Source organism: Pseudomonas sp. MDV22-iso1 (assembly GCF_058145095.1).
Genome location: NZ_JBYVMF010000012.1, coordinates 75,644 through 132,943, shown reverse-complemented (window position 1 = coordinate 132,943; position 57,300 = coordinate 75,644). Strand labels below are relative to the sequence as shown.

Annotated in this window: 52 protein-coding genes (1 of these 52 running past the window's edge); 23 read left to right on the top strand and 29 right to left on the bottom strand. The window is 59.2% G+C overall.

The window, feature by feature from the left end; genetic code table 11:
* The 4 genes from emhA to AC3ZVB_RS15615 form a co-directional block, all read left to right on the top strand.
* On the top strand, nt 1–205 hold the end of the coding sequence (gene emhA, locus AC3ZVB_RS15630; RefSeq protein ID WP_490147036.1) for an efflux RND transporter periplasmic adaptor subunit EmhA. Its footprint begins 953 nt before the window's first position; only the last 205 of its 1,158 coding nucleotides appear in the window; its start codon lies beyond the left edge, outside the window; the stop codon is at nt 203–205.
* Between the two features lie 3 nt (nt 206–208).
* Nucleotides 209–3,358 carry an efflux RND transporter permease subunit EmhB gene (gene emhB / locus AC3ZVB_RS15625; protein ID WP_162438606.1) on the top strand — a complete coding sequence of 1,050 codons (3,150 nt, stop codon included), beginning with the start codon at nt 209–211 and terminating at the stop codon, nt 3,356–3,358.
* Nucleotides 3,355–4,815 carry an efflux RND transporter outer membrane subunit EmhC gene (gene emhC / locus AC3ZVB_RS15620; protein ID WP_490147035.1) on the top strand — a complete coding sequence of 487 codons (1,461 nt, stop codon included), beginning with the start codon at nt 3,355–3,357 and terminating at the stop codon, nt 4,813–4,815. Before emhB ends, emhC begins: the two co-directional genes overlap by 4 nt.
* Before the next feature lie 432 nt (nt 4,816–5,247).
* The gene (locus AC3ZVB_RS15615) at nt 5,248–6,507 is read left to right on the top strand and encodes an OprD family porin (protein WP_490147034.1); all 1,260 of its coding nucleotides are present in this window, start codon (nt 5,248–5,250) and stop codon (nt 6,505–6,507) included.
* Between the two features lie 66 nt (nt 6,508–6,573).
* Here the strand turns inward: AC3ZVB_RS15615 and pcaC are convergent, their stop codons facing one another.
* From pcaC to pcaR, 11 genes are all read right to left on the bottom strand, one after another.
* Nucleotides 6,574–6,966 (bottom strand): 4-carboxymuconolactone decarboxylase, encoded by a 393-nt coding sequence (pcaC, locus tag AC3ZVB_RS15610; protein ID WP_008147336.1) that lies wholly within the window; start codon nt 6,964–6,966, stop codon nt 6,574–6,576.
* A gap of 10 nt (nt 6,967–6,976) precedes the next feature.
* Nucleotides 6,977–7,768, bottom strand: a complete 792-nt coding sequence (gene pcaD / locus AC3ZVB_RS15605) for a 3-oxoadipate enol-lactonase (protein WP_490147033.1) — start codon at nt 7,766–7,768, stop codon at nt 6,977–6,979.
* Between the two features lie 11 nt (nt 7,769–7,779).
* Nucleotides 7,780–9,144, bottom strand: coding sequence for a 3-carboxy-cis,cis-muconate cycloisomerase (locus AC3ZVB_RS15600; protein WP_490147032.1), 1,365 nt, complete (start codon nt 9,142–9,144; stop codon nt 7,780–7,782).
* Between the two features lie 45 nt (nt 9,145–9,189).
* A complete protein-coding gene (locus AC3ZVB_RS15595; RefSeq protein WP_162438601.1) occupies nt 9,190–10,494 on the bottom strand; it encodes an MFS family transporter in 1,305 nt (434 codons plus the stop codon).
* Nucleotides 10,495–10,688: 194 nt separating this feature from the next.
* On the bottom strand, nt 10,689–11,255 hold the full coding sequence (gene pcaG / locus AC3ZVB_RS15590) for a protocatechuate 3,4-dioxygenase subunit alpha (protein ID WP_194691171.1): 567 nt from the start codon (nt 11,253–11,255) through the stop codon (nt 10,689–10,691).
* 1 nt (nt 11,256) lies between these two features.
* The gene (gene pcaH, locus AC3ZVB_RS15585) at nt 11,257–11,961 is read right to left on the bottom strand and encodes a protocatechuate 3,4-dioxygenase subunit beta (RefSeq protein ID WP_162438599.1); all 705 of its coding nucleotides are present in this window, start codon (nt 11,959–11,961) and stop codon (nt 11,257–11,259) included.
* Nucleotides 11,962–11,998: 37 nt separating this feature from the next.
* The gene (gene pcaF, locus AC3ZVB_RS15580; protein WP_178114312.1) at nt 11,999–13,204 is read right to left on the bottom strand and encodes a 3-oxoadipyl-CoA thiolase; all 1,206 of its coding nucleotides are present in this window, start codon (nt 13,202–13,204) and stop codon (nt 11,999–12,001) included.
* Complete coding sequence (locus AC3ZVB_RS15575) at nt 13,201–13,980, bottom strand: CoA-transferase subunit beta (protein ID WP_162438597.1); 780 nt, start codon at nt 13,978–13,980, stop codon at nt 13,201–13,203. Before AC3ZVB_RS15575 ends, pcaF begins: the two co-directional genes overlap by 4 nt.
* Complete coding sequence (locus AC3ZVB_RS15570) at nt 13,980–14,837, bottom strand: CoA transferase subunit A (protein WP_074874180.1); 858 nt, start codon at nt 14,835–14,837, stop codon at nt 13,980–13,982. The genes AC3ZVB_RS15575 and AC3ZVB_RS15570 overlap by 1 nt, the downstream gene beginning before the upstream one ends.
* Before the next feature lie 276 nt (nt 14,838–15,113).
* Nucleotides 15,114–16,460 carry a 4-hydroxybenzoate transporter PcaK gene (pcaK, locus tag AC3ZVB_RS15565; protein WP_162438596.1) on the bottom strand — a complete coding sequence of 449 codons (1,347 nt, stop codon included), beginning with the start codon at nt 16,458–16,460 and terminating at the stop codon, nt 15,114–15,116.
* A 137-nt stretch (nt 16,461–16,597) separates the two neighbouring features.
* A complete protein-coding gene (gene pcaR, locus AC3ZVB_RS15560) occupies nt 16,598–17,440 on the bottom strand; it encodes a pca regulon transcriptional regulator PcaR (RefSeq protein WP_008074568.1) in 843 nt (280 codons plus the stop codon).
* Nucleotides 17,441–18,099: 659 nt separating this feature from the next.
* Here pcaR and AC3ZVB_RS15555 point away from each other — a divergent pair.
* Nucleotides 18,100–18,300, top strand: a complete 201-nt coding sequence (locus tag AC3ZVB_RS15555) for a hypothetical protein (protein ID WP_007935837.1) — start codon at nt 18,100–18,102, stop codon at nt 18,298–18,300.
* A gap of 377 nt (nt 18,301–18,677) precedes the next feature.
* Complete coding sequence (locus AC3ZVB_RS15550; protein ID WP_162438595.1) at nt 18,678–20,153, top strand: inorganic phosphate transporter; 1,476 nt, start codon at nt 18,678–18,680, stop codon at nt 20,151–20,153.
* A gap of 202 nt (nt 20,154–20,355) precedes the next feature.
* Here the strand turns inward: AC3ZVB_RS15550 and ccoM are convergent, their stop codons facing one another.
* From ccoM to AC3ZVB_RS15535, 3 genes are all read right to left on the bottom strand, one after another.
* Complete coding sequence (ccoM, locus tag AC3ZVB_RS15545; RefSeq protein ID WP_281508184.1) at nt 20,356–20,472, bottom strand: cytochrome c oxidase subunit CcoM; 117 nt, start codon at nt 20,470–20,472, stop codon at nt 20,356–20,358.
* Between the two features lie 144 nt (nt 20,473–20,616).
* Nucleotides 20,617–20,778, bottom strand: a complete 162-nt coding sequence (locus AC3ZVB_RS15540) for a hypothetical protein (RefSeq protein WP_007959203.1) — start codon at nt 20,776–20,778, stop codon at nt 20,617–20,619.
* Nucleotides 20,779–20,878: 100 nt separating this feature from the next.
* Nucleotides 20,879–21,220: an aspartate-semialdehyde dehydrogenase gene (locus tag AC3ZVB_RS15535; RefSeq protein WP_194691174.1), complete on the bottom strand. Its 342-nt coding sequence runs from the start codon at nt 21,218–21,220 to the stop codon at nt 20,879–20,881.
* A 218-nt stretch (nt 21,221–21,438) separates the two neighbouring features.
* Between AC3ZVB_RS15535 and rapA the strand changes: the two genes are divergently transcribed.
* The gene (rapA, locus tag AC3ZVB_RS15530) at nt 21,439–24,285 is read left to right on the top strand and encodes an RNA polymerase-associated protein RapA (RefSeq protein ID WP_162438593.1); all 2,847 of its coding nucleotides are present in this window, start codon (nt 21,439–21,441) and stop codon (nt 24,283–24,285) included.
* A gap of 204 nt (nt 24,286–24,489) precedes the next feature.
* Here rapA and AC3ZVB_RS15525 read toward each other — a convergent pair whose 3' ends face one another.
* A complete protein-coding gene (locus AC3ZVB_RS15525; protein WP_490147031.1) occupies nt 24,490–25,839 on the bottom strand; it encodes a spinster family MFS transporter in 1,350 nt (449 codons plus the stop codon).
* A gap of 280 nt (nt 25,840–26,119) precedes the next feature.
* On the opposite strand from AC3ZVB_RS15525, the gene AC3ZVB_RS15520 reads away from it, so the two are divergent.
* A complete protein-coding gene (locus AC3ZVB_RS15520) occupies nt 26,120–28,402 on the top strand; it encodes a putative bifunctional diguanylate cyclase/phosphodiesterase (protein ID WP_490147030.1) in 2,283 nt (760 codons plus the stop codon).
* Here AC3ZVB_RS15520 and AC3ZVB_RS15515 read toward each other — a convergent pair.
* Together AC3ZVB_RS15515 and AC3ZVB_RS15510 are read right to left on the bottom strand one after the other, a co-directional pair.
* Nucleotides 28,293–29,186, bottom strand: coding sequence for an NAD(P)-dependent oxidoreductase (locus tag AC3ZVB_RS15515; protein ID WP_490147029.1), 894 nt, complete (start codon nt 29,184–29,186; stop codon nt 28,293–28,295). The genes AC3ZVB_RS15520 and AC3ZVB_RS15515 overlap by 110 nt on opposite strands.
* Before the next feature lie 262 nt (nt 29,187–29,448).
* A complete protein-coding gene (locus tag AC3ZVB_RS15510) occupies nt 29,449–29,754 on the bottom strand; it encodes a DUF2288 domain-containing protein (protein ID WP_194691179.1) in 306 nt (101 codons plus the stop codon).
* A gap of 351 nt (nt 29,755–30,105) precedes the next feature.
* On the opposite strand from AC3ZVB_RS15510, the gene AC3ZVB_RS15505 reads away from it, so the two are divergent.
* The 5 genes from AC3ZVB_RS15505 (at nt 30,106) to AC3ZVB_RS15485 (ending at nt 35,105) form a co-directional block, all read left to right on the top strand.
* On the top strand, nt 30,106–31,233 hold the full coding sequence (locus AC3ZVB_RS15505) for a branched-chain amino acid ABC transporter substrate-binding protein (protein ID WP_194691180.1): 1,128 nt from the start codon (nt 30,106–30,108) through the stop codon (nt 31,231–31,233).
* A gap of 229 nt (nt 31,234–31,462) precedes the next feature.
* Nucleotides 31,463–32,386 (top strand): high-affinity branched-chain amino acid ABC transporter permease LivH, encoded by a 924-nt coding sequence (livH, locus tag AC3ZVB_RS15500; RefSeq protein WP_490147028.1) that lies wholly within the window; start codon nt 31,463–31,465, stop codon nt 32,384–32,386.
* Nucleotides 32,383–33,639, top strand: a complete 1,257-nt coding sequence (locus AC3ZVB_RS15495; protein WP_194691182.1) for a high-affinity branched-chain amino acid ABC transporter permease LivM — start codon at nt 32,383–32,385, stop codon at nt 33,637–33,639. The genes livH and AC3ZVB_RS15495 overlap by 4 nt, the downstream gene beginning before the upstream one ends.
* Nucleotides 33,636–34,403, top strand: a complete 768-nt coding sequence (livG, locus tag AC3ZVB_RS15490; protein WP_490147027.1) for a high-affinity branched-chain amino acid ABC transporter ATP-binding protein LivG — start codon at nt 33,636–33,638, stop codon at nt 34,401–34,403. Before AC3ZVB_RS15495 ends, livG begins: the two co-directional genes overlap by 4 nt.
* Nucleotides 34,404–35,105, top strand: coding sequence for an ABC transporter ATP-binding protein (locus AC3ZVB_RS15485; RefSeq protein ID WP_162438585.1), 702 nt, complete (start codon nt 34,404–34,406; stop codon nt 35,103–35,105). It begins immediately after the preceding gene.
* Nucleotides 35,106–35,161: 56 nt separating this feature from the next.
* On the opposite strand, the gene AC3ZVB_RS15480 is transcribed toward AC3ZVB_RS15485, so the two are convergent.
* Nucleotides 35,162–36,070 carry a LysR family transcriptional regulator gene (locus AC3ZVB_RS15480; RefSeq protein ID WP_162438584.1) on the bottom strand — a complete coding sequence of 303 codons (909 nt, stop codon included), beginning with the start codon at nt 36,068–36,070 and terminating at the stop codon, nt 35,162–35,164.
* Nucleotides 36,071–36,175: 105 nt separating this feature from the next.
* Between AC3ZVB_RS15480 and AC3ZVB_RS15475 the strand changes: the two genes are divergently transcribed.
* From AC3ZVB_RS15475 to AC3ZVB_RS15465, 3 genes are all read left to right on the top strand, one after another.
* Nucleotides 36,176–36,775, top strand: a complete 600-nt coding sequence (locus tag AC3ZVB_RS15475; RefSeq protein ID WP_490147026.1) for a short chain dehydrogenase — start codon at nt 36,176–36,178, stop codon at nt 36,773–36,775.
* A gap of 74 nt (nt 36,776–36,849) precedes the next feature.
* The gene (locus AC3ZVB_RS15470) at nt 36,850–37,503 is read left to right on the top strand and encodes a COG3650 family protein (protein ID WP_490147025.1); all 654 of its coding nucleotides are present in this window, start codon (nt 36,850–36,852) and stop codon (nt 37,501–37,503) included.
* Between the two features lie 94 nt (nt 37,504–37,597).
* The gene (locus tag AC3ZVB_RS15465; RefSeq protein WP_490147024.1) at nt 37,598–39,211 is read left to right on the top strand and encodes an NAD(P)/FAD-dependent oxidoreductase; all 1,614 of its coding nucleotides are present in this window, start codon (nt 37,598–37,600) and stop codon (nt 39,209–39,211) included.
* A gap of 198 nt (nt 39,212–39,409) precedes the next feature.
* On the opposite strand, the gene AC3ZVB_RS15460 is transcribed toward AC3ZVB_RS15465, so the two are convergent.
* Nucleotides 39,410–40,504, bottom strand: a complete 1,095-nt coding sequence (locus tag AC3ZVB_RS15460; RefSeq protein WP_490147023.1) for a PLP-dependent cysteine synthase family protein — start codon at nt 40,502–40,504, stop codon at nt 39,410–39,412.
* Between the two features lie 249 nt (nt 40,505–40,753).
* On the opposite strand from AC3ZVB_RS15460, the gene nhaA reads away from it, so the two are divergent.
* From nhaA to AC3ZVB_RS15445, 3 genes are all read left to right on the top strand, one after another.
* The gene (nhaA, locus tag AC3ZVB_RS15455; protein ID WP_490147022.1) at nt 40,754–41,941 is read left to right on the top strand and encodes a Na+/H+ antiporter NhaA; all 1,188 of its coding nucleotides are present in this window, start codon (nt 40,754–40,756) and stop codon (nt 41,939–41,941) included.
* Between the two features lie 132 nt (nt 41,942–42,073).
* The gene (locus AC3ZVB_RS15450) at nt 42,074–43,273 is read left to right on the top strand and encodes a colicin E3/pyocin S6 family cytotoxin (RefSeq protein ID WP_490147021.1); all 1,200 of its coding nucleotides are present in this window, start codon (nt 42,074–42,076) and stop codon (nt 43,271–43,273) included.
* Nucleotides 43,270–43,506 carry a DUF7683 domain-containing protein gene (locus AC3ZVB_RS15445; protein ID WP_490147020.1) on the top strand — a complete coding sequence of 79 codons (237 nt, stop codon included), beginning with the start codon at nt 43,270–43,272 and terminating at the stop codon, nt 43,504–43,506. The genes AC3ZVB_RS15450 and AC3ZVB_RS15445 overlap by 4 nt, the downstream gene beginning before the upstream one ends.
* Before the next feature lie 72 nt (nt 43,507–43,578).
* Here AC3ZVB_RS15445 and AC3ZVB_RS15440 read toward each other — a convergent pair whose 3' ends face one another.
* Entirely contained in the window at nt 43,579–44,043 is a 465-nt protein-coding gene (locus tag AC3ZVB_RS15440) for an outer membrane lipoprotein (protein ID WP_020798113.1), read from the bottom strand.
* A gap of 167 nt (nt 44,044–44,210) precedes the next feature.
* Between AC3ZVB_RS15440 and AC3ZVB_RS15435 the strand changes: the two genes are divergently transcribed.
* The gene (locus tag AC3ZVB_RS15435; protein WP_162438578.1) at nt 44,211–44,447 is read left to right on the top strand and encodes a hypothetical protein; all 237 of its coding nucleotides are present in this window, start codon (nt 44,211–44,213) and stop codon (nt 44,445–44,447) included.
* Nucleotides 44,448–44,452: 5 nt separating this feature from the next.
* Here AC3ZVB_RS15435 and pdxH read toward each other — a convergent pair whose 3' ends face one another.
* The 5 genes from pdxH to dinG form a co-directional block, all read right to left on the bottom strand.
* A complete protein-coding gene (gene pdxH / locus AC3ZVB_RS15430) occupies nt 44,453–45,100 on the bottom strand; it encodes a pyridoxamine 5'-phosphate oxidase (protein ID WP_162438577.1) in 648 nt (215 codons plus the stop codon).
* Between the two features lie 25 nt (nt 45,101–45,125).
* Complete coding sequence (locus tag AC3ZVB_RS15425; RefSeq protein WP_490147019.1) at nt 45,126–46,253, bottom strand: OmpA family protein; 1,128 nt, start codon at nt 46,251–46,253, stop codon at nt 45,126–45,128.
* A gap of 114 nt (nt 46,254–46,367) precedes the next feature.
* On the bottom strand, nt 46,368–47,513 hold the full coding sequence (locus tag AC3ZVB_RS15420) for a serine hydrolase domain-containing protein (protein WP_490147018.1): 1,146 nt from the start codon (nt 47,511–47,513) through the stop codon (nt 46,368–46,370).
* Between the two features lie 115 nt (nt 47,514–47,628).
* Nucleotides 47,629–50,151, bottom strand: coding sequence for a beta-galactosidase (locus AC3ZVB_RS15415; protein WP_490147017.1), 2,523 nt, complete (start codon nt 50,149–50,151; stop codon nt 47,629–47,631).
* 96 nt (nt 50,152–50,247) lie between these two features.
* On the bottom strand, nt 50,248–52,392 hold the full coding sequence (dinG, locus tag AC3ZVB_RS15410; RefSeq protein WP_490147016.1) for an ATP-dependent DNA helicase DinG: 2,145 nt from the start codon (nt 52,390–52,392) through the stop codon (nt 50,248–50,250).
* 368 nt (nt 52,393–52,760) lie between these two features.
* Between dinG and AC3ZVB_RS15405 the strand changes: the two genes are divergently transcribed.
* On the top strand, nt 52,761–53,225 hold the full coding sequence (locus AC3ZVB_RS15405; RefSeq protein ID WP_490147015.1) for a CopD family protein: 465 nt from the start codon (nt 52,761–52,763) through the stop codon (nt 53,223–53,225).
* Between the two features lie 60 nt (nt 53,226–53,285).
* Here AC3ZVB_RS15405 and AC3ZVB_RS15400 read toward each other — a convergent pair whose 3' ends face one another.
* From AC3ZVB_RS15400 to AC3ZVB_RS15385, 4 genes are all read right to left on the bottom strand, one after another.
* The gene (locus AC3ZVB_RS15400) at nt 53,286–54,044 is read right to left on the bottom strand and encodes a collagen-like protein (RefSeq protein ID WP_490147014.1); all 759 of its coding nucleotides are present in this window, start codon (nt 54,042–54,044) and stop codon (nt 53,286–53,288) included.
* Nucleotides 54,037–54,315, bottom strand: coding sequence for a DUF1145 domain-containing protein (locus AC3ZVB_RS15395; RefSeq protein WP_490147013.1), 279 nt, complete (start codon nt 54,313–54,315; stop codon nt 54,037–54,039). The genes AC3ZVB_RS15400 and AC3ZVB_RS15395 overlap by 8 nt, the downstream gene beginning before the upstream one ends.
* 148 nt (nt 54,316–54,463) lie before the next feature.
* Complete coding sequence (locus AC3ZVB_RS15390) at nt 54,464–55,183, bottom strand: PA1041 family peptidoglycan-binding anchor lipoprotein (RefSeq protein ID WP_162439061.1); 720 nt, start codon at nt 55,181–55,183, stop codon at nt 54,464–54,466.
* A 91-nt stretch (nt 55,184–55,274) separates the two neighbouring features.
* Nucleotides 55,275–55,970: a PA1041 family peptidoglycan-binding anchor lipoprotein gene (locus AC3ZVB_RS15385; protein WP_490147012.1), complete on the bottom strand. Its 696-nt coding sequence runs from the start codon at nt 55,968–55,970 to the stop codon at nt 55,275–55,277.
* Nucleotides 55,971–56,160: 190 nt separating this feature from the next.
* On the opposite strand from AC3ZVB_RS15385, the gene AC3ZVB_RS15380 reads away from it, so the two are divergent.
* On the top strand, nt 56,161–56,658 hold the full coding sequence (locus tag AC3ZVB_RS15380; RefSeq protein WP_194691195.1) for a DUF6231 family protein: 498 nt from the start codon (nt 56,161–56,163) through the stop codon (nt 56,656–56,658).
* A gap of 4 nt (nt 56,659–56,662) precedes the next feature.
* Entirely contained in the window at nt 56,663–57,139 is a 477-nt protein-coding gene (locus AC3ZVB_RS15375) for a YchJ family protein (RefSeq protein WP_162439064.1), read from the top strand.
* Nucleotides 57,140–57,300: the final 161 nt, after the last annotated feature.

The following is a 57,300-nucleotide window of genomic DNA, read 5'->3' as shown; positions in this document are numbered from 1 at the left end:
GCGCCAACTCAAGGCCAGTCGCACCGTGGGTAGCCAATGGCTGATCGAAGACGGCCTCAAGGCCGGCGATCGCCTGATCACCGAAGGGCTGCAATTCGTCAAGCCAGGCGTTGAAGTCAAGCCGACTGAAGCGACTAACGTAGGCAACAAGAACCCGGTCCCCGCACAGGCAGCTGATAAGGCTTCCAGCGGCAAAGGGGAGTAACCCATGTCGAAATTTTTTATCGACCGTCCGATTTTCGCCTGGGTAATTGCCCTGGTGATCATGCTGGTCGGGGCACTATCGATCCTCAAACTGCCCATCAACCAATACCCGAGCATTGCGCCACCGGCCATTGCAATCCAGGTAACGTACCCGGGCGCGTCTGCACAAACCGTGCAGGACACCGTGGTGCAAGTGATCGAGCAACAGCTCAACGGTATCGATAACCTGCGTTATGTCTCCTCGGAAAGTAACTCCGACGGCAGCATGACCATTACCGCGACCTTCGAGCAGGGCACCAACTCCGATACCGCGCAGGTTCAGGTCCAGAACAAACTGAACCTGGCCACCCCGCTGCTGCCGCAAGAAGTGCAGCAACAGGGGATCCGCGTGACCAAGGCAGTGAAAAACTTCCTGTTGGTCATCGGCGTGGTGTCGCGCGACGGCAGCATGACCAAGGACGACCTGTCCAACTACATCGTGTCGAACATGCAGGACCCGATCTCCCGGACCGCCGGTGTCGGTGACTTCCAGGTCTTCGGTTCGCAGTACGCGATGCGGGTCTGGCTCGACCCGGCCAAGTTGAACAACTTCAACCTGACCCCGGTGGACGTCAAAGCGGCCATTGCTGCGCAGAACATCCAGGTGTCCTCCGGGCAACTGGGCGGCCTGCCTGCGGCGCCTGGCCAGCAATTGAACGCCACCATCATCGGCAAGACCCGCCTGCAGACCGCCGAGCAGTTCAACAAGATTCTGCTGAAGGTCAACAAAGACGGTTCGCAAGTGCGCCTGTCGGACGTCGCCGACGTCGGCCTGGGCGGTGAGAACTACAGCATCAATGCCCAGTTCAACGGCGCACCGGCTTCCGGTCTCGCAGTGAAACTGGCCAACGGTGCCAACGCCCTCGACACCGCAAAAGCACTGCGCAACACCATCGACACCCTCAAGCCATTCTTCCCGGAAGGGATGGAAGTGGTGTTCCCGTATGACACGACGCCGGTCGTGACCGAGTCGATCAAGGGTGTAGTTGAAACCCTGGTCGAAGCGATCGTACTGGTGTTCCTGGTGATGTTCCTGTTCCTGCAAAACTTCCGCGCCACCGTCATCACCACGATGACTGTACCGGTCGTATTGCTCGGTACGTTCGGCATCCTTGCGGCCTTTGGTTTCAGCATCAACACCCTGACCATGTTCGGTATGGTTCTCGCCATCGGCTTGCTGGTGGATGACGCCATCGTCGTGGTGGAGAACGTCGAACGGGTCATGAGCGAAGAAGGTCTTTCACCCAAGGAGGCCACCAAGAAATCCATGGGGCAGATCCAGGGTGCACTGGTCGGTATTGCCCTGGTTCTGTCGGCGGTACTGCTGCCGATGGCGTTCTTCAGCGGCTCCACGGGCGTGATCTACAAACAGTTCTCGATCACCATCGTATCGGCCATGGCCTTGTCGGTGCTGGTTGCCCTGATCTTCACCCCGGCGCTGTGCGCCACCATGCTCAAGGCAATTCCGAAAGGCGAGCACGGCACTCCGAAACGCGGCTTCTTCGGCTGGTTCAACCGCAGCTTCGATCGCGGCGTGAAAAGCTACGAACGCGGCGTGGGCAACATGCTCACGCACAAGGCGCCGTACCTGCTGGCGTACGTAATTATTCTGGTCGGCATGATCTGGCTGTTCACCCGTATTCCAACGGCGTTCCTGCCGGAAGAAGACCAGGGTGTACTGTTTGCCCAGGTGCAGACTCCAGCCGGCTCCAGTGCCGAACGGACTCAGGTGGTGATCGACGAGATGCGTTCCTACCTGCTGGATAAAGAGTCCAGCGCAGTCGCCTCGGTGTTTACCGTTAACGGCTTCAACTTTGCCGGTCGCGGCCAGAGCTCGGGCCTTGCGTTCATCATGCTCAAGCCGTGGGATCAGCGGGATGCGGACAACAGCGTGTTCAAGCTCGCCGAACGCGCACAGACGCACTTCTTCAGTTTCCGCGATGCCATGGTGTTTGCCTTCGCACCGCCAGCGGTACTGGAGCTGGGTAACGCCACCGGTTTCGACGTGTTCCTGCAAGACCGTGCCGGTATCGGTCACGAGAAGCTGATGGAGGCGCGCAACCAGTTCCTTGGCATGGCGGCCCAGAGCAAAGTGCTCTATCAGGTGCGCCCGAACGGACTGAACGACGAACCGCAATACCAGTTGGAAATCGATGACGAGAAGGCCAGTGCCCTGGGCATTACTCTCACCGACATCAACAGCACCCTGTCGATTGCCTTGGGCAGTAGCTACGTCAACGACTTCATCGACCGTGGTCGCGTGAAGAAAGTGTACATACAAGGTCAGCCTAACTCGCGGATGAGCCCGGAAGACATCAAGAAATGGTACGTACGCAACGCTGAAGGAACCATGGTGCCCTTCTCGGCTTTCGCCAAGGGACAGTGGATCTACGGTGCTCCGAAACTGTCGCGTTACAACGGTGTAGAAGCGATGGAAATCCTCGGCGCCCCGGCTCCAGGCTACTCCACCGGTGAAGCCATGGCCGAAGTCGAAGCGCTGGCGAAGAAACTGCCGGCGGGTGTGGGTATTTCCTGGACCGGCCTGTCGTACGAAGAACGGCTGTCCGGTTCCCAGGCTCCCGCGTTGTACGCGTTGTCGCTGCTGATGGTGTTCCTGTGTCTGGCGGCGCTGTACGAAAGCTGGTCGATTCCGATCGCGGTGATGCTGGTGGTGCCACTGGGGGTCATCGGCGCGCTGCTGGCGACCAGTTTGCGCGGCCTGTCCAACGACGTTTACTTCCAGGTGGGCCTGTTGACGACCATCGGTCTGGCCGCGAAAAACGCCATTCTGATCGTCGAATTCGCCAAAGAACTGAATGAACAGGGAATGAGTCTGCGCGATGCCGCGATTGAAGCCTGCCGCATGCGTTTGCGCCCGATCATCATGACCTCCCTCGCCTTCGTTCTGGGCGTGGTGCCACTGGCGATTTCCACGGGTGCAGGTTCAGGTAGCCAACACGCCATCGGTACCGGGGTTATTGGCGGTATGATCACGGCCACGGTCCTGGCAATCTTCTGGGTACCCCTGTTCTTCGTCACCGTGTCGTCCATCGGTCAGCGCAAAAAAACCGATGAAGATGACGCAATCGAAACTCCTAAAGAGGCTGGCCAATGAGCAAGTCGCTACTCTCCCTAGCCGTTGCCGCGTTCGTGCTCAGTGGCTGCTCGCTGATACCTGATTATCAGCAGCCCGCGGCACCGGTTCCGAGCGAATTCCCGCAGGGCCCGGCGTACTCGCCGGCCCAGGCACCGAATCAGGCCGCTGCCGAACAAGGCTGGAAGCAGTTTTTCCATGATCCGGCGCTGCAACAGCTGATCCAGGTTGCTCTGGAAAACAACCGGGACCTGCGTGTCGCAGCCCTGAACATCGACGCCTTCGCGGCCCAGTACCGCATTCAGCGCGCGGACCTGTTCCCGGCTGTTTCGGCCAATGGCACCGGCAGCCGTCAGCGTGTCCCGGCGAACGCTTCGCAAACCGGCGAAGCGGGCATTGTCAGCTCGTATTCGGCCACAGTCGGCATCAGCGCCTATGAACTCGACCTGTTCGGTCGGGTTCGCAGCCTGAGCGAACAAGCCCTGCAACAATACTTCGCGACCGAAGAAGGCCGCCGCAGCACTCAGATCAGCCTTGTGGGCAGCGTGGCCAATGCCTACCTGACCTGGCAGGCGGACAAAGAACTGCTCAAGCTGACCCAGGACACCCTCGGGGCGTTCCAGGAGAGCTACAAGCTCACCGCACGCAGCAACGAAGTAGGTGTGGCCTCGGCACTGGACCTCGCTCAGTCGCGCACCTCGGTGGAAAACGCCCGTGCCCAACTGGCGAAGTACACCCGTCAGGTCGCTCAGGACGAAAACAGCTTGGTGCTGCTGCTCGGCACCAGTATCCCGGCCAACCTGCAAGCCGCCAAGCCGCTGTCTGATGACTTGTTGAGCGACGTACCGCCCGGCTTGCCGTCGGACTTGCTGCAACGTCGTCCGGACATCCTGCAGGCCGAATACAACCTCAAGGCTGCCAACGCCAACATCGGCGCGGCACGGGCTGCGTTCTTCCCGAGCATCAGCCTGACAGCCAACGCCGGTTCCCTGAGCCCGGACCTTTCGGGTCTGTTCAAGGGTGGCTCGGGCACGTGGTTGTTCCAGCCGCAAATCAATTTGCCGATCTTCAATGCCGGCAGCCTGCGCGCCAGCCTGGACTACTCGAAAATCCAGAAAGACATTGGCGTGGCGAACTACGAGAAGTCCATTCAAACGGCCTTCCAGGAAGTCGCCGATGGCCTGGCCGCCCGCCAGACCTACACCGAGCAACTGCGGGCCCAGCGTGATTTCGTCACCGCCAACCAGGACTACTACCGTCTGGCCGAGCGTCGATATCGCATTGGTGTCGACAGCAACCTGACCTTCCTCGATGCCCAGCGCCAGCTGTTCAGTGCCCAACAGGTATTGATCACCGACCGTCTGGCGCAACTGGTCAGTGCAGTCAATCTGTACAAGGCACTGGGCGGTGGCTGGAATGAGCAAACGGCCAGGAACGAGCCTTTGAAAGAAGAAGCGCCGAAGATGAAGTTGTTCTGATAGCGCTGTGAGTCAACTTGAAGCCCACCTCCTGGTGGGCTTTTTGCTGGCAACGCAAAAGGTCTGTTGTTCGTCGTGGCCCCATCGCCAGCAGGCTGGCTCCCACAGGGAACCGGGTTTCTGCAGGAAGAAAGGAGTCCAATGTGGGAGCTAGCCTGCTAGCGATGAGGCCAGCCCCTACACAAAAAAACCGGAACCATGTTGCGTTCGATAATCGCCCAGAACCTGCCTTTAACAATTGAACCATCCAGTACATTCCCCGCACCATTCTCCGCACAAGACCAATAACATCAGGTTCGACCTCATGCCCCCGCGCCCTGCCCTGTCCGGCTGATCCCGTTCGTTTTTGTCCCGATTTCCGATGGTTGTCTGCAACCCCAAAGGTCGCGGCATTACCCGCTTCATCCCCAAGAATTAGAGAGACCCTAGCCCATGACGCCTTCCTCCGCGCAGTACTTCGTTCCCAGCCTGATCGCCGTCGCCCTGGCCAGCACAGCCCTTCCCGCCCAGGCTGAGGAGGCAGGTTTTGTCGAAGACGCCAAGGTCAACCTGAACCTGCGCAACTTCTACATCAATCGCAACTTCACCAACCCGACCAAGGCGCAGGGCAAGGCTGAGGAATGGACACAGAGTTTCATCCTCGACGCTAAATCCGGTTTCACTCAAGGCACAGTCGGGTTCGGTCTGGATGTGTTGGGGCTGTACGCGGTGAAGCTCGACGGAGGCCAGGGCACCGGTGGAACGCAGTTGTTGCCGTTGGACCAAGACGGTCGTCCGGCGAACAATTTCGGCCGCACCAATGTCGCGTTCAAGGCGAAGCTGTCCCAGACCGAAGTGAAGGTCGGCGAGTGGATGCCAGTGCTGCCGATCCTGCGCTCGGACGACGGACGTTCCATGCCGCAAACCTTTCGTGGGGGCCAGATCACCTCCAAGGAAATCAACGGACTGACGCTGTACGGTGGTCAGTTCCGCGCCAACAGCCCGCGAGATGACAGCAGCATGAGCGACATGTCGATGACCGGAAAAGCGGCCTTCACCTCCGACCGCTTCAACTTTCAGGGCGGCGAGTACGTTTTCAACGAGAAGCGCACGCAGATCGCGCTGTGGAACGCCGAACTCAAGGACATCTACAGCCAGCAATTCGTCAACCTGATCCATAGCCAGCCCTTCGGCGGCTGGACCTTGGGCGCCAATCTGGGGTTCTTCTACGGCAAAGAAGACGGCAGCGCCCGGGCCGGCGATCTGGACAACAAGACCTGGTCGGGCCTGTTCTCGGCCAGACACGGTGGCCACACCTTCTACGTCGGTTTGCAGAAGCTGACCGGCGACAGCGCCTGGATGCGCGTCAACGGCACCAGCGGCGGTACGTTGGCCAACGACAGCTACAACGCCAGCTACGACAACGCCCGGGAAAAATCCTGGCAGCTGCGCCATGACTACAACTTTGTCGCCCTTGGAATTCCCGGCCTGACACTGATGAATCGCTACATCAGCGGCGACAATGTGCACACCGGCACGGTGACCGATGGCAAGGAATGGGGACGCGAAAGCGAATTGGGCTACACCGTACAGAGCGGCGCATTGAAGGATTTAAACGTGAAATGGCGCAACTCGACCATGCGCCGGGATTACAGCAACAACGAGTTTGATGAGAACCGCGTGATCGTCAGCTACCCGATCAGTCTGTTGTAAACCTCAAGGACGCCATCGCGGGCAAGCCCGCGATGGCGTCAGTTAAGGCACCAAAAATCGCCAGGATCACTCCCGCGATTCAACCCCCAACTCGTCCCACACTGACTCCGCCAAATGGAACGTCGCATTCGCCGCCGGGATACCGCAATAGATCGCGCTCTGCATGATGACTTCCTTGATCTCGCCACGGGTCACGCCGTTGTTGGCGGCGGCACGCAGGTGCAGCTTCAGCTCTTCATTGCGGTTCATGCCGATCAGCATGGCGATGGTGATCAGGCTGCGGGTGTGACGCGGCAGGCCCGGACGGGTCCAGATGTCCCCCCAGGCGTGGCGGGTGATCATTTCCTGAAACTCCGAGTTGAACTCGGTCAGGGCGTTCAGGCTGCGATCGACATGAGCGTCGCCCAGTACCGCGCGGCGGACCTTCAGGCCTTCGTCGTAACGTTGTTTCTCGTCCACACCCACCCCCTTAATCCGCTGACAAAAACGCCACGACCTGCTCGCTGAACGCAGCGCCGGCCTGAACGTTGGACAGGTGCGCCGCGTAGAACTCCGCATACTCGGCGCCGAGCACATGCTGTTGAATGAAGTGCCCACCGGACGGCGGCGTGACCGCGTCTTCAGTGCCGGCAATCACCAGCAGCGGGACCTTGATCGACGACAACTGCTCACGGAAATCGGCATCGCGTACAGCCGCGCAATTGGCCGCGTAACCTTCAGGTGAGGTGGCCGCCAGCATGTCGGTGATTCTGCTGGCCACCGCCGGATTGGCCTCGGCAAAGTCCGGCGTAAACCAGCGCGCAATCGATGCGTCGCGTAGCGCGACCATGGCCGCCTGGCCATCACGCAACACCATTTCGATGCGCGGATTCCAGATCGACGGATCGCCGATTTTCGCCGCGGTATTGCACACCACCAGCTTGAGCAGACGATGACCGGCGTTGATTCCCAGCCACTGGCCAATCAACCCGCCCATGGACAAACCGCAGAAATGCGCCCGCTCGATGTGCAACGCATCCAGCAGTGCCAGCACGTCGTGACCCAGTTGTTCGATGGTGTAAGGCCCTGGAGTCACCAGAGACTGGCCGTGACCACGGGTATCGAAACGCAACACACGGAAATGCTCGGTGAACGCCGGAATTTGCGTATCCCACATGTGCAGGTCAGTGCCCAGCGAGTTGGACAGCACCAGCACCGGTGCATCGACCGGTCCATCGAGTTGGTAATGCAGTTCGCCATCGGCGAGTTGTACGAAAGCCACAGCAATCTCCTTCAGGCAGAAAACGCAACATGTTCAGCCACCGCTCGTTCGACCCAGGTATGGGCCTGACCGAGGTAATGGGCCGGGTTCAACAGATGATCGAGTTCAGTTGCAGAAAGTTCGGCGGTCACTTGCGGCTCATCGCCCAGGACCGCGCGCAAATGACGCTGCTCGGCGACGGCGCGCTTGCAGCACTGCTCAAGCAAGTGATGCGCCGTGTCGCGGCCGACCCGTTGGGCGAGGACGATGCTGACCGCTTCGGCGAGTACCAGCCCCTGCGTCAGGTTGAGGTTACGGGCCATGCGGTCGGCATCGACTTCCAGCCCGTCCGCTACCAGCAGTGCCTGCTTCAGGCTGCCCGAGACCAGGCAGCAAATTTCCGGCAACGTTTCCCACTCGGCATGCCACAGGCCCAGGCTGCGCTCGTGTTCCTGGGGCATGGCGCTGAACAGGGTCGAGAGCAGACCGGGAACCCGGGTTGCTGCACCAATCAGCACTGCCGCGCCGACCGGGTTGCGCTTATGCGGCATGGTCGACGAACCACCCTTGCCCGGCGCCGAAGGCTCGAACACTTCGCCGGCCTCGGTTTGCATCAACAGGCTGATGTCGCGCCCCAGTTTGCCGAGGCTGCCCGCGATCAATCCCAGCACCGAACCAAATTCCACAAGGCGATCACGCTGGGTGTGCCAGGGTTGTTCGGGCATCGTCAGATGCAGTTCATCGGCCAGTGCCTGGGCAACCGGCATTGCCTGTTCGCCGAGGGCGGCAAGGGTTCCGGATGCGCCACCAAACTGCAGCACCAGCAACCGCGGTTTGAGTTCCTGCAGGCGCTGACGGCTACGGGTTACCGCGCCCAGCCAACCGGCGATTTTCATGCCGAGGGTGACCGGGGTCGCGTGTTGCAGCCAGGTGCGACCGGCCAATGGCGTGGCGACATAGCGCCGGGCCTGAGTCGCCAGCGTTTGCGCCAGTTGCGCCAGATCCTGTTCGATCAGCGCCAGCGCATGGCGAAGTTGCAGCACCAGGCCACTGTCCATCACGTCCTGACTCGTCGCGCCCAGATGTACATAACGCTCGGCCTCGGCATCCTGTGCCGCAACCTGCTTGCCCAGCGCTTTCACCAAAGGAATCGCCGAATTGCCCGCCGTGGCGATCGCCTCGCCGAGCACTGAAAAGTCGTAAAGACCTGCCTGACATGCCGCTTCAATCGGGGCAACCGCTGACTGCGGGATTAACCCGACACGAGCCTCAGCCCGTGCCAGTGCCGATTCGAAATCGAGCATGGCCTGGACCCGACCCTGATCGCAGAACACCTCACGCATATCGCGGGCAGTGAAATAGGTATCGAACAATTGATTGCCCGGTCGCTCGTTCATAAACAGTTCCTGAGGGCGTGGGCCGTCGTGGCCCACGCGTAAAGATCAGAGGTCGTGGTGCAGGTATTTCGCCTGTTTCGGCAGGCGCAAGCTGAACAGGAACGCCACCGCCATCATCACCGTCACGTACCAATAAAACGAGTTTTCCATGCCCACGGCTTTAAGGCTCAGGGCGACGTACTCTGCCGACCCGCCGAAGATCGCATTCGCCACCGCATACGCCAGGCCGACACCCAGGGCACGTACTTCAGGCGGGAACATTTCCGCTTTCACCAGCCCGCTGATGGAGGTGTAGAAGCTGACGATTGCCAGGGCCACGGTGATCAGAACGAAGGCCAGAAACGGACTGCTGACACTTTTCAGGCTCAGGAGGATAGGCACGGTGAACAGGGTCCCCAGAGCACCGAACCAGAGCATCGAACTGCGTCGGCCAATCTTGTCCGCGAGCATGCCGAACAGCGGTTGCATGCACATATAAAGGAACAGCGCGCCGGTCATGATGTAGCTGGCGGTCTTGGCGTGCATCCCGGCCGTGTTCACCAGGTACTTCTGCATGTAGGTCGTGAAGGTGTAGAAAATCAACGAACCACCGGCGGTGTAACCCAGCACGGTGATGAACGCAGCTTTGTGATCACGAAACAATGCGCGGATGCTGCCGGCGTCTTTGTTTTCGCGCATTTCCTTGCTCGAGGTTTCCTTGAGCGAACGACGCAGGAACAGCGAGATCAACGCGGCCACGGCGCCGACCACGAACGGGATCCGCCAGCCGTAGGCACGCAGGTCATCTTCGGTGAGAAATTGTTGCAGGATCACCACCAGCGACACCGCCAGCAACTGACCGCCAATCAGTGTCACGTACTGGAACGAGGCGAAGAAACCGCGCTGGCCCTTGAGCGCGACTTCGCTCATGTAGGTCGCGGTGGTGCCGTACTCCCCGCCCACGGACAAACCCTGGAGCAAGCGCGCGAACAACAACAGGATTGGCGCCCAGACGCCGATGTCCTTATAGGTCGGCAGACACGCGATCAGCAGCGAGCCGAAGCACATCATCAGAATCGAAATCAGCATCGAATTCTTGCGCCCGTGCTTATCTGCAACACGACCGAAAATCCAGCCGCCAATCGGCCTCATCAGGAACCCGGCCGCGAACACGCCAGCGGTGTTCACCAACTGCACGGTCGGGTTATCGGAAGGAAAAAAGGCCGGGGCGAAATAGATTGCGCAAAAGGCGTAGACGTAGAAGTCGAACCATTCGACGAGGTTGCCGGACGAGGCACCGACGATCGCAAAGATCCTTTTGCTGCGCTCTTCACCGGTGTAGTGCGCTGGAGTAGCGGTGGGGGTTGTCATTGTTTTTCACTCTTTGGGGACAGTGACAGTCTAGACACACTTCGTAACAGTCCCGTTCCACAGATGCAAGTTACGACGCAAATCCCTTGTAGGAGCGAGCCTGCTCGCGATAGCGGCGTGTCATTCAGCATTAGTGACGCTGATACACCGCCATCGCGAGCAGGCTCACTCCCACAAGGGGAATTGCGGTGTTTTCAATAATCGAAAAACACCGTCTCGGCGTCAGTCCCCTGCAAAATCACATTCCACTGATAAATACCTGAAGCATCCTGCTTGGCCAGCAATGTCTGGCGGCGATCCGCAGGAACGCATTCCAGTAACGGATCACCGACGTTGGCCGGCTCACCATCAAAGTAGATCCGTGTCAGCAAGTGCTTCACCAGCCCTCGAGCAAATACCAGCACCACCAGATGCGGCGCCTGGGTCGTGCCCTTCAAGCCTTCCACGGTGCCTGGCTTGATGGTGGTGAAACGAAAGCGCCCTTCTGCATCCACCGGCACACGGCCAAAGCCTTCGAAGTTCGGGTCCAGCGGTTTCTCTTGATCGTCTTCAGGGTGGGCATATTTGCCGGCCGCATTGGCCTGCCACACTTCCAGCATGGCGTCGTTAACAACATCGCCATTGCCATCCACCACTTGCCCGGTGATCGCCACGCGCTCGCCAAGGGTTTGCTCGACGGTCAGGTCTTCGCGGTTCAGCCAGGTCAGGCCGATGTGGTAGTACGGTCCGACGGTGTGGGACGTGGTCGCGTTCAGCGTCATCTTATTTCTCCATCGGCGTGGCTTCGCGGCCGCGCAAGACGATGTCCCAGCGATAACCGAGGGCGTAGGAAGGAACGGTTTTTTCTAGGTCGAAACTGGCGATCAGGCGCTCTTTGGCACTCGTATCGGGCACGCAGTTATAGATCGGGTCGTATGCCAGCAGCGGATCGCCGGGGAAATACATCTGGGTGACCAGGCGCGTCAGGATGCTGGGCCCAAACAGCGAGAAGTGGATATGCGCCGGGCGCCACGCATTGTGGTGGTTGCCCCATGGGTAGGCGCCAGGCTTGATGGTCTGGAACTGGTACCAGCCATCAGCGTCGGTCACGGTGCGTCCGGTGCCCGTGAAGTTCGGGTCCAGTGGTGCGTCGTGCACGTCGCGAGCGTGGTTGTAGCGACCCGCCGCGTTGGCCTGCCAGATCTCCACCAGGATTCCGGGCACCGGCAATCCGTTTTCGTCCAGCACACGGCCATGAATGATGATGCGCTCGCCCTGCGGTTCACCTGAATGCTGTGCGGTCAGGTCATTGTCCTGCTCTTTGATACGCTCGGCACCGATGGTCGGGCCGGTGATCTCCGACAGCGAATGCGGCAAAAACACCAACGGCTTGGACGGCGAGCGAAGGTTGGTGGATTGATAGGCCGGGTGCAGGTAGTCCGGCTGAGTGCCCTCTTGTGGGCGACGGTAACCAGGCTTGTCAGACATTACGCTTTCCTCTGTTCTTGTTAGTCACGGCTGCACGTCAGACGCGTTCGATTGCCAAGGCCAGACCCTGGCCCACACCGACGCACATGGTTGCCAGTGCTTTTTTGCCACCGGTCTTCTCCAGCTGGTGCAACGCCGTCAATACCAGTCGCGCGCCGCTCATGCCCAGGGGGTGGCCCAAGGCAATCGCGCCACCATTCGGGTTGACCTGAGCGGCGTCGTCCGCCAGACCCAGTTCACGCAATACCGCCAAGCCTTGGCTGGCGAACGCTTCGTTGAGTTCGATGACGTCGAAATCGCTGACGGCCAGGCCGAGGCGCTCAGTCAGTTTGCGCACCGCCGGTACAGGGCCGATGCCCATGACCCGAGGCGCGACACCGGCGCTCGACATACCCAGCACCCTGGCGCGAGCGGTCAGCCCGTGTTTCTTCACGGCCTCGGCAGACGCCAGAATCAGCGCCGCCGCACCGTCGTTGACCCCGGACGCATTGCCAGCAGTCACGGTTTTGTCAGGACCATTCACCGGTTTGAGTTTCGCCAGTGTTTCCAGAGTGGTGTCGGCGCGCGGATGCTCATCCTGGCTGACAACGGTTTCGCCCTTCTTGTGGGCAATGCGCACTTCGATGATTTCTTCAGCGAAGAATCCTGCAGCTTGCGCGGCGGCTGTCCGCTGCTGACTGCGCAGTGCGAAAGCGTCCTGATCCTCGCGGGATACTTCGTAATCGTCTGCCACGTTGTCAGCGGTCTGTGGCATCGCATCAACGCCGTATTGCGCTTTCATCAACGGATTGATGAAGCGCCAGCCGATGGTGGTGTCTTCCAGCTTCATGTTGCGCGAGAACGCGGCGTCAGCCTTGCCCATCACGAACGGCGCGCGGGACATCGATTCGACGCCACCGGCAATCGCCAGCTCCATCTCGCCGCTGGCGATGGCCCGAAAAGCAGTGCCAATAGCGTCCATGCCGGAGGCGCAGAGACGATTGAGGGTCACACCCGGAATGCTCTCCGGAAGACCTGCCAGCAGCAGCGCCATGCGCGCCACGTTGCGGTTGTCTTCGCCGGCCTGGTTGGCACAGCCGAGGAACACCTCGTCCACCGCGCTCCAGTCCACCGATGGATTACGCGCCACCAGTGCCTTGATCGGCACGGCGGCCAGGTCGTCGGCACGCACCGAGGACAGGCCACCGCCGAACCGGCCGATGGGGGTGCGAATCGCGTCGCAGATATAAACGTCACGCATCAGGCTTCTCCGGGGGCTTGGCCGTGGGCGGCGGCGGTGCGGGCTTCCAGATCCCTGAGTGCTTTGAGTTCAACCTCGGTCGGCTCGGCGGTGTTTTCTACCGTATCAGCGAAGCGGACCGCCCAACCGGTGGCCGCGACGACTTGCTCGCGGGTCACGCCAGGGTGCAGCGCGGTGACCACAAATTCATGGGTATCCGCTTCCGGTTCCATGATGCACAGGTCGGTGATGATGCCGACCGGACCGGCGCCCGGCAGGCCCAGACGCTTGCGCGAGTCGCCCCCCTCGCCATGGCCGACGGAGGTAATGAAGTCGAGTTTATCGACGAAGGAGCGTGCCGATTGCTTGAGGATGATCAACACGCTTTTGGCGGAACCGGCGATTTCTGGAGCACCGCCGGCACCCGGCAGGCGGACTTTCGGCGCGTGGTAATCGCCAACGACCGTGGTGTTGATGTTGCCAAAGCGATCGACTTGCGCAGCGCCGAGGAAGCCGACGTCGATACGACCGCCCTGCAGCCAGTAGCGAAAAATCTCACCGGTCGGGACGACGGTGTCGGCCGTTTCCGCCAGTTCGCCATCACCAATCGACAAAGGCAATACGCTCGGCTTGGCGCCAATCGGACCCGATTCATAGATAAGGACGACGTCAGGCGAAGACGTCAGGCGGGCCAGGTTGGCCGCTTTCGATGGCAGGCCGATGCCGACGAAGCACACCGAACCGTTTTTCAGGCGGCGAGCGGCGGCAACGGTCATCATTTCATTGGTGGTGTAAGTCATTACTTCGCCTCCGAAGCAGCGGCCAGCTTGGCCTGGAACTCGCTGAAGTCAGCGCAGCCATGGATGTATTCGTTGATCCACGCGGTGAAGGTTTCACGGTCGCGGGCAATCGGGTCCCAGGCTTGGTAGAAACGGTTGTCACGCTCGTTGTAGCCGTGTGCGTAGGACGGGTGCGCCCCGCCAGGTACATGGCAGACCGCGCTCAACGCCCAGGTTGGCAACACACAGGCGTTCATCGGAGCATTAAGGTCATCGACGATTTCTTCGACGGTGACGATGCAACGCTTGGCGGCCAACGCGGCTTCTTTCTGCACGCCGAGAATGCCCCAGAGCAACACGTTGCCCTTGCGGTCGGCTTTCTGCGCATGAATCACGGTGATGTCAGGGCGTACCGAAGGCACCGCGGCCAGCACTTCACCGGTGAACGGGCAAGTGACGGTTTTGATCAGCGGGTTGACCTTCGGCAGGTCGGAGCCGGCATACGCGCGAAGCACGGCGAAAGGCAGGCCCGAAGCGCCGGCGACGTAGGCGTTGGCCAAATCGGCGTGGCTGTGTTCTTCAATTTCCAGTGCGTGAGGCCATTGCTTCTCGACCGCGTCGCGCAGACGGTGCAACGAACCGACACCCGGATTGCCGCCCCAGGAGAAAATCAACTTGCGCGCACACCCGGCACCGATCAACTGGTCATAGATCAAGTCAGGCGTCATCCGCACCAGCGTCAGATCTTTCTTGCCCTGGCGAATGATCTCGTGACCCGCCGCCGTAGGAATCAGATGAGTAAAGCCTTCGAGCGCGACGGTATCGCCGTCATTTACGAATTGCTTCACCGCGTCGTGCAGCGAAAGGATTTCAGCCATGGGGCAAGCTCCCGTTTTGTTATGAACCGACAATGGAAGAAAAAGGCGCGATGCGCAGCGCCGGAATGACTGAAGAGTAAGCCTGTGCAAAACACCAAACAATCCGATAATCGACTGAGTGTTCGTTTATCGAACAGATTGTTGTCTACCTATCGATGATCGTTCCCTTGCTCTGCGTGGGAATGCAGCCCGGGACGCTCCGCGCCCCAAAGCGGACGCAGAGCGTCCATTGAGGCATTCCCACGCAGAGCGTTGGAACGATCATGGATCTGACTGTCAGGTCGCATCCGCGTGGCTGACCATGCCCTTGATCACCACCGCCGCCGTCGCCACCGCCGCCGGAATCACCAGCGCCGTCAACACCTGCTCGAAATTCCAGCCCAGGCCGAGCAGCGTCGCGCCCATCCAGGCGCCCAGAATCGCGCCGAAACGGCCGATACCGAGCATCCACGACACACCGGTCGCCCGGCCTTGAGTCGGGTAGAACCGCGCGGCCAGGGATGGCATCGCCGATTGCGCGCCGTTGACGCACATGCCGGCAATCAGCACCAGCGTGGCCAGGATCGTAATGTTGCCCAGGCTCTGCCCCACGGCGTAGGCAAACACCCCGGCCAACAGGTAGAAAGTGCCGATGACTTTGTGCGGATTGAACCGATCCATGGCCCATCCCACGCCCACCGCACTCAACACACCGCCAAACTGAAACAGCGCGCCAATGAATGCGGCCTGTTCCATGCTCGCGCCACTGTCTCGCATCAGCGTCGGCAACCAGCTGGTCAGCAGGTAAACGATCACCAGGCCCATGAAGTAGGTCAGCCATAACAACAACGTGCCAGTGCTGTAGGTGCCGGAGAAGATCACCGCGAACACATTGCGTGCTTTCACGGTTTTTTGCTCCGGCACACTGAAGCTGGACGCCAGGGCCACAACGGCAGGATCAATGGGCGACAGGGTTTTGCGTACTTTGTCCGTACCGCGATTGCGCACGACGAGGTAGCGCGCCGACTCCGGCAGCCAGAACAACAGCACCACGGCAAGGATCAGCGGCAGAATCCCGCCTATCAATAGCAAGCTGTGCCAGCCAAACATCGGAATCAGTTTGGCCGAGATAAACCCGCCGCCGGCCATGCCGAGGTTAAAGCCGCAGAACATGCTGGTCACCAGCAATGATTTCTTGCGCTCCGGGGTGTATTCGGAAAGCAGCGTGGTAGCGTTCGGCATCCCGGCGCCCAGTCCCAACCCGGTCAGGAAACGCAACACCAGCAGTTGATCGACGTTGGTGCTGTAAGCCGACGCCAGGCTGAAGGCGCCAAACAACAGCACCGCGCCCACCAGTACGACTTTTCGCCCAAAGCGGTCAGCCAAAGGGCCGGAACCCAGCGCGCCAAAAACCATGCCGATCAACGCGGCACTCATCACCGGGCCGAGGCTGGCGCGGTCGATACCCCAATCCTGCGACAAGGCAGGCGCGATAAATCCCATGGCCGCGGTATCGAGGCCATCGAGGAAGACAATCAGGAAACACAGGATCACCACTCGCCACTGGTAGCGCGAAATGGGTTGAGTATTGATGAAGGACTGCACGTCGAGGCAGTTTCCTACAGCAGACTGAGGCTGGTTCATTATTTTTATTCCACGCAAGAACGCAGTCGAACAGGTGCCAGCTGAGGCTGGCGCTGCCGCGACATTAATGATCCCGGGGAAAGAGCGTCAATTCGATAAACGCGAGTCTGTGCGTTTATCGAACATCTTAGGCAGGTCTATGCGAAAAGTTGTGCGCTGAGGTCACGGCTGGCGCTGAGGAGGCCGGGCAGGAACCGTTGCTCCAGCTCGTTACGACTCACCCGCCCGGCGTGGGTGCTGACGTTCAACGCCGCGACGACTTGCCCGGAGGCGTCGTACACCGGTACGGCGATCGAGCGCAGACCCTGCTCCAGCTCCTGATCGACGATGCACCAACCTTGTTGTCGTACTTCCTGCAGGCATTCGAGTAACGCCTCCGGTGTGTGCAAGGTGCGGCTGGTCTTGGCCTGCAGTTCAGCGTGATCGAGGTACTCGCGCAGCGAAGTATCGTCCAGCGCGGCGAGAAGAATCCTGCCCATGGAGGTGCAATAGGCCGGTAGACGCCCGCCCACCGACAGGTCCACCGAAATCAACCGTTGGGTCGTCGCCGAACGCGCGATGTATAGAATGTCATCGCCCTCCAGGGTCGCCATGTTGCAGGCCTCGTGAAGTTGCTCGCTCATGCGGTCCAGATACGGTTGGGCCGAGACTGCCAGCGGCGTCGAGGACAAGTAGGCATGACCGAGGGTCAGCACTTTAGGTAGCAGCGAATAGGTCCGGCCGTCAGTGGTGGCGTAGCCCAGTTTGATCAGCGTGTGCAGACAACGTCGCACAGCGGCGCGGGGGATTTCCGTGCGGTGGCTGATTTGGGCGATGGTCAGGTGGCGTTTGCGTTCCTGGAACGCCTGCACCACGGCCAGACCCCGGGCCAGGGACGTCATGAAGTCCGGATCGCCGGTCAGGGCCTGTATTCGCTTCGCGGGCGAGGCAACAATGGGCGGCGCCACCGAGGCGAAGGAATTGCGCATTTGATCGTTCATATCAGGTCCTTTCCACACGAATCAACAGGCATTACAAGCGGCTGCGGGTCGACGCACAAGCCTGACGCAGCGAGATTGGGCGATTATCGAACCATCAACCGATAATCGCAATTGCTTCACTCCGGGCAACACCCGCCATGTGGAACGATGCCTGCAGGATTTTACGAATCGGGATGCAGAACTTAATGCCCGATGGAGGTCCCGAACTTACCCGACTTAATGGCGTCAGAAAGTCAGCGCAACAAAGTGACACTCCCAGACACATTAGTTGCCCCAAACTTGCCCGTCACAAAACAATCACACCGGAAAATCTACATTTAACTCGTTGGCGATAGTGTTCTTCGAATCGACCGCTATAATACAATTCACTGGCGAATGGCTTTTCACCTGCCGATTCCGCCACCCGGTGGTGCGATGTTCCATCGCCGCTGCCAGCAGCAAGCGCCTGACGCTCATTTCATATGCTTCGCCAACGCGCTCGCTGAAACAGGAGACTGATGCTACGTCAGATGTTTATCTCTGGTGCCGTGGCCGCCTGCAAAATGGAAGTCTTGATCGCGACGTAAACAAAGCCTTGGCAGGCTTGTGTTGAAGACGTGGCCACTGTACTTGCGCAGTGCGTTTCACCAGAATTTATCTCAACTCAAACAGGTAGCACTGTGACGAAAGACGAACTGCGCGCGGAACTTGAGCGCCAGGAACAACGCTACAAGGAAGTTTACGGCGGGGAAGTTACCACCTACGCCGCCCAGCCCGAACCAGAACGCAAGCCTTGGCGTAAACGCGCCACCGTTCAGGATCAGGCATTTACCCAGGAACTGCAGAAGATGGAAAAGGAACTCAAAGCCGAAGAGCCATGACTCCAAGGTTTTTGATCCTTTCAAGGGTCTGCGTTTACACCCGTTAAAAGCGGGCTGTATCGATGATGCCTTTCGCGCCCGTTACAAGCGGGCAGCGGCAACCTCACTGACCGGATGAGGCAGCGGGCTCATTTCTGACCCTCTTCTCAGATATTTCATACACGCAATCGAGCCTCTCTCATTCTTGAGCGAAACCCCCGTGCCTGCGGTCTTTCCCAGTCAATTCAATGGCTTGAAAGATCCGGCAAACGTTTCGAGCATGGGCTATCGTCACAAACTAATTCGTTGAAGAATGTTACCGATGAGCAGCTAGTGCATCGATTACCAGTCTTTTCTGGCATAATCGCGCCCCCTTATGACCGGGTCAGAAAACCTTCATGATCGATTTATTCAGCGGACTAGATGCTTGGGTGCTTGTGAGCCTCTTGCTCGCCCTGGCCTTTGTCCTCGCCTTCGAGTTCATCAACGGCTTTCATGACACCGCTAACGCGGTGGCCACCGTTATCTACACCAAAGCCATGCCGCCCCATCTGGCGGTGTTCTTTTCCGGTGTGTTCAACTTTCTCGGCGTGTTGCTGGGCGGTGTTGGCGTGGCGTATGCCATCGTCCACCTGTTGCCGGTAGAACTGCTGATCAATGTGAACACCGGTCACGGACTCGCCATGGTGTTCTCGCTGCTCGCTGCCGCCATCACGTGGAACCTGGGCACCTGGTACTTCGGTATTCCGGCCTCCAGCTCTCATACGCTGATCGGTTCGATCCTCGGTGTCGGCCTCGCCAACGCCCTGATCAACGATATCCCGCTGGCTGACGGTGTGAACTGGCAGAAAGCGATCGATATCGGCGCCTCTCTGGTGTTCTCGCCGATGGCGGGTTTCCTGGTCGCGGCCTTGATTCTGATCGGCCTTAAATGGTGGCGTCCGCTGTCGAAGATGCACAAGACGCCGGAACAGCGCCGCAAGATCGACGACAAGAAGCACCCACCGTTCTGGAATCGCCTGGTATTGGTGATTTCGGCCATGGCCGTGAGCTTCGTGCACGGGTCCAACGACGGCCAGAAAGGTATCGGCCTGATCATGTTGGTGTTGATCGGTATCGTGCCGGCGCAGTTCGTACTCGACCTGGGCAGCACCACCTACCAGATCGAGCGCACCCGTGACGCGACGTTGCACTTGAGCCAGTTCTACAAGCGCAATGCCGATACGCTGGGCGAGTACCTGGCCCTGGGCAAAAGCGTGGATGGCGATCTGCCGGAGAAATTCCGTTGCAACCCGCAACAGACCGAACCGACCATCACCGCCCTGCTCGGCACCCTCAAAGGCGTTTCGGACTACCACTCGCTGACGTCGGACAGCCGTATTGAAGTGCGTCGCTACTTGCTCTGCCTGGACGACACGGCGAAGAAAGTCGGCAAGCTGCCAGGCCTGGAGGCCCGTGAAAAGGCGGACCTGGACAAACTGCGCAAGGACCTGACAACCACCACTGAATACGCCCCGTTCTGGGTGATTCTGGCGGTAGCCCTGGCACTGGGCCTGGGCACCATGGTTGGCTGGAAACGTGTGGTACTGACCATCGGCGAGAAGATCGGCAAGCAAGGCATGACCTACTCTCAAGGCATGTCTGCGCAGATCACCACCGCAAGCCTGATCGGCATGGCCAACATCTTCAGCCTGCCGGTGTCCACCACCCACGTCCTGTCTTCGGGCGTAGCGGGCACCATGGTCGCCAACAAAAGCGGCCTGCAAGGCGGAACGGTTAAAACCATCCTGTTGGCCTGGGTACTGACCCTGCCCGCCACGGTGGCCCTGTCGGCCGGCCTGTTCTGGCTGGCGTCGAAGGCACTGGGTAGCTGATAAAAGCTGCACTAAAAGAAAGGCGCGTTCCGTGAGGTTCGCGCCTTTTTTATGCCTGCCATAAACCCCGGAAACACCACTCTGTAGGAGCAAGCTTGCTCCTACAGGAGGGATGTTGATAAACCGACAATTTTCGCAGGCAAAAAAAAGGGCAACCGAAGTTGCCCAAAATGCCTTGCGTGCTCATTGCTTCCAGAAAGACCTACGGTTTTTTCCGCTTCTGTGAATCCTTCCAGATAAAAAATCCAAACCCTGCAAAAAACAGAACCATGAGGCCGACTGTCAGCACTCCGGCGATCACCACGTTGTCGAAAAACATGACTGGCCCCCTGCACTTGCCCTGTTGCGATAGGGCTAAGTTAACCAATCAGGCAGGAGTGAAAATTGACCGGGGTCAATAGCGCCGCGACTGGGCGCAACAGGAGGGATAAAAACTGACCTGCATCAACCAATGCAGGGGGATTCAACGCTTTTTCGGTTTGTTTTTCGGCTTTTTCTTCGGTTTGCCCAGCGGCATGGCCTGCTCGAAAGCCTGACGGACTTCATTCAGGCGCTTTTCATTGAGGTCATGCACACGCTTGGCACGTTCGGTGTTGAGGTCGATCAGCTTGTCGTCTTGGCTCATGGCGTTCAGTACATCGCGTCGGTGAAATACAAGTGCCGCGTTTGCAGGCAAGGATGTACCAATAATGAGGCCTGACGAGAGAGCTGACCAGCCGGCGGCCTCAGATCTCGATATCCACCCACAAACCTTGGCGAGGCTCGTCCTCAATCAAGGGTGCAACCGGAACGGTATTGTCAGCGTTGAGTTCGTAACCCGGAATCGGCAGATGCTGATCGGGATCTCCCTCAGTCTCACGCCGGCGTTTTTCCCGCTGTTGCTGGCGACGCTGCTCTTCACGCAACTGGAAAGCCGCTTCTTCAGGATCGCGCTGTTGCAGATCGATGGTGCTTTCACTGGAGGTTTGCTGCACCGGCGCGACGGGCGCAATATCCGGGCGCTGGCGAACCGGGTCCTGCTGTGAAGTGATCGGCACGGCACTTAAGGGAAGCATCGGTGGCAGCATAATTATTGGTCTCCTGTCAGCAGGCTGTCGGCTGCGCGGATGGCGACTTGAGCCATCGGTCGCAAACTGTGACCCGGTTAACACCTATTGGTGCCCCAGACCTGCACCTTTGCCTTGATGCACTATCGTAATACCTTGAGTTTTTATGAGAGTCTTTTGGCCCTGAAGCCCTCATTCCGTTAAGATAGCCCGCTTTTTCAAGGTGGGAGTCAGGCAGCATGGCGCAGCAGTATCAACCGGGGCAACGCTGGATCAGTGACAGCGAAGCCGAGCTGGGTTTAGGCACCGTTCTGGCACAGGACGGCCGCTTGTTGACCGTGCTCTACCCGGCCACTGGCGACACTCGCCAGTACGCGCTACGGAATGCGCCCCTCACTCGCGTGAGGTTTTCGCCGGGTGATTCGATCACTCACTTCGAAGGCTGGAAACTGACCGTACGCGAAGTCGACGATGTCGATGGCCTGCTGGTTTACCACGGGCTCAACGCGCAAAACGAAGTCGTCACCCTGCCTGAAACCCAACTGTCGAACTTTATCCAGTTCCGTCTGGCCAGCGACCGTCTGTTCGCGGGCCAGATCGACCCATTGTCCTGGTTCTCGCTGCGCTACCACACGCTGGAACACACCAGCCGCCAGTTGCAATCTTCGCTGTGGGGCCTGGGCGGCGTACGTGCGCAACCGATCGCGCACCAGCTGCACATTGCCCGCGAAGTCGCTGACCGTATCGCGCCACGGGTTCTGCTGGCGGACGAAGTAGGCCTGGGCAAGACCATCGAAGCCGGCCTGGTGATCCATCGCCAACTGCTGTCGGGTCGCGCCAACCGAGTGCTGATCCTGGTTCCAGAGAACCTGCAGCACCAATGGCTGGTCGAGATGCGCCGCCGCTTCAATCTTCAGGTCGCGCTGTTCGACGAAGAACGCTTTATCGAAAGCGATGCCGCCAACCCGTTCGAAGACACCCAGCTTGCACTGGTCGCCCTCGAATGGCTGGTAGAAGACGAAAAAGCCCAGGATGCGCTGTTCGCTGCAGGATGGGACCTGCTGGTCGTGGACGAAGCTCACCACCTGGTCTGGCATGAAGAAAAAGCCAGCCGTGAGTATTCGCTGGTCGAGCAACTGGCTGAAGTCATTCCGGGTGTACTGCTGTTGACCGCCACCCCAGAGCAACTGGGTCAGGACAGTCACTTCGCCCGTCTGCGTCTGCTCGATCCAAACCGTTTCCACGACCTGCACGCCTTCCGCGCCGAGAGCGAAAACTATCGCCCGGTGGCCGAAGCCGTTCAAGAGCTGCTGGACAAAGGACGCTTATCGCCTGAAGCGCACAAGACCATCCATGGTTTCCTCGGTAACGAAGGTGAAGCGCTGCTGACTGCGGTCAACGACGGCGACACTGAAGCCAGCGCTCGCCTGGTTCGCGAACTGCTGGACCGTCATGGCACCGGTCGAGTGCTGTTCCGTAACACCCGCGCCGCCGTGCAGGGTTTCCCGGAACGTAAACTGCATCCGTACCCGCTGCCATGCCCGGACGAGTACCTCGAACTGCCGCTGGGTGATCACGCCGAGCTGTACCCGGAAGTCAGTTTCCAGGCTCAACCGGATGCTAATGAAGAAGAGCGCTGGTGGAAGTTTGACCCGCGCGTCGAGTGGCTGATTGACCAGCTGAAAATGCTCAAGCGCACCAAGGTGCTGGTGATCTGCGCCCACGCCGAAACTGCGATGGACCTGGAAGACGCCCTGCGCGTGCGTTCCGGCATCCCGGCGACCGTCTTCCACGAAGGCATGAACATTCTCGAACGTGACCGTGCAGCCGCTTACTTCGCCGACGAAGAATTTGGCGCACAAGTGCTGATCTGCTCGGAAATCGGCAGTGAAGGTCGCAACTTCCAGTTTTCGCACCACCTGGTGCTGTTCGACCTGCCTGCGCATCCGGACTTGCTGGAGCAACGTATCGGTCGTCTGGACCGGATCGGCCAGAAGCACATCATCGAACTGCACGTGCCGTACCTGGAAACCAGCCCGCAAGAGCGACTGTTCCAGTGGTACCACGAGGCATTGAACGCGTTCCTCAACACCTGCCCGACCGGCAACGCCCTGCAGCACCAGTTCGGCCCGCGCCTGCTGCCGCTGCTGGAAAATGCCGACGATGGCGAGTGGCAAGCGCTGATCGACGAGGCCCGTACCGAGCGTGAGCGTCTGGAAGCCGAGTTGCACACCGGTCGTGACCGCCTGCTGGAACTCAACTCGGGTGGCTCAGGCGAAGGCGATGCACTGGTCGAGGCCATTCTCGAGCAAGACGACCAATTTACCCTGCCGATCTATATGGAAACCCTGTTCGATGCGTTCGGCATCGACAGTGAAGACCATTCGGAAAACGCGCTGATCCTCAAGCCGAGCGAAAAAATGCTCGACGCCAGCTTCCCGCTGGGCGACGACGAAGGCGTGACCATCACTTATGACCGCAACCAGGCGCTGTCTCGCGAAGACATGCAGTTCATCACCTGGGAGCACCCGATGGTTCAAGGCGGTATGGACCTGGTGTTGTCCGGCTCCATGGGCAACACCGCTGTGGCATTGATCAAGAACAAGGCGCTGAAACCTGGCACCGTGTTGCTGGAACTGCTCTACGTCAGCGAAGTGGTTGCTCCGCGTTCGCTGCAGCTGGGCCGTTACCTGCCACCCGCCGCCCTGCGCTGCCTGCTCGATGCCAATGGCAACGACCTGTCGGCCCGCGTGTCGTTCGAGACCCTCAACGATCAGCTCGAAAGCGTGCCTCGCGCCAGCGCCAACAAGTTCATCCAGGCCCAACGTGACCAGCTGACACCACGGATCAACGCCGGTGAAGAGAAAATCTTCCCGCGTCATGCTGAACGTGTGGCCGAGGCCCAGCGGCGTCTGGCCGCCGACACCGATGAAGAACTGGCGCGCCTCACCGCCTTGCAAGCGGTCAACCCGACCGTGCGCGACAGCGAACTGGTCGCCCTGCGCAAACAACGTGAACAAGGCTTGGCCATGCTGGACAAGGCTGCGTTGCGACTGGAAGCGATTCGGGTGTTGGTGGCGGGCTAACGTCCCTGCTCTACCAGCGTAAAAGAGAAGGCCCGCAGCGATGCGGGCCTTTTTTTGGGGTTCAACCGGGGCAATGAGCACCTGTGGGAGCACAGCTTGCTCGCGATGGCGATGAACTGTCGACATCAATGTTGAATGCCAACGAGGTCATCGTCGGATCGCCGCATGGACCAAGCTGAGTCCTACGGCTCGATTCGCTGTTGATCAGACCGCCGCCACAACCCTTCCAGGCTCCACCACCGCGACCAACCCATCCTTCATCCGCTTGGCATCGCGCACGAAACACCGCGAGGCCATGAACAGAAACACCATCGTGAAGAACAGCGCCACCGGGATCAGGTACATCGCGTCATGCAGGCCAACGGCCTTGAACGCTTCGGTCATTTGCTCGGCGCCCGATGCCAGCATGGCGGTATGGGCAAAGTGATCGGACAAACCGCCCACCACCACCGGCCCAAGGCCACCACCCAGCAAGTACAGCCCGGCAAAGAAGAGTGCCATTGCGGTCGCCCGTAAACGCGGCTCGACCACGTCCTGAATGGCCGTGTAGACGCAGGTATAGAAGTTATAGGCGAACAACCAGCCCACACTGAACACCGCGACAAAGACACCTATCTCGATTCTGCCAGCGTGCAACGCCCAGGCTGTGCACACCGACGAGATAATCAGACTGAACGCCGCAAACAGCAGCCGTCCATTGGCAACACGCTGGTGGATCTTGTCAGCCACCCAACCACCCAATGTCAGTCCGAACAGCCCCGTCACACCAACGATAATCCCGGTTGCTACCGCGGCTTCATGCAAGGGCATCAGGAAATAACGTTGCAGCATCGGCACCAGAAACGAGTTGCAGGCATAGGTCGCGAAGTTGAAGCAGAGCCCCGCCATCACCAGCCAGAGAAAAGTGGGTACCGCCAGGACGCGGCGGATTGGCCGATCCACACGCTCTTGCGAGACCTGCACGCTTTCCGCGGCGCCCCGTTTAGGTTCCTTGATGAAAAACATGAAGACCGCCAGAACCAGACCCGGTACTGCGGCGATGAAAAACGGCGCCCGCCAACTGTCGAACGCCTTGACCATCCAGCCGATGGTGAAAAAGGCCAACAACAAGCCAAGGGGCAGACCCAGCATGAAGATGCCCATCGCCCGGGCACGGCGGTGAGCCGGAAACAAATCGCCGATCAACGAATTGGCGGCCGGTGCATAACTGGCTTCGCCGATACCGATGCCCATGCGCACGATCAGGAAGCTCCAGAAGCTGCCCACCATCCCGTTGACAGCGGTCAGCCCGCTCCAGACCGCCAACCCCCAGCCCATCAATTTCGCTCGCGACCCCGTATCGGCCATCCGCCCGAGCGGCAGTCCGGCAATCGCATAGACGATGGTAAACGCGGTTCCGATTATCCCCAGTTGGAAGTCGCTGAGGTGCCATTCCATCCGGATCGGCTCGATGATGATCGCCGGAATCGTACGGTCGAAGAAGTTGAACAGATTGGCCAGAAACAACAGGAACAGAATGCGCCAGGCATTCGCCGCTTGGGTCGAGTTCTGCATGGGTCCGTCTCTTTTATTGTTATGGGGCGTCACTGCCCCCGGAACCTGCAATCTAGTCAGCCCCACGAAGACTGTCTGTAATTATTCGTTAAGCTGATATGCCGCCACGTAAGCAGGAGCAGCGTAAGTCTCGAATTATTTCCAAACGCTCTAAGTCTCATTCCAAAACGATTGAGGCCAAACTGCCACTACTTCTTGCGGTTCATGCACGGCTTCTATACTCCAAGACAACTCGCCAGCACCCTTGGCGCCCGCCGGGATGACGACAACGGGAAACGCTATGGGATGGCTTGGGTTGCATTTCATTACCGAGCTACCAGAAAGTGGGCAGGTAATCCTCAGTTGCACGCACAATCCGTTTCTAGTGTTACTGGCGTATCTGGTCGCCTGCGCAGGCTGTTTTGCCACACTGGATATGGCCGAACGGGCGAGTCATGCCGAGAAAGCCGAGTCTCAAAGGATCTGGCGCCTGGTGGGGACCGCGTGCCTGGCAGGCGGTATCTGGGCCATGCATTTCATCGGCATGCTGGCGTTTGAGGCGCCGATCGAAATTCATTACGCCTTGCCCATCACCCTCGTCTCTCTATTGATCGCCCTGTTCGCCGCGTGGCTGGTGATGCACACACTCAGTCAACCGCACCAGAACCTGTGGCAGTACCTGAAGGCGTCGATCTGTATCGGATTGGGCATCGCTGCCATGCATTACGTGGGTATGGGTGCCATGCGTTCAGAGGCGCTGGCGTCCTTTGAACCGAAACTGTTCAGCCTGTCGATCGTGATTGCCATGGGGGCCAGCCTGGCAACGCTCTGGATCGCCAGCCGTTTGCGCGGCGGCACCGGTCTGCCGCATAAATTGCTCAAATACGGTGCCAGTCTGGTGCTTGGAGCCGGCCTCTTAAGCATGCATTTCACCGGCATGGCCGCGTTCAATCTGGTGCTGCCTGCTGGCAGCATCCTGACCCCGCCCGGGGATAACGATCACGCGCAATTAGGCCTGACAGTGGCCGTGATGACGCTGCTGATTATCGCCAGCAGCATCAGTGCTGCGTTGGCAGATAAAAAACTGCAACACAAAGAACTCGACTTGCAACGGGTCAATGCACTGCTCACGCAACTGGACCAGGCTCGCATGTCGCTGCAGCAAGTGGCGCACTACGATGCGTTGACCAATCTGGTCAATCGTCGCGGTTTCAATCAGATTTTCGCGGAAAAGCTCATCGAAAAAACCCTCGAAGGCGGCATGCTCGCCGTGATGTTTCTGGACATCGACCATTTCAAGCGGATCAACGACAGCCTCGGCCATGACGCCGGCGACGAGTTGCTTAAAGTACTGGCCAGCCACATCAAAAGCTCGGTACGGGGCTATGACGACGTGGTGGCGCGTTTTGGGGGCGACGAGTTCTGCATCCTCATTAGCCTGCACGACCATGAAGAAGCGCGGCACATGGCGCAACGCATCATGCTGAAGATGAAAGAGCCCATTGAGCTGTCGGGGCGGCGGATGGTCATGACCACCAGCATCGGTATCAGCGTATTTCCCGAGGACGGCAGGACCTGCGAAGAACTGTTGAAGAATGCCGACCTGGCGCTCTACCAATCCAAGGGCAATGGCCGCAACAGCCTGAACTTCTTCAGCGCCAATCTGAAAACCCGAGCCACGCTTGAGTTGCAACTGGAAGAAGAGATGCGCAATGCCCTGCGCGAAAACAGCGGCCTGATGCTCTTCTACCAACCGATCTATGACCTGAAAACCGGCCAGGTGAGCAAGCTTGAGGCGCTGGTTCGCTGGCAGCATCCGGCTCACGGATTACTTGCGCCGGATCGATTCATTGCCATCGCCGAAGCCAACGGCTTGATCGCCGAACTGGATAACTGGGTGCTGCACAAAGCCTGTGAGGACTTGGGCGAGTTGTCGCGTCAGGGCTGCGAAGAGCTCAGGATCGCCGTGAACTGTTCTCCCCTCAATCTGGCTCGCGAAGAGTTGGCCGATGAAATCGAACGAGCGCTGCGGACCGCCGGGGTGGCGCCGCATCGGCTGGAACTGGAGGTCACCGAAAACGCGCTGATGGGCAACATCGCCAATACGCTGGTGTTGCTGCGCCAGATTCGAGCATTGGGTGTGTCGCTGTCGATCGACGACTTTGGCACCGGCTACTCATCCCTCGCCTACCTGAAGCGCTTGCCGCTCAATACGCTAAAGATCGATCGCTCGTTCATCCAGGACATTCCCCAGTCAACCCAGGACATGGAGATCGTCCAGGCAATCATCGTCATGGCCCACACCCTGCACTTGCAGGTCGTCACCGAAGGCGTCGAGACGCTCGAACAGTACGAATTCCTGGAACGTTACGATTGTGATTTCGTTCAGGGGTATCTGCTCAGTCACCCCGTGCCGCTGACTGAACTGCTTCCCGTGTTGAATGAAATCAACCAGCGCAAGCACACACAAACGATCAGTCCTTCGAGTCTGGCTCGCGGTACATCTGCACTAACGTCGACGGATCTTTTTCCAGAAAACCCTTACTCCCGTGCAGTCGCATCAATTGCGCGGCCAGTCCGCTGATCGGCGTTGCCGAACCCTGCTCGTGGGAGAACTTTACGGCGGTGTCGAGATCCTTGAGTAACGTGCGAACGTGCCACTTCACGGGTTCGAAACGGCTGTCGGCCATCTGCGGTGCGAGGATCTGCAAAGGTTTCGAATCGGCAAAACCACCGGCCAGCGCCTCGGCGATGAGGCTGGCATCGACACCGGAGCGTTCGGCCAACGCCACGACTTCGGCAATCACCAGAGCATTGCAGGCGACAATCATCTGGTTGCAGGCCTTGGTCACCTGCCCTGCCCCGACGGCGCCCATGTGCGTCACGCGTTGACCGAGGTGCAACATCACTGGCTTGACTCGCTCCAGCTCTGCCGCGTCGCCGCCGACCATGATTGCCAGGCTCCCCGCTTCGGCGCCGACCACTCCACCTGACACTGGTGCATCAAGCCAACCCATAGCGCATTTTTCGGCAAGGGCTGTCGCCATTTCCCTTGTTGCCGTAGGTTCGAGGCTGGAAAAATCGACCAATAGCTGGCCGCTTTTCGCGCCTTCGGCAACGCCCGCAACGCCGAAAACCACCTCCCGCACCACGGCAGTGTTCGCCAGACACAGCATCACAACGTCCGCGTGCTGGCATAACTCGGCTGGCGTGGCGACTTGTCTTGCCCCGGCCTCAACCAACGGCGCACATTTGGCGCGATTGCGGTTCCAGACCGTAAGCGGATAACCCGCGGCCAGCAATCGCCGGCACATCGGTAAACCCATCAAGCCGATCCCGGCGAACCCGAGGGACGGTAGCGTTGCCATTATCTGGTCTCCTTTTTATTTTAGATTGCCAATCAGCGGCGGGGAGCAAACCTTGCTCGCGATGTCGGCTCTACAAGCACGCTCGCCACCACATTCAGAAACAATTAATCGGTCTTCTGACAGCGCAATAAACTGTTCCCGTTACGTATACGTCACCCTCGTCCAAACCCTTCTGTGGTCTTTCTCCACGGCAACATGCCATCACGCTACTCGGCTACACACTTTTGACCGCGTCATTAGCGCACCAATTTAGCGCGCGCCGTCAGTTCGTCGCCCTTTCCTGGATCATAATCCAGGGGGAAACTACCACTGCCCACAGCTGCGGATCTCGTTCAAATAGATCCAGCGCCCGCGATTCAGACAGCTTGGCGAGTGTGTCAGCAGCCAACCAGGCGGCCACTTTCTCGCCTTCATCCGATGCTACGGCTTCGGCGGCAGCGATCAAATCCAGCGTCGGGTCGACCCATAACAGGGCACCCTTGGCGAAGAACGGCTCCAGCTCTTTCCAGGTAATAGATGCGGTTTCACCAAGCAGCTTGGCATAGAGGGTGCTAGGTTCTTGATTCATGGGTTCTGTCCGGAAAAGAAATCGACGCGAATAATAACGTTGGTGGTCCGGCAGAAAAACCCGGATGCAATTTGCGACATCGATTGAAAACAGCAGGAACGCCAAGGAATGCAGGTGAATCAAGCTATTAGCCAGCTAACATCCCGCCGCGATTCTGTACTTTTCTTTCAATAAAGCGACACCCTCTGGTTTTGCCCCCCGGCGCTGCCTTCCCAGGCTGACAATCGGCGCTCTACACTGTACCGGTACAGTTGCCGGGGGCATTTTCCGGAGGATATCGAAGATATCTGACCCGGTTCTGCTGCTACGGCGCCAGGACTATAAAAACTACAACAGTAAGAGTGGAGCACTATGACTAAGGCTACTAAGCAGATTTCCAAACTGTTTGCCGCTATGGTTCTGGCCGGGGTTGCCAGCCATTCGTTCGCAGCTGACACCATCAAGATCGGCATCGCCGGCCCTAAAACCGGCCCTGTAGCCCAATACGGCGACATGCAGTTCAGTGGCGCCAAAATGGCCATCGAACAGATCAACGCCAAAGGCGGCGTAGACGGCAAGAAACTCGAAGCCGTTGAATACGATGACGCCTGTGATCCGAAACAAGCGGTAGCAGTCGCGAACAAAGTCGTCAACGACGGCGTCAAGTTCGTGGTTGGCCACCTGTGCTCCAGCTCCACTCAACCGGCTTCGGACATCTACGAAGACGAAGGCGTGATCATGATCACCCCGGCTGCCACCAGCCCGGACATCACCTCCCGTGGTTACAAAATGGTGTTCCGCACCATCGGTCTGGACAGCGCCCAAGGCCCTGCCGCCGGTAACTACATCGCTGATCACGTGAAACCGAAAATCGTTGCTGTTCTGCACGACAAACAGCAATACGGCGAAGGCATTGCCACCGCCGTGAAGAAAACCCTGGAAAGCAAAGGCGTCAAGGTTGCCGTGTTCGAAGGCATCAACGCCGGCGACAAGGATTTCTCTTCGATGATTTCCAAGCTCAAGCAAGCCAACGTCGATTTCGTCTACTACGGCGGCTACCACCCGGAGCTGGGTCTGATCCTGCGTCAATCCCAGGAAAAAGGCCTGAAAGCCAAGTTCATGGGTCCGGAAGGCGTGGGTAACGACTCGATCTCCCAGATTGCCAAGGATGCTTCCGAAGGCCTGTTGGTAACCCTGCCGAAATCGTTCGACCAGGATCCAGCCAACATCGCTCTGGCTGACGCCTTCAAAGCGAAGAAAGAAGATCCAAGCGGTCCGTTCGTGTTCCCTTCCTACTCCGCTGTTGAAGTCATCGCCGGTGGCATCACTGCTGCCAAGAGCGAAGACCCTGCAAAAGTGGCTGCTGCCATCCACGCAGGTACTTTCAAGACCCCGACTGGCGACCTGAGCTTCGACGCCAAGGGCGATCTGAAAGACTTCAAATTCGTGGTTTACGAGTGGCATTTCGGCAAACCTAAAACTGAAGTTTCGCCTCAGTAAGGCTGCCTGACTGACTGCCAACAAAGCCCACGGCGTGCCGTGGGCTTTGTTTTACGAACGTATGGGCCGCGCTTGCGTGATCCGCAAGTCTCCCCACCTGAAAATCTCAAAACCGTCATCAGCGGTTCGCTGGCAAACCTTGAATCCGAAGTGGATGCAGATCCACGGGGCTCGAGCGGGAAAATGACTCCACCAGTGAAATGCGTATCAGGTTTTTAGGAGCGCTGTAATGCCTGACATCTATCACTTTTTCCAACAGCTGGTTAACGGTCTGACCGTTGGCAGCACGTATGCCCTGATCGCCATCGGCTATACGATGGTTTACGGCATCATTGGAATGATCAACTTCGCCCACGGCGAGGTGTACATGATCGGCTCTTACGTGGCGTTCATCGCCATTGCGGGCCTTGCCATGATGGGACTCGACAGTGTCCCGCTCTTGATGACCGCAGGCTTTATCGCGAGCATCGTCGTCTGCAGTGCCTACGGCTACAGCATCGAACGGATCGCCTACCGCCCCTTGCGCGGCAGTAACCGTCTGATTCCGCTGATCTCGGCCATCGGCATGTCGATTTTCCTGCAGAACACCGTTCTGCTGGCGCAAGACTCCAAGGACAAATCCATCCCCAACCTGATCCCCGGCAATCTTTCCTTCGGGCCAGGTGGCGCACAAGAAGTGCTGATTTCCTACATGCAAATCGTGGTGTTCGTGGTGACGCTGATCGCCATGCTCGGCTTGACGATGTTCATCTCCCGATCTCGTCTGGGTCGCGCCTGCCGCGCCTGTGCCGAAGACATCAAGATGGCTAACCTGCTGGGTATCAACACCAACAACATCATCGCCCTGACCTTCGTCATCGGTGCTGCGCTGGCGGCCATCGCGGCCGTACTGCTGAGCATGCAATATGGCGTGATCAACCCGAACGCCGGTTTCCTCGTCGGCCTCAAAGCCTTCACCGCCGCAGTACTTGGCGGTATCGGCAGCATCCCCGGCGCCATGCTCGGCGGGCTGGTGCTGGGTGTGGCGGAAGCCTTTGGTGCCGATATCTTCGGCGACCAGTACAAGGACGTCGTGGCATTCGGCTTATTGGTTCTGGTCCTGTTATTCCGGCCGACCGGCATTTTGGGCCGTCCGGAGGTTGAAAAAGTATGACTAGGAATCTCAAACAGGCGCTCTTCAGCGCTCTGCTGGTGTGGGCTGTGGCCTACCCGGTACTGGGTCTGAAACTGACCATCGTCGGCATCAACTTGGAAGTTCACGGCACCAGCAACATGACCCTGGCGATCATTGCGATCTGCTCGGTACTGATGTTCCTGCGGGTGCTGTTCAACGACACCATCAGCAAGGCGTGGAAATCCTCGCCGAGCATGCCGTTGATCCCGGCCAAGGCCAGCAACTTCCTGACCCTGCCGACCACCCAACGCTGGATCATCATTGCGTTGATCGTCGGAGCCCTGGTGTGGCCGTTCTTCGGTTCTCGCGGCGCGGTCGACATCGCAACCCTGATCCTGATCTACGTGATGCTCGGCCTGGGCCTGAACATCGTAGTCGGTCTGGCCGGACTGCTCGATTTGGGCTACGTGGGTTTCTACGCCGTGGGCGCCTACAGCTATGCGCTGCTGTCGCACTACCTCGGCTGGAGCTTCTGGGTTTGCCTGCCGGTCGCCGGTCTGATGGCGGCCACTTTCGGCTTCCTGCTCGGCTTCCCCGTGCTGCGTCTGCGCGGTGACTACCTGGCGATCGTGACCTTGGGCTTCGGTGAAATCATCCGACTGTTCCTGCGCAACCTGACCAGCATCACCGGTGGTCCGAACGGCATCAGCAACATCGAGAAACCGACGTTCTTCGGCCTGACTTTCGAACGTAAAGCAGCCGAAGGCATGCAGACGTTCCACGAGTACTTCGGGCTGGAATACAACTCGATCAACAAGGTGATCTTCCTCTACCTGGTTGCCCTGCTGCTTGCCCTGGGTGCGCTCTTCGTCATCAACCGCTTGCTGCGCATGCCGATCGGCCGCGCGTGGGAAGCATTGCGTGAAGACGAAATCGCCTGCCGTGCGCTGGGTCTCAATCCTACGGTCATCAAGCTGTCGGCCTTCACCCTGGGGGCGAGTTTCGCCGGTTTTGCCGGTAGCTTCTTCGCGGCTCGCCAAGGGTTGGTGACACCGGAGTCCTTCACCTTTATCGAGTCGGCGATCATTCTCGCCATCGTCGTATTGGGTGGCATGGGTTCCCAGCTCGGCGTGATTCTGGCTGCCGTCGTCATGATCCTGCTGCCGGAAATGATGCGTGAGTTCAGCGAATACCGCATGTTGATGTTCGGCGCCTTGATGGTGCTGATGATGATCTGGCGCCCTCAAGGTCTGCTGCCCATGCAACGTCCTCACATGGAGCTGCGCAAATGAGCCGCGAGATCCTGAAAGTCGAAAAGCTGAGCATGCGCTTCGGCGGTTTGCTGGCGGTCAACGGCGTGGCCCTGACCGTGAAGGAAAAGCAGGTCGTTGCCCTGATCGGTCCTAACGGTGCCGGCAAGACCACGGTGTTCAACTGCCTGACCGGTTTCTACAAGCCGAGCGGTGGCAGCATCCTGCTGGACGGCCAAGCCATCGAAGGCCTGGCCGGTCACGAAATCGCCCGCAAGGGCGTGGTGCGGACCTTCCAGAACGTGCGTCTGTTCAAGGACATGACAGCGGTCGAGAACCTCTTGATCGCCCAGCACCGTCACCTGAACACCAACTTCCTGGCAGGCCTGTCCAAGACCCCGTCGTTCCGTAAAAGCGAACGCGAGGCCATGGAGTTTGCCGAGTACTGGCTGGATAAGGTCAACCTCAAAGAGTTCGCCAACCGTACCGCCGGCACCCTGGCCTACGGTCAGCAGCGTCGTCTGGAAATCGCCCGTTGCATGATGACCCGTCCACGGATCCTCATGCTCGACGAACCGGCCGCAGGCCTGAACCCGAAGGAAACCGAAGACCTCAAGGCGCTGATCAGCGTGCTTCGCGAAGAGCACAACGTCACCGTGCTGTTGATCGAACACGACATGAAACTGGTCATGAGCATTTCCGACCACATCGTCGTGATCAACCAGGGCACCCCTCTGGCCGACGGTACGCCGGAACAGATCCGCGGTAATCCTGAAGTGATCAAAGCCTATCTGGGGGAAGCGTAAATGCTGCAGTTCGAAAACGTTTCCACTTTCTACGGAAAGATCCAGGCCCTGCACAGCGTCAACGTGGAGATCCGCCAGGGCGAAATCGTTACCCTGATCGGCGCCAACGGTGCCGGCAAGTCCACTCTGCTGATGACGCTGTGCGGTTCGCCGCAAGCGCACAGCGGCAGCATCCGTTACATGGGTGAGGAGCTTGTGGGGCAGAGTTCGGCGCAGATCATGCGCAAGAGCATTGCCGTGGTTCCGGAAGGTCGTCGGGTATTTGCCCGTCTGACCGTGGAAGAGAACCTTGCCATGGGCGGGTTCTTCACCGACAAGGGCGATTATCAGGAACAGATGGACAAGGTTCTCGGACTTTTCCCACGCCTGAAAGAGCGTTTCAGCCAACGCGGCGGCACCATGTCCGGCGGCGAACAGCAGATGCTTGCCATTGGCCGTGCGCTGATGAGCAAACCCAAGCTGCTGCTGCTTGATGAGCCTTCGCTGGGTCTGGCACCGATCATCATCCAGCAGATCTTCGACATCATCGAACAGCTGCGCAAGGACGGTGTGACGGTGTTCCTGGTGGAACAGAACGCCAACCAGGCACTGAAAATCGCTGACCGCGCGTACGTTCTTGAGAACGGTCGGGTGGTGATGCAAGGCACCGGTGAAGCGCTGCTGACCGACCCGAAAGTGCGCGAAGCGTATCTGGGGGGTTGAGGTGTTGCGGTAAACAATAAACGGCCTTCGGGCCGTTTTTTTGTACCTGTTCACCTTTAAAGTCGATCCAGCGCCTCGCCACTGCGCTTGAACCATCCAATCAGATAATCCGCGAGCACCTGGGTGCGCTTAGGCAAACCACCCTGATACGGGTGCACCAGGTACATCGGCATCCGACGGGTCTGATAATCACGCAGGAGCCAGCGCAATTGACCGTCAGCCAATTCCGCTTGCAGCAAGTAGGACGGTAAGCGCGCAATGCCGGCGCCGGCCAGTGCGGCTTTTTTCAGCAGGCTGTAATGGTTGCTGGCGAACGGGCCGGACACCCGAACCCGCAATAACTCGTGTTGCTGGTGATAGAGCCACTCTTCGCGGCCACTGTAATGGCTGTTAAGCAGGCAACGGTGTTCAACCAAGGACTGGGGCGTCTGCGGCTCGCCGTATTGCTCAAGGTAGGCCGGGCTGGCGCAGGTCATTTCATTCCAGGCCAGCAGCGGCCGGGAAACCAGGCGTTCGTCGTTGCCCACCTCGGAGCGAACCGCCAGGTCAAAACCGTCCCGGGACAGATCACGAAAGTTGTTACTCAAATCGAGTTCAATCTGCACCTCGGGGTATTTGCTGGAAAACTCCAGCAGCAAGCCATCAAAGAAGGTTTCCCCCAGCGACACTGGCACCGTCATACGCACCGGCCCGGCCATATCGTCCTTCAATCGCGCCAATGCCTGACGTGCCCTCTCAACCTGGATGACAAGCGCCTGGGCTTGCGGCAACAACGCCGCGCCTGCAGCCGTCAGGCTCAAACGCCGCGTAGTGCGTTGCAGCAGGACCACGGAAAACCGCGTTTCCAACAGGCTGATCCGCTTGGAAAGCTGACCCTTGCTGCAACCCAATTGCTGCGCTGCCAGGGTAAAACTGCCAGCTTCAATCAACACGGCGAACGCCGCCAGATCATCCATTTCACTCATGGATTGTTTCCATTTGAAAACCAAAGGTTGCCTATTAGCACGCTTATCAACAGGAAAATCCACTCTAGACTGAAGCCTCGTTAAAACACTTCGAGGAACAGCACGATGAAAATTCTTTTGATTGGCGCAGGCGGCACCATCGGTTCGGCCGTCGACAAAGAGTTGTCCCAGCGTCACGAGGTCATTCGTATTGGCCGTAACAGCGGCGATTTCAATGTAGATATCAGCGACAGCGCCTCGATCCGCAAACTGTTCGAACAAACCGGAAAATTCGATGCACTGGTCTGCGCCGCCGGCAACGTCACCTTCGCGCCGCTGGACGAAATGACCTCGGACAGCTTTGCCTTGGGCCTGAAAGACAAACTGATGGGCCAGGTCAATCTTCTGCAGATCGGTCGGGAGTTCGCCAACGATGGGGCTTCGTTCACCTTCACCACAGGCGTCCTCAGCCACGATCCGATTCGCAGTGGCGCCTCGGCTGCACTCGTCAACGGTGCCATCGACAGCTTCGTGCGTGCCGCCGCCATCGAACTGCCGCGTGGCTTGCGCGTCAACTCGATCAGCCCCACCGTATTGCTCGAAGCCATGGGCAGCTACGCGCCGTATTTCCGCGGCTACAAACCGGTTCCCGCCGCCGATGTGGCATTGGCCTACGCCAAAAGTGTGGAGGGTCTGCAAACCGGTCAGACCTTTCACGTAGGCTGAAATAGCACGTCCTGCAGGGTTGTGATGAGCGGTCAGGCTGAGTAACGTGGCGGCACTTGTCTGGAGAACCAAAGATGCGTGTTGCCCGTTCCTTAGTCCTTGTTGCCCTCCTTCCGCTGTTTGCCGCTTGCCAGTTGTTCGATGGCGAGCGACAGAGCGCCTCCCATGTGGGTCAGACTCGCATGCAGGGTCAACTGACGGCGGCGGACGGCAAACTGGTATTCCAGCCGTGCAATGAATCGCGCAGTTTCGTGGTCAATGACACTGGCGGCACCAGCGTGCTGCAAGAAGCCGCGACCCTGGCCGATGCCCAGGGCAAATTGTTTGCCGACGTACGCGGCCGGGTCGATGGCAACCGCCTCGACCTTGAGCAGCTGTACCGCGTCGAGCGATCGGGCACGGCGTGCGACGATCCCAATCTGAAGCTGCTGATCCTTCGAGCCGCCGGTCATGTGCCGGAGTGGAACGTCAAAGTCAGCGGTAAAGGCATGGTCATCGACCGCGCCGGTCAACCTCCTCTGGCCCTGCCCTACGTTGAAGAACAATTGGGCGATGGCCGTTTCAACCTCAGCACTGAAGCCAATAACCAGCACATCGAGCTCTGGGTCGCGCCGCAACGTTGCGTCGACGCCACCACCGGCGCCGTCCAGCACATGAGTGCCGAGTTGCGCATTGATGGTCAAGTGCAGCGTGGCTGCGGGTATTTCGGCGGGGCGCGTAACGACTGATCTTTTTTGCCTCACGGGACCGGCGTTTGGGGCTTATAATCGCGGCCTTCAAACGCCTTGGCGCAGTTGTGCGCCCCGCGAACCGGATCCCGTCATGTTACGAATTACCGAACTCAAGCTGCCAATCGACCATCCCGAAGAAGACCTGCGCCCTGCCGTCGTGCAGCGCCTGGGCATCGCCAGTGATGACCTGCTCGATTTCACCTTGTTCAAGCGCAGCTACGATGCGCGCAAAAAGTCTTCCGAACTGTGCTTCATCTACACCATCGATCTCAACGTTCGCGATGAGGCTGCGGTGCTGCACACGTTCGCCGATGACCGCAACGTCAACGTGGCGCCGGATGTCAGCTATAAGGTGGTGGGTCAGGCACCGGCCGATCTCGAACAACGCCCGGTTGTCGTCGGTTTCGGCCCGTGCGGAATCTTCGCCGGGCTGCTGCTCGCGCAGATGGGCTTCAAGCCGATCATCCTCGAGCGCGGCACTGAAGTTCGCCAGCGCACCAAGGATACGTGGGGCCTGTGGCGTAAAAGCGTGCTCAACCCCGAGTCCAACGTGCAATTCGGCGAAGGCGGCGCGGGGACGTTCTCTGACGGCAAGCTCTATAGCCAGATCAAGGACCCGAAATTCATCGGTCGCAAAGTCCTGCACGAGTTCGTCAAGGCGGGGGCTCCGGAAGAAATTCTCTACGTCAGCAAACCGCACATCGGTACGTTCCGTCTGACCGGCGTCGTGGAAAACATGCGTGAGCAGATTCGCGCGTTGGGCGGTGAAGTGCGCTTCCAGCAGCGGGTCACCGACGTGTTGATCGAAGACGGTCAACTGGTCGGCGTCGAGCTCAATGGCGGCGAACAGATTCATTCGAAACACGTGATCCTCGCCCTCGGGCACAGTGCCCGGGACACCTTCCGCATGCTGCACGGGCGTGGCGTGTTCATGGAAGCCAAGCCGTTTTCGGTGGGTTTCCGCATCGAGCATCCGCAATCACTGATCGACCGTGCGCGCCTGGGCAAGTACGCCGGTCACCCGAAACTTGGCGCCGCCGACTACAAGCTGGTGCACCACGCCAAGAACGGCCGCTCGGTCTACAGCTTCTGCATGTGCCCGGGCGGCACCGTGGTGGCGGCGACGTCCGAACCGGGGCGTGTGGTCACCAACGGCATGAGCCAGTACTCGCGTAACGAGCGTAACGCCAACTCCGGAATCGTCGTCGGCATCACCCCGGAAGTCGATTACCCGGGTGGCCCGCTGGCTGGAATCGAGCTGCAGGAGCGTCTGGAGTCTCACGCCTTTGTGCTCGGCGGCAGTAACTATGAAGCGCCCGCACAACTGGTGGGCGACTTCATTGCCGGTAAGCCGTCCACCGAGCTGGGCAGTGTTGAACCGTCCTACAAACCAGGCGTTGCGCTGGGTGATCTGGCATTGGCTTTACCGGCGTTCGCCATCGAAGCCATTCGCGAAGCACTGCCGGCGTTCGAGAAGCAGATTCGCGGTTATTCGCTGCACGACGCGGTGTTGACCGGGATCGAGACCCGCACCTCGTCGCCACTGCGCATTACCCGGAATGAGTCGATGCAGAGCCTGAACGTGAAGGGTCTGTTTCCAGCGGGTGAAGGCGCAGGTTACGCGGGCGGGATTTTGTCAGCCGGCGTTGATGGTATCCGGATTGCCGAAGCGGTAGCGCGGGATATCCTCGGCCTCGAAGCCTGATCTGTATCCTTGTGGGAGCGAGCTTTTGTGGCGAGGGGACTTGTCCCCGTTGGACTGCGCAGCAGGCCCAAAACCTGAGTTCTCGGTGTGTCAGATACATTGCGAACTCACAGTTTGGGGCCGCTTCGCGACCCAACGGGGACAAGTCCCCTCGCCACAAAAGCTCGCTCCCACATTGGTTTCATTGCCTGAACACTCTCAGATATTGGCGCGCAACACGGTCGTGGGTAACGCGTCACCACGCTCGGCACTCGCGGCCACGGCATCGATCAAACTACTCAACGCGTACCCTTGCGCCTTGAGCCAATCCTGATCGTAATAGGTGTCTGCGTAGCGCTCGCCGCCATCACACAAAATCGCCACGATCGACCCCGTCTCCCCCGCCGCCGCCATCTGTTGAGCCGCCATCAAGGCGCCAATCAGGTTGGTCCCGCTTGAGCCACCCACATGTCGCCCCAAACGCTGCGCCAGGTAATGCATGGCCGCCAGTGAAAGGGCGTCAGGCACCTTGACCATCGCATCGATCACCTTGGGCAGAAACGACGCTTCCACACGGGGACGTCCAATACCCTCAATCCGCGATCCGTGGTCCAGACGCAGACTCGCGTCCCCAGTCTGGTAGTAGTCGAAGAACACCGAGCGCTCAGCGTCGGCGCAAAGCACCCGGGTGCAATGCTGGCGATAACGCACATAACGGCCAAGGGTCGCGGTGGTGCCACCGGTGCCAGGACTGGAGATCAGCCAGCTCGGTTCCGGGTGAGATTCGAAACGCATCTGATGGAAGATCGACTCGGCGATATTGTTGTTCGCGCGCCAGTCGGTGGCTCGCTCGGCATAGGTGAACTGGTCAATGAAATGCCCATCGTGTTCACGCGCCAAGCGCTCGGATTCGGCATAAATCTGCGTTGGGTCGTCGACCAGGTGGCTCTTGCCACCGTAGAACGCAATTTGCGCAATTTTCTCTTTAGACGTCGTCGCCGGCATCACGGCAATAAATGGCAGGCCCAGCATGCGGGCGAAGTACGCTTCGGAAATCGCCGTCGAGCCGCTGGACGCCTCGATCACCGGAGCACCCGGTTTCAGCCAGCCGTTACACAGCGCATAGAGGAACAACGAACGCGCCAACCGATGTTTCAGGCTGCCCGTGGGATGGCTGGACTCATCCTTGAAATACAACTCGATGCCCGAAAACCCCGGCAGCGGCAGAGGGATCAGGTGGGTGTCGGCGCTGCGCTGGAAGTCCGCTTCAATGATCCGAATGGCTTCACGAGCCCACTGTCGGTTGTCGCTCATGGTGATTGTCTCGTTGGATCGGCAAGAGTCGGTCCTTTTGCAAGGTTCAGCGACAAGCTTAGGAAAAAACCTACATCGCGCACAGGTACAGCTGAGGTTCAATACACCCGGCAACTGCTAGGCTCAGTTTTTTCGCCAAGCATCCTAGCTGTAACGGTATATAACAAAAAAGAATATAACTTTTGTTTTAACAACTAACGGCACGGGTTACGGTGTGCCACCTTTCGAACCTTACATTGGAGAGTGACTTTGCCTCTGCGTAGCACATTCACACGCTTCTTTCAGTTGGAAGCTGCCAGCGGCCTGTTGTTGATCGCCGCCGCAGCGCTGGCGCTGATCATCAATAATTCCCCGCTGTCGTGGCTTTACACCAGCTTTCTGGAGACCCCTGTCGTTGCACAGATTGGTGCGCTGCAAATCGCCAAACCGGCTCTGCTGTGGATCAACGACGGCCTCATGGCGCTGTTCTTCCTGCTGATTGGCCTGGAAGTGAAGCGCGAAGTCCTCGACGGTCAGTTGTCAAAACCGTCGCAGATCGTCCTGCCAGGCGCCGCAGCGATTGGCGGCATGGTTGTCCCGGCGTTGGTCTACTGGTTCTTCAACCGTGACAACGCCGCAGCCCTCGATGGTTGGGCCATCCCCATGGCCACCGACATCGCCTTCGCCCTCGGCGTACTCGCCTTGCTCGGCAAGCGCGTGCCTGTGTCGCTGAAACTGTTCCTGATGACCTTGGCGATCATCGACGACCTGGGGGCAATCATCGTCATCGCGATCTTCTACTCCGGGACGTTGTCGACCTTGTCGCTGGCCCTGGCGGGCGCGTGCATCGCGGCGCTCATCGCAATGAACCGGCTTGGCGTGGTCAAGCTTGGGCCATACATGATCATTGGTCTGATCCTCTGGGTGTGTGTACTCAAGAGTGGCGTTCACGCCACCCTGGCCGGTGTAACCCTCGCGTTCTGCATTCCGTTGCGCACAAAAAATGCCGAACCGTCACCACTGCTGACCCTGGAACACGCCCTGCACCCGTGGGTGGCCTACGGCATCCTGCCATTGTTCGCCTTCGCCAACGCGGGCTTGTCCTTGAGTGGCGTGACCGCCGAAAGCTTCACCCACCATGTCCCCATGGGCATCGCAATCGGCCTGCTGCTGGGCAAGACCCTCGGGGTCTACGGCCTGACCTGGCTGGCGGTCAAAACCGGTATTGCCGCCCTGCCCCAAGGGGCAAACTGGGGCCAGGTGCTCGGCGTGGCAATTCTCTGCGGCATCGGCTTTACCATGAGTCTGTTCGTTGGCTCCCTGGCATTTGAACCGGGCGTGAGTGAATACGCGGGGATGGACCGGATGGGGATTCTGACCGGATCGATACTGGCGGCATTGATTGGCTATGCGGTGACTGCGGCGGCAAGCCGTAAAAGCGCGGTATTGCAGCCTTGAGCTGTGCGTCGAAAAACTAGCGACAACGCCTAGAGTCTTTCAAGACTCTTCCTACAGCCACAACCGCCCTCGTTCGTTAACGTCGCGCAGCCCCACTTCGGGGCTGCCGATGGACGAATGAAAGGACAATCAGTGGCTGGCCACAAGGACATTCCCCGGGTTCAAAACCCACCGTCAGGCGACGGGCATCACATTACGTATCGCGACATGACGGCAAAGGAGCTGGCAGAACGAGACGCCAGACAACACGCCTACGACGCGATGCTCGCTCGTCAACGAGCCTTTGAAGACCGACTTCCAACGCCTGTAACAAAGGACGCCGTAGTTCACGCAGGATGCGTCTTCGCCAAATCCTGCAACCTGCCCGACGCCGTTATCGACTATTCCTACCCGTCGGGAATGGTGCCGGTCGATCGCCTCAAGGACTACGGAGAAATTGCTTGGCTTGGGGCTCGCGACGTAGACGCCGCCGGTTTGCTGCCACTGGAGCGAATCAGTGGAAGTGTAGGCTCGCTCGGCATTGGTCAACTGGCGCTTCGCGCGCCGTTCCTTGTCGCACCAGCCAGTGCTGTTGCAGCTCTGGGTGCTGTAACAGGCGCTGTTCTGACTGGAGTCGTGGCGCTGTTCTGGACGCCCACCCTGGGCGATAGCGCCCTCTACTCCGAAGATCAGCTGCGCGCTCTCAAACTAGCCCGTACGCGCGTTCGGCTGAACGTCGAGCAGCTGGCTGATGGCAGTCTCAAGGGTTACGGCTTCTACACCGGCAAGCACCGCAATTGGGAAATGGTCAAGGTCGTGCAGTTCAGTAAGCGGGACAGCCAGCAAGTTGCTGACCTCGGTGACGGTGTTGAGCTGATCTGGACGCCGGCGGTGGACGGTTCTGACATTCTTGGAATCCCGGCTCTGCAAGCAGCGCCACAAGCACCGCATATCTGGGTGTATCCGCCAACTGACGTGGCCGCCGAGATTATCGTCAACCCGATCTATCCGCCTGAGTACAAGGATTTCATTCTTGTGTTTCCGGTGGGGTCGGGGGTTAGGCCGGTTTATATTGTGGTTAGCGTACCCGGGGGAAACTTTGGATACCATCCTGCGCCAACGACTCTGCCTGCTTTCCCTGATGTAAGGCCCGCTCCATTGAAAACATCTGTACGCGGAGGAGGTAGTAAACGTCGGCGCTGGAAGGATCCTTCAGGACGAATTTATGAGTGGGACTCACAACATGGCAAGATTGAGCTCTATACCAAACAAGGCAAACACCTGGGGGAGTATGACCCGAACACAGGAGAGCAGACAAAACCAGCCGACCCGGCAAGGAGAGTAGAAAAATGAAACATGTCGTAGAAGTCTTTGACGGACAGACCGAGGATCTACTTCTCAGCGTGCAAGTACCGTCTGACCGGCATTCCGAGCTTAAAAGCTTGATGAATTGGCAACTACCGGAGGACGAGTTCGACGGGTACGACCTTTCCCCGGAACAGGTGAAGGTATTGGAGGAATGGACCGGTACAACACTGACGAACGCAAATCATATCGTCCAATTGGTATGCGTTACTGCAAGTTAGCCGTCGCCAATCCCTGAAAAAGAAAAACCCCGACCAGTCGCCTGATCGGGGTTTTCTTTTGCCGTCTTCCGCTTAGTGCGAAACGCGGCTCGTGCCATCAACCGTGGCGATGCGCACACGCTCGCCAACACGGAACACTTCGTTTTCCTGAACCTGTTGCACGTAGGCGCGCATGCTGCCGTCGTCTTCGCGAACGGTGATTTCCACGCCCTGGGTGCGGGTCAGGCCTTCTTCAGTGGCCGAACCCAGCAGGCCGCCGGCCACTGCGCCGATGACCGCTGCGACGATGCTGCCGCGACCGCCACCGATTGCACTACCGCCTACACCACCGACCACGGCACCTGCGGCGCCACCGATTGGGGTTTTGGTCCCTTCGATTTTCACCGGGCGCAGTGCTTCGATGGTGCCCATGCGAATCGTCTGCACGCGACGCGCTTCGTCACGGGAGTAGGAGTCACCGGTCAGGCTCGATTGGCAGCCGGTGAGCAACATCGCCATCGTGGAAAAGGAAGCAACCAACAGAACAGACTTACGCATAGCATCAACTCCAAAGGACAGGTATTCATTAAACTCCGCAGCATGACGCCTGTCACGGCATCGCCCGGATAAAAGTGGTTTGATTCAGGGCATGTACAGGCACCCCTCGAATTCACCACACAGTAGCGACAAATTACGAGATCTGCGCCACTGACCCAAGGATTTTCATGGATTACTTCATCATTGTCGTCACCACTGTCGCCGGTTTGTACTTCCACTGGTGGTTGTACGTGCGGATCAAACGCTGGATGGACCGTGATCTGGCGTTAGCCCTGGCCGGTGGGGATGAAGACAAGAAAGCCTACATGCTCCAGCAACTGGCGAACGCTCAAGCCAAGAAGATCAAGCGCCGGGACTTGCCGCAATGGCTGGAGGCCGCTGCGGCAGGGTATCCCGCTCGGTAGACTGCTTAGGGTGCCAGACGTTCAAGAATCCAGTCGGCGCCCTGCTGACGGTAGTTGAGGCGATCGTGCAGACGGCTCGGACGGCCCTGCCAGAATTCGATGCGCTCCGGTAACAGACGATAACCACCCCAGTGTTCAGGGCAATGAGGCTGAGTATCGCTGAAGCGCTGCTCGGTGTTCTTGAGAAGTGCTTCCAGCTCGGCACGGTCGGCGATCACCCGGCTTTGCGGCGACGCCCAGGCACCCAGGCGACTGCCGAGCGGCCGGACCTGATAGTAGGCATCGGAGTCTTCGGGCGTGACCTTCACCACTCGCCCTTCGATGCGCACCTGACGCTCCAGGGCTGGCCAGAAAAAGGTCATGGCAGCGAACGGGTTCGCTGCCAGGTGCTGACCCTTGGCACTCTCGTAGTTGGTGAAGAACGTGAAGCCCTGTTCGTCCAACCCCTTGAGCAGCAGGATTCGGCAATGCGGTCGACCATCAGCATCGACGGTCGCCAGGGTCATGGCGTTAGCCTCCACTGGCGCCTGTTCGGTTTTCACCGCGTCGGCAAACCACTGATGGAACAGCCCGAACGGCTCGGCCGGGGCTTGCGCCTCGGTCAGGCCGTCCCGGGTGTAATCGCGACGCATATCAGCCAGGCCCTGGGTCATGGTGCATTCCTTTTAAATTAACGAATTACTTCTTTGTAGCATCAGCGGCGGCGACTTTCTTGTCAGTGGCTGCGGCTTTGGCGGGAGCGGTCTTTTTCGCCGGGGTCTTGATTTTAGCCGGGGCTTTCTTTGCAGGCGCTTTGGCAGCGGCTTTCTTGGCCGGGGCTTTTTTCGCGGCCGGCACATCGGCTTTCTTCGCCGCAGGGGCCGGAGTCACTGGCGCGACCGCTGGCTTGACGTCTTGAGCGGCAACCATGCGAACGGGGGCCGGAGCAGGCATGTTGTACTTGCTCAATAACGCCACCATGGTGTTCTGCGGCGTTACCAACAATTCGACGCGACGGTTCAAGGCACGACCTTCAGTGCTGTCGTTGGCAGCACGCGGCGCTTCGCTGCCCATCCCGCGAAGCATCAGGCGATCACGCTGCAGACCACTGAGGCGGAAGATCGCCGCGACGGCCTGAGCACGTTCCTGGCTCAGTTTCACGTTGGCTGGTGCGGCTCCGGAGGTATCACTGTGCCCGAGCACGAGGACGGCGGTCTTAGGGTCGACTTCGAGAATCTTTGCCACCCGGGTGAACGGACCGAGCGTGACGGGCAGCAGCATGGCAGGGCGATCCGGGTTGAACGAACCTTCTACCGGCGCAGTGACCACCAAAACGTTTTCCCGACGCTCGAGTTGCAGGTTGCTGTCCTTGATGGCCGTGCGCAGGCGCGGTTCATAGTCGTCAAGCCAGGCCTGAGTGACTTTAGGATCAGGCATCGGTACGACCTTGGCGGTGTTCTGCTCCTTGCCTCCAAACGGCCACCACCATTTGCCACCTGCCTCGGCTTCCGCCTTGGCCACTTCAACAGGTTTGGCTTCAGGTTTTGCTTCAGGCTTCTTGTCGAGGACTTCTTCGGAGCCGAATGGCCAGTACCAAGGGTTAGCGCTTTCAGTTTTGGCGACCGGATTAGCGCTATCTGCCTTGGCGACCGGGGCCGTTGCGGCAGGCTTCAGAGGGGCTGGTGCCGCCGCGGGTTCTTTTGCCGCGACTTTATCGGACGAACCAAACGGCCACCAACTGCCGCCATCTGCATCATTTTGTGGAGTCTGTGCGCAACCGGTGATAGCGAAGCACAGGGCCAGGGCGAAGGTTTTATTGGATGACATTGGATATCCACAAAATGAAGTAATAAAAAAATCAGGCCAAGCTGGCCCGCATAAACAGACGCTTTGAAACCGAAAAGGCTGTCAGGTTCCGATATCGGACCCCTTGAGCGGGTTTTACAGACAAGTGGCCAGTACTCGCACAAGCTTTTGTGCGCGTGGATCCATCAAGACGTACGGCCCCAGTGTATTTGTCACAAAACCGAAGGCCACATCATGTTCCGGGTCAGCAAAACCGATGGAACCGCCGGCGCCTGGATGCCCGAACGCGCGCGGGCCGAGGCCGTAGGTCGCGTTGGGAACATCCGGTTGATCGAGCATGCAACCCAGACCGAAACGGGTACGGGTCAACAAAGTCTTGTCTTCGCCCAGGCTGTGCTCGCGGGTCAGCTCATCGAGCATCTCGCTTTCCAGCAGGCTGCCGTCGAGCAAACCGGCGTAGAACCCGGCCAGACTGCGAGCATTACCGTGACCATTGGCGGCCGGCTGCTGCATTCTGCGCCACTCGGGTTTATTGGTGCTGGTCAGCACGGACGGTGGATTGGTGAAGGCTCGCGTGGTCATCGCCGTCGGTTCGCGCATCGTCACTTGCAGCAAGCGCTGGGCCGCCGCATCGCCAACGTTGCCCTTACCGCGAGCGATGTGCGCCACGCGGTGGAATTCCTCGTCGGCCAGACCGACGTGAAAATCCAGCCCTAATGGCTTTGCGATCCGCGCAACGATGGATTCACCAGGACCCCGACCGTCGGCGCGACGCAGTAACTCGCCCACCAGCCAGCCATAGGTGATGGCGGCGTAGCCGTGACCGGTGCCCGGCGTCCACCACGGACTTTCGGAGGCCAGGGCATCTACCATGGTTTGCCAGTCGTAGAGAGCCTCCGGTGCGAGCAGTTCACGCAACGCTGGCAAGCCGGCCTGATGGCAGAGCAACTGGCGCAGGGTGACTGATTCTTTGCCGGCCGCAGCGAACTCGGGCCAATAGCGTGCGACGGGAGCATCCAGTTGCAACTTGCCTTCGGCGACCAGCTGCAGGGCAGTCACCGCGGTGAACGTCTTGGTGCAGGAGAACAGATTGGCGATGGTGTCGCTGTGCCAGGCTTCGGTGCCATCCTTGTCGGCGCTACCGGCCCACAGGTCGATGACGGTTTCTCCGCCGATCTGGATGCATAGCGCCGCGCCGCGTTCCTGGGGATCGTCGAACAGTGCAGCGAATGCCTCGCGCACAGCTTCGAATTTAAGCTCGTAATGACCCTGAATCTGCACCCGCAACTCCCCCGCATCAACGCTCTACAAAGTGGCCCGCATTGTTCCAGCCATTGATGGTTTTGGGAACAGGTGCGGGCCAGGCGGTCGACTGTCGTCTACTGTTGTGAACGCCTCAATGGCCATTCCCGGAATGCCCACCCGCATGACCAGCGCCCTGCCCGGCACCTTTGCCGGCATCGCCTTTGCGGCCGCCGTCTGTATCGTTACTGGCTTTTTCGGCTGCGACCTTGGCCTTCTGTGCTTCCTTACCCAGTTGATCGACGGTCGCCAGGTTGCTTTTGCGCACACTGTCGACAAAGCCCTGGAAAGGCACATCGGTAATGCCTACCAGCCCGAAGTGACCGTTTTCGCCGTCCAGCAGACGACCGGTAACCGGCTGATCCAGGTACTGGAACCAGTGGACCCCGACAATTGACGGCTCGCTCATCGCCTGTTTAAGGAAGTTCGCATAAGCCGGGCCACGGTCCTCTTCTTTTGCCAATTGCGTCACACCGCCCCAGAACGGGCCACGATCGGCCGAGCCAAAATTGAATTCGGTGATCAATACCGGCTTGTCCAGCCTGCGCAACTTCTCGAAGTCATAACCGTCCTGCGGTTGAAGGGTGTACATGTTGAAGCTCACCACGTCGCAATACTGGGCGCAGGACTCCACCGCTTCCGGGGTGCTGATGGCAAATCGGCCACCGAGTAGAAGCTGATTGGGCGCGTGCCATTTCAGCGAATCGGAGATCGTCTTGAAGTAGGTATCAGCGAAGACTTTCTGGAAATATTTGAAGTCGGCTTCGATTTCCGGATGTTCGGCGCTTGGTATCGGCGGAACAAAGCCCGGATCTTCCATCAATTCCCAAGCCGGCAGATCAATACCCCAAGCCTTGGACAAGCCTGCCTGGTTGCGATATTTGTCCCGCAGTTGCTTGAGGAACGCACGCTTGGCGGGCACGTCGGTGGTCATTTTCAAGGTGCCATACGCCAGCGCATAGCGGGCCTTCGGATCGTCACCCGGACCGGCCCAGGCCAGTTCATTGTCGGCGAAGTAACCGATCAGCCATGGATCATCGCGGTGATCCCGGGCGGCAATGGCAACCGCTCGTTCCGTGGCCATGGCAAAACGAGGATCAAACGGATCGGGCATACCGCCCCACCAGTCGCTTCCCGTACTGATGCTGGTGTAATCACCAACGATCGACAGCGGCAAGGTGTAGGGCACACGTTCAGAATCGGCCAGGGCCGGAGCGCTCCAGTTGCCAACCGTGTTGAAGCCCCAGGCTTGCAGCCGGTCCAGGGTGTGGCTGATCCAGCGGTTTTCATCAAGGTCGGCTTTGCAAGGCGCCGCCGGGGATTGTTCAACCGCTTTGGCGGCAGTCGCCTCCACCGCATCGGATTTGGCGGCTTCGGCGATACCTGATTCACCCACTGAAGGTGCTGCCGGTTGCTCTGCGGCCTTCTCGACCGTCGCCTCGACAGCGTCGGCTTTGGCCGCTTCGGCGATACCGGCCTTGGTGGTGCTGCCGAGCGCGCAAGGGTCGCCGTATAAACGCTGCAGGTTAGCGCCATAGAAATCGTACCAGCGACCCGAGTTGTAGCTGCGTCCCTGATCCGCGCCATTACCACCGCGGTTGTCGCCTTCGCCGTAATGGCTGGCCAGCGGCTCATCGGGTTTTGGCAGGGCCTCGAACATCCACTCACGACCGGCGATGTACGTCTGATTGACGTCCGGGGTGACGGTGTTGACCCCCAGCGAATAAAACGGATGCCCTTCAGGCGTTACCAGATACCAACGGCCGTCGCGCTTTTCGGTACGGAAGAAACCGCTGGCCTTGAACGCCGGCCCTTTGGTCGAGCCGCCATAAGTGTCCAGTGACGTCTTTTCGCGTTCCGCCAGCCAGGTTTTGAGCTGTTGCTGTTCCTTGCCGGCAGCGCTTTTCAATTGCTCATCGCTGCTGACTTTTTCCGGCCATTTGGTTCGGGTCGATTGGCCGTAAGCGTCCACGAGATTGCCATAAGCCGCTTGAATGACCGGCTCAACGTCCTGAACACCGAAGCGTTCCAGCAGGATGCTCTGGGCGACTTTCGGCTGATCCATCGACAACGTCACCGACACCACCTGGCTGCGATCCAGCTCACCGGCACTGCTGGTCAGCAACACCCGCTGACCGTCGACCGTTATCGGCATCGGAGGTCCGGCCTTCATGCCAAGACTCAGCGAAGAACCCGGTTGCAACGGCACCAGCAGCGTTTGGGCAGGACCGGCTGGCAAATCGACGCGGCTGATCAGGGTCTTGCCATCGTTACTCTGGATTTTGACGTAGAGGGTCAGGGCCCAATTCATCGCGCTCTGAATCCGCAAACTCATGACGCCCGACTGCGACCAGTCCCAGGCGCCACTTTGCGGCGTCAGTCGCAACGTCGGTTGCGCGACGGGATTGAACGTTACCCGGCGCAACACTTCGCCTTCGGCCGTTTGCTCAGCATTGGATTGCGGCAGGCTGGCGTCCTGAGTCGCCACCTGCACCACGTCAGCGGGACGCACAAAGTTAAACAGCGTCTGCTGGCCGGCAGGAGCCGCCAGCAAAGGGGCTGCGAACATCAGGGTAAAAACCGCTGGTAAAGAATGGCGCAGCGAACGGCGAATCATAGGAACGTAGTTCTCCCTAGCGACCTTCAATAGGCCAGTGGAAAAGCGATGGCAGAGAGATAGACAACGCGGCGGGCATAAATGCCCACCGGTGTATCAGGAAATTTCACGACGGAAAGGAGGCAACGCATTGAGGATCGCCTTGCCGTAACGCTGAGTGACCAGGCGTCGATCCAGCAAGGTAATGGTGCCGCGATCCTCTTCGGTACGCAGCAACCGACCACAGGCCTGGACCAGTTTGAGCGAGGCGTCCGGAACCGAGATTTCCATGAAGGGATTACCGCCACGGGCTTCGATCCATTCGGCCAGGGCTGCTTCGACCGGGTCATCAGGCACCGAAAAAGGAATCTTGGCGATGACCACGTGTTCGCAATAAGCCCCAGGCAAATCCACGCCCTCGGCGAAACTTGCCAGGCCGAACAGCACGCTCGAATCCCCGCCATCGACCCGCGCCTTGTGCTTGTTCAGGGTTTCCTGTTTTGACAGGTTGCCTTGAATGAACACTTGTTTGCGCCAGTCGCGGTCGAGACCATCGAAAACGTCCTGCATCTGTTTGCGCGACGAGAACAGCACCAAGGTGCCGCGCGAACCTTCGACCAGTTGTGGCAAATCACGGATGATCGCGGCGGTATGCGCGGGCGCATCCCGTGGATCGGCTTTCAGGTCCGGCACCCGCAGCACGCCAGCGTCGGCATGATGAAACGGGCTCGGGACGACGGCAGTGACGGCTTTTTTCGGCAGGCCGGCGCGCATGCGGAATCTATCGAATGTGCCGAGCGCGGTCAGGGTCGCCGAAGTAAGCAGCGCGCCATAAGCCACGTTCCACAGGTTACGACGCAGCATCTCCGCGGCGAGGATCGGACTGGCGTTGACCTCGATGTCGAACAGCGAACCGCTTTCAGCCAGGGTCAGCCAACGGGCCATGGGCGGGTTGTCTTCCGGGTCTTCGGCAGTGAAGGCCGTCCACAACTCCCAGTTGCCGGAACAACGGGACAACAAGCTGCCGAACAGCGGATACCACTCTTCAGCCTGGTTGCTGGCGATGCCGATGTTGACCTCGCCATCCATGCCTTCTTTCAACAGTTCAGTGAGCCGGGTGAACACGTCGGTCAGCCGGGCGAACCCCTTTTTCAGCTCGACACCCATTTCACGCATGTGCTCGGGAATCACGCCGCCGACGAAGCGATGACGCGGCCGCTCGCGGCCTTCAACGTCTTCACCAGGTTTGAAATCGGCAACCTGTTCGCAGGCGGTGAACATGAACTGCTGTTGAGTCTTGATCTCCCGCGCCAGCTCCGGCACCTGCTCGATCAGCTTGCCAAGGTCACCCGGCAGCGGGTGTTGGGCGAGCAGCTTGGTGAGGTTCTTGGCTGTGGTTTCCAGCCAGTCGGCGGTGGAACGCAGGCGTGTGTAATGAGCGAAGTGACCGATGGCCTTGTCTGGCAGGTGATGACCTTCGTCGAATACATAGATGGTGTCACGCGGGTCCGGTAGTACCGCACCGCCGCCCAAGGCGAGGTCTGCCAGGACCATATCGTGGTTGGTGACGATCACGTCGACCTTGCCCATGCCTTCGCGGGCCTTGTAGAAGGCGCACTGACCGAAGTTAGGGCAATGGCGGTTGGTGCACTGGCTGTGATCGGTCGTCAGACGCGCCCAGTCGGCGTCTTCCAGGGCGGTGGACCAACTGTCACGGTCACCGTCCCATTTATTGCCGGCGAGCTTTTCGATCATGCTGGTGAACAGCTTCTGACTGGCCTCGTCGACCTCGATCTTGAAGCCTTCTTCCTCGAATAACTGCGCCGTGGCGGTTTGCGCATGACCTTCCTGCAGCAGCATGTCGAGCTTGGACAGGCACATGTAGCGTCCGCGCCCCTTGGCCAGAGCGAAGCTGAAATTCAGCCCGCTATTGCGCATGAGGTCGGGCAAGTCCTTGTAGACGATCTGTTCCTGCAGGGCCACCGTGGCCGTGGCAATGACCAGACGCTTGCCAGCCGCTTTCGCAGTCGGGATCGCCGCCAGGCTGTAGGCCACGGTTTTACCGGTACCGGTGCCGGCTTCCACCGCGACAATCGCGGGGTCGCCACTGCGCCGGCCTTCGTCGTCGGTGTCGATGTCACCGAGGACTTTGGCAATTTCGGCGATCATCAGGCGTTGGCCGTAGCGCGGCTTGAGGCTCTTGGCCTCGAGAAAACGCGAGTAGGCGCCCTGAATCGTGGTTTTGAGTTCGGTGCTGATCATGGATTGTCGGGCGCAATAAACGCTGGATAAATTTTCAGTGGTTTTGGGGGGCGTTCTCAATTAGTTTCCACGCCGCGTTGTCGCCTTAAAGCGAGCCAGGCAAGGCGCAGGCCGCTGGGAATGGTTATTCCCTTTCCAAGGTCTGCAACGCAGCATGGCTCGCTTTAAGGCACAACCCGAAGGGCCGGGTCTGCTGTTGTGCAGGGCTGCGTTGCTCGAAGCTTATTTGGAATGACCAAACCACGCTTCTCACGCCTTGCCCTGCACAGCAGCAGGCCCGGCGCGGCGCGGAAACTAACTGAGAACGCCCCCCGAATCGGCGGCTATCATACCCCGCTAATTAATCCCGCGCAGAACGGAGTACCTCAATGACACCTTTTGGCATCGTTTACACCCTGCATGTCCTGTCCGCCCTGGTGTGGGTCGGCGGCATGTTTTTCGCCTGGATGGTCTTGCGCCCGGCCGCCGTGAAAGCGCTGGAAGGCCCTGCCCGGTTGAAGCTGTGGGTAGAAGTGTTCCAGGGGTTTTTTCGCTGGGTCTGGATCGCGGTGATTCTGTTGCCGATCAGCGGCGTGGGCATGATTCATCTGCAGTACGCCGGATTTGAAGCCGCGCCGCGTTATGTACAGGTGATGATGGGACTCTACGTGGTCATGACGGCGCTGTTTATCAGGATTCAGGCGCTGATGTTGCCTGAACTGCGCACCGCCGTGAGGGCTCAGGATTGGCCGGCAGGGGCTGCAGTGCTGGGGAGAATTCGTCGATTGGTGGGGATCAACCTGATCGTCGGGTTGGTGCTGGTGGCGATCGCTTCGGCTCGCCCGATGTTCTAAAGCAGATCCGGTCACTGTGGCGAGGCAGCTCGCTCCCTCACCACAGGGGATTTGTCTTTCTTACAGACGCTGAACAGTCACTGTACCTGCGGCGCCCTCAGGCCCGGGCTGGCCGTCGGCGCCTGGACGACCGCTCTTGCCGCCATCGGCGCGATAGACGATGCAACCTTTTGACTTGCCTCCCGCACCCGGTTTTCCGCCAGGCCCTGCCAAGCCACCTGCACCGCCGGCTACCTGGACCTTGATCTGCTCAACCGGGTAATCACGCGGCACTTCCAACCGGACCATTGCCCCCGGCGCGCCCGCTTGACCATCGCTGCCGTCGCTGCCATCCGCACCACGACCGGCCTGGCCCCAAGTGCAGCCCGGTGCCTGACCATTCGCACCGTCAAGGCCGACAAATCCTGGCGCGCCCGCACCACCGCGAGCATCCACCACCAACTGTGGCGCATTCAGTGACTTGATCTGCACGTTCAGATTGCGACCCGAACGCGCGGCCTTGAGGTAAGTGCCCGGTGCACCCCGCGCAGTAATCTGGCTGCCTTCCGACAATTGGGCGCGGATGACCTTGAAGTCCAGCGCCTGCTCGCCAGGCACGATAGCGATGCGCGCGTCGCGTCCCAGGTGCAACTCGCCAACGGTGACCTGAGTCACGTTCGAAGGAATCAGCAAAGTGCCGTAGTCGGCGACTTCCAGACGTTCCAGCTGCAAGGTGCTGGCCGTATTGGGTAAACGCATCAGGGAGTTGGTTTCGACGCTTACCACTTGGGCGCAAGCCAATGGGCTGATGAATGCCGCGAGCAGACAGAGATTACGCATGGGAAGCCTTCGATACGGTGGGAGCTGGAATGGTTTGCAGGTGGAACACGCCGAAAAACAGAATCTTCAGGCGATCAACCCAGGGATGGGCGCGACCTTTGAGGCTGCGATTGCACAGCAGCACTTCCAGAAGATGAAGGATTGCCAGCAGGCCGCCGACCAGATTGACCAACACCTGCAGCGGATAAACAAACGGCACGAGCGAATTAACCACCACCACGGCCCAGAACAGCAGGGTCAACAACTTCCCTAGTCCCCATATCACCTTCATACGCTCCCCCGCTGAGAATTATTCTTTGCGCGCACAGTAACGGCTTCCACGCGGGATAAGCCAGAGGGCAACGGAAAATTCTTCATGAGGGCCGCCGAATGGCCGTCCGGACGATCTGTTTTATCGCCAGACGGCTCTACTACGGGCCTCAGCGGTTGATGTGCAACTCTACGCGACGGTTTTTCGCGCGGCCCTCTTCCGATTCATTATCGGCAATCGGCTCGCTTTCACCCTTGCCTTCGCTGGTGAGTTTGCTTGGCGCCAGGCCCTGGCTCAACAGGTAATCCGCCACGCTGCTGGCGCGACGTTCCGAGAGTGCCTGGTTATAGGCGTCCGAACCGACACTGTCGGTGTGACCGACCACTTTGATGCTCACCACGTCGGCGTTTTGCAACTTGGCCATCAGCGAATCGAGTTCGCTGCGTGCAGCGGGCGTCAGGTCGGATTTATTAAAGGCGAACAACACATCGTTCGCATCACTCAAAGTGACGACTTCGGACTGCACGGGTTCGGCAGGTTTCACGCTGGCCGGGTATTGCGGCAGCGGGCAACCGTGATGTTCGACCGGAGTATTGGCGGGTGTATCAGGGCAGCGATCACGACGGTCGAAAACGCCATCGTCATCTTCATCCCCATCCTGGGCGTAGCAGATCAGGCCGCCCGTCAGGATGCCAAGCGCTGCGCCACCTCCTGCCCAGCCGGCACTTTCGATCGCGCCCAGGCCTCCACCGACCAGTCCGCCGATGAGGCTGCAGATTGGCCAGGTACGTTGATTTAACGGGGCTGTGCCATCGCTGTGAGTTGCGCAACCGGTCAGCAGGCCGCCTAGCAGCAGAACCGGCAAGACGGTCCTTGTGAGAACACTCATTATGAAAGCTCCTGTGTTACCGGCCCATACCGGTTACACAGGAGTAAAGACACACATCCGCGACTGCACAAGCCGCGGAGTGCGAGGGGGGTCAGCGGTTGATTTTGATTTCCGTGCGACAGTTCATCGCGCGGCCGTCAGCCGTTTTGTTGTCAGCCACCGGCTGGCTTTCACCGGCACCGGTTACAGACACGAAGCTGGCACGTGGAACGCCACTCTGGATCAGGTAATCAACGACCGAGTGCGCACGTTTATCCGACAGTTTCTGGTTGTAGGCATCGCTGCCCACGCTGTCGGTGTGACCGGTGACGGTCAGTTGCGCGGTAGAGGATTCCTGTTTCAGGCGAGAAGCGATTTTGTTGAGGACATCTTTATCGGAAGGCGTGAGCGTCGCTTTGTCGAACTGGAAGTGAACATCGCGAATGACGATGACTTCTTCCTTGACCACAACAGCCTCTTCGACAACTGGCGCTGGCACAGGTGGTGGGCAACCGTCGGCATCGACCTGCACGCCTCTAGGCGTACCCGGGCACTTGTCGCGGCTGTCCGGCACGCCATCGCCATCTTCGTCGCCATCACCGTGAACCCAGCAATAGGCCGCTGCCGTGCCGCCGATCAGCAGCGCGCCATACCCTGCCCATGCCGAGCTCTCGGTCGCGCCGAGACCAGCACCTACGACACCACCGACCGCCGCACAGGTCGGCCAGTCGGTTTTCTGCAAACCTGCGCAACCAGTCAACACACTGGTTAGCAGAACCAAGGGTAATGCTGTCCGAACTATGCTCATCTAGTTTTCTCCTGAGGGATCGGCTTAGAACCGATTCAGGGAGTAAAGACCGGAGTTTTAATCTCCGCCAGCATTAGGCCATAGCTGTTTTACGCCGTGATCACGGTTGATCGACGCTTTTCCCCTAATAGAGCGCTAGGCCCGGACCTTCGGGCAGGCTAGTCTTGGCAGCTCTGATTGAGGATCTTCGATGATTGCAGGTATTTCTGCGCGCACGCCGCAACAGGCGCTGGCCGCTTTGCTGGATCGTTACGCCCCTGCGCGCCTTCTTTTGATTGGCGCCAGCGAGTTCCCCGCGCTTGAAGCCTTCAAGCTCGCACACCCTGACAGCTGTGTCGCGCATGCCGCGCCCGGTCAATTGCCGGCAGATCTAGCGTGCCGTCGGTTCGACCTGGCGCTGGTCGTCGATTGCCTGGAACACCTGCCCAAACGCGACGGTCTGAATTTGCTGGGAGGAATCCGCAACCTCAATGCCAGCCGAATAGCGGTGCTGGCGGACCTGCCGGCCAGTGGCTGGCAGGAAACGGATTTTTTCTCCCTGGCCCTGCAAGCCAGCGAACGCTTTCAGCGTGACGAACAGGTACTGACCCTCTTCACCTACGATCTGCTTGACTATAAGCAAGTACCCGACTGGCTCAACTCACGGTTTTGGGCCAATCCGGAAAACTTCGGGAAATATTGGTGGTAACGCGATGAGTACTTCTATCTGCCCTTGCGGCAGCGGCACCCTGCTCGATGCCTGCTGCGGTCACTATCATGCCGGCCATCCGGCCCCCTGCGCCGAAGCCCTGATGCGTTCGCGCTACAGTGCGTATGTGCTGGGCCTGATCGACTATCTGGTCGCGACCACCCTGCCTGCGCAACGCGAAGGGCTGGATCGCCAGTCCATCAGCAACTGGAGCGCGCAAAGCACCTGGCTGGGTCTGGAGGTGGAGAGCTCCGAAGTGTTCGGCGGTCAGCCGGAGCACGCATTCGTGACCTTTACCGCCCGCTGGCATGACAGCACGGGCGAACACAGCCACCGCGAGCGCTCATCGTTTGTGCAGAACGCTGCCCACTGGTACTTCATCGACCCCACCGTACAACTCAAGGCCGGTCGCAACGATGCTTGCCCTTGCGCCAGCGGGCAGAAGTTCAAGAAATGCTGTGCGAGCTACTTCGGCAGTTAAGACGAGAAACCTGTAGCAGCTGCCGAGCCTGCGAGGCTGCGTTCGAGTGCGTAGCGCTCGCTAAATGGTCGGCAAGTGCTGCGCATTCCAACGCAGCCTCGCAGGCTCGGCAGCTGCTACAGGACGTGTTCGCAGGTTTGGCGGTTGTTTCAAGCTCAAGG

Bases quoted from the DNA above. Each gene is read 5' to 3' on its own strand.
- emhB (WP_162438606.1), top strand. From the start codon at position 209: ATGTCGAAATTTTTTATCGACCGTCCGATTTTCGCCTGGGTAATTGCC.
- emhC (WP_490147035.1), top strand. From the start codon at position 3,355: ATGAGCAAGTCGCTACTCTCCCTAGCCGTTGCCGCGTTCGTGCTCAGT.
- AC3ZVB_RS15615 (WP_490147034.1), top strand. From the start codon at position 5,248: ATGACGCCTTCCTCCGCGCAGTACTTCGTTCCCAGCCTGATCGCCGTC.
- AC3ZVB_RS15600 (WP_490147032.1), bottom strand. From the start codon at position 9,144: ATGAACGAGCGACCGGGCAATCAATTGTTCGATACCTATTTCACTGCC.
- AC3ZVB_RS15595 (WP_162438601.1), bottom strand. From the start codon at position 10,494: ATGACAACCCCCACCGCTACTCCAGCGCACTACACCGGTGAAGAGCGC.
- pcaG (WP_194691171.1), bottom strand. From the start codon at position 11,255: ATGACGCTGAACGCGACCACGTCCCACACCGTCGGACCGTACTACCAC.
- pcaH (WP_162438599.1), bottom strand. From the start codon at position 11,961: ATGTCTGACAAGCCTGGTTACCGTCGCCCACAAGAGGGCACTCAGCCG.
- AC3ZVB_RS15575 (WP_162438597.1), bottom strand. From the start codon at position 13,980: ATGACTTACACCACCAATGAAATGATGACCGTTGCCGCCGCTCGCCGC.
- AC3ZVB_RS15570 (WP_074874180.1), bottom strand. From the start codon at position 14,837: ATGGCTGAAATCCTTTCGCTGCACGACGCGGTGAAGCAATTCGTAAAT.
- pcaK (WP_162438596.1), bottom strand. From the start codon at position 16,460: ATGAACCAGCCTCAGTCTGCTGTAGGAAACTGCCTCGACGTGCAGTCC.
- pcaR (WP_008074568.1), bottom strand. From the start codon at position 17,440: ATGAACGATCAAATGCGCAATTCCTTCGCCTCGGTGGCGCCGCCCATT.
- AC3ZVB_RS15550 (WP_162438595.1), top strand. From the start codon at position 18,678: ATGATCGATTTATTCAGCGGACTAGATGCTTGGGTGCTTGTGAGCCTC.
- ccoM (WP_281508184.1), bottom strand. From the start codon at position 20,472: ATGTTTTTCGACAACGTGGTGATCGCCGGAGTGCTGACAGTCGGCCTC.
- AC3ZVB_RS15540 (WP_007959203.1), bottom strand. From the start codon at position 20,778: ATGAGCCAAGACGACAAGCTGATCGACCTCAACACCGAACGTGCCAAG.
- AC3ZVB_RS15535 (WP_194691174.1), bottom strand. From the start codon at position 21,220: ATGCTGCCACCGATGCTTCCCTTAAGTGCCGTGCCGATCACTTCACAG.
- rapA (WP_162438593.1), top strand. From the start codon at position 21,439: ATGGCGCAGCAGTATCAACCGGGGCAACGCTGGATCAGTGACAGCGAA.
- AC3ZVB_RS15525 (WP_490147031.1), bottom strand. From the start codon at position 25,839: ATGCAGAACTCGACCCAAGCGGCGAATGCCTGGCGCATTCTGTTCCTG.
- AC3ZVB_RS15520 (WP_490147030.1), top strand. From the start codon at position 26,120: ATGGGATGGCTTGGGTTGCATTTCATTACCGAGCTACCAGAAAGTGGG.
- AC3ZVB_RS15515 (WP_490147029.1), bottom strand. From the start codon at position 29,186: ATGGCAACGCTACCGTCCCTCGGGTTCGCCGGGATCGGCTTGATGGGT.
- AC3ZVB_RS15510 (WP_194691179.1), bottom strand. From the start codon at position 29,754: ATGAATCAAGAACCTAGCACCCTCTATGCCAAGCTGCTTGGTGAAACC.
- AC3ZVB_RS15505 (WP_194691180.1), top strand. From the start codon at position 30,106: ATGACTAAGGCTACTAAGCAGATTTCCAAACTGTTTGCCGCTATGGTT.
- livH (WP_490147028.1), top strand. From the start codon at position 31,463: ATGCCTGACATCTATCACTTTTTCCAACAGCTGGTTAACGGTCTGACC.
- AC3ZVB_RS15495 (WP_194691182.1), top strand. From the start codon at position 32,383: ATGACTAGGAATCTCAAACAGGCGCTCTTCAGCGCTCTGCTGGTGTGG.
- livG (WP_490147027.1), top strand. From the start codon at position 33,636: ATGAGCCGCGAGATCCTGAAAGTCGAAAAGCTGAGCATGCGCTTCGGC.
- AC3ZVB_RS15485 (WP_162438585.1), top strand. From the start codon at position 34,404: ATGCTGCAGTTCGAAAACGTTTCCACTTTCTACGGAAAGATCCAGGCC.
- AC3ZVB_RS15480 (WP_162438584.1), bottom strand. From the start codon at position 36,070: ATGAGTGAAATGGATGATCTGGCGGCGTTCGCCGTGTTGATTGAAGCT.
- AC3ZVB_RS15475 (WP_490147026.1), top strand. From the start codon at position 36,176: ATGAAAATTCTTTTGATTGGCGCAGGCGGCACCATCGGTTCGGCCGTC.
- AC3ZVB_RS15470 (WP_490147025.1), top strand. From the start codon at position 36,850: ATGCGTGTTGCCCGTTCCTTAGTCCTTGTTGCCCTCCTTCCGCTGTTT.
- AC3ZVB_RS15465 (WP_490147024.1), top strand. From the start codon at position 37,598: ATGTTACGAATTACCGAACTCAAGCTGCCAATCGACCATCCCGAAGAA.
- AC3ZVB_RS15460 (WP_490147023.1), bottom strand. From the start codon at position 40,504: ATGAGCGACAACCGACAGTGGGCTCGTGAAGCCATTCGGATCATTGAA.
- AC3ZVB_RS15445 (WP_490147020.1), top strand. From the start codon at position 43,270: ATGAAACATGTCGTAGAAGTCTTTGACGGACAGACCGAGGATCTACTT.
- AC3ZVB_RS15440 (WP_020798113.1), bottom strand. From the start codon at position 44,043: ATGCGTAAGTCTGTTCTGTTGGTTGCTTCCTTTTCCACGATGGCGATG.
- AC3ZVB_RS15435 (WP_162438578.1), top strand. From the start codon at position 44,211: ATGGATTACTTCATCATTGTCGTCACCACTGTCGCCGGTTTGTACTTC.
- pdxH (WP_162438577.1), bottom strand. From the start codon at position 45,100: ATGACCCAGGGCCTGGCTGATATGCGTCGCGATTACACCCGGGACGGC.
- AC3ZVB_RS15425 (WP_490147019.1), bottom strand. From the start codon at position 46,253: ATGTCATCCAATAAAACCTTCGCCCTGGCCCTGTGCTTCGCTATCACC.
- AC3ZVB_RS15415 (WP_490147017.1), bottom strand. From the start codon at position 50,151: ATGATTCGCCGTTCGCTGCGCCATTCTTTACCAGCGGTTTTTACCCTG.
- dinG (WP_490147016.1), bottom strand. From the start codon at position 52,392: ATGATCAGCACCGAACTCAAAACCACGATTCAGGGCGCCTACTCGCGT.
- AC3ZVB_RS15405 (WP_490147015.1), top strand. From the start codon at position 52,761: ATGACACCTTTTGGCATCGTTTACACCCTGCATGTCCTGTCCGCCCTG.
- AC3ZVB_RS15400 (WP_490147014.1), bottom strand. From the start codon at position 54,044: ATGCGTAATCTCTGTCTGCTCGCGGCATTCATCAGCCCATTGGCTTGC.
- AC3ZVB_RS15395 (WP_490147013.1), bottom strand. From the start codon at position 54,315: ATGAAGGTGATATGGGGACTAGGGAAGTTGTTGACCCTGCTGTTCTGG.
- AC3ZVB_RS15390 (WP_162439061.1), bottom strand. From the start codon at position 55,183: ATGAGTGTTCTCACAAGGACCGTCTTGCCGGTTCTGCTGCTAGGCGGC.
- AC3ZVB_RS15385 (WP_490147012.1), bottom strand. From the start codon at position 55,970: ATGAGCATAGTTCGGACAGCATTACCCTTGGTTCTGCTAACCAGTGTG.
- AC3ZVB_RS15380 (WP_194691195.1), top strand. From the start codon at position 56,161: ATGATTGCAGGTATTTCTGCGCGCACGCCGCAACAGGCGCTGGCCGCT.
- AC3ZVB_RS15375 (WP_162439064.1), top strand. From the start codon at position 56,663: ATGAGTACTTCTATCTGCCCTTGCGGCAGCGGCACCCTGCTCGATGCC.